Consider the following 57,671-nt stretch of genomic DNA (forward strand, 5'->3'; position numbering starts at 1 on the left):
CGCACATCCTGTGACAACACCTGTGTGACTCATATCCTCACAAAGGGTGCGGCTTTGTTTCGTGCGATGTTTGCTGCCGAAGCCTTCCTTGTCCTGTTTAGCGTAACTACCCCTCTGTCTTCCCCATTTAAAGGCTCGCCAATCGGCGAGTTGTTCTAATGCATTTTTTTACTTATATCCTGATTAGTCCGGTACCAGAGCCAAAGGTCATTGATTGTTGAGGCGAGATTGGCAATTTCCGAATTTAGCCGGCAGGAGGTAGAAAAGTCGCTCTCATCGGAGAGCAATGCTTGTTTCTTGTCGATCGATTGTTCCAGTTCCTTGATCCGGTCAGGTATGGCGCCCCTTATCTGTTCCCATTGGAGCAGTATCTCCTGCTGTTTGGCATTGCTGAATTCATCCCATTCTTTTTTAAAGACCGGAACATGAATGCCAAGACGCACGTCGAATGAAAAAATTCCGTCCATAAACCGTTCTCCCCTGCAATTCATATAGTAATAATGTAAGTTTATCATAGTTATTTTTATGCTTACAGTTCTATAAACATAAATTCCTACATTTTATGAATCTTAAAAAACTTAAAAAATCCCTTGCATTGCTAGAAAAAAGCTGATAAATTAATAACAGAAAGTTTGAATAAAAATAATATTATATGAATTTTTATTCATCAAGGAGGACGAACTAACATGGCAAATCCAAAGATTGTTTTAGCTTATTCCGGGGGTTTGGATACTTCCGTAGCTATAAAGTGGTTACAAGAACAAGGATATGACGTAGTGGCATGCTGCCTCGATGTGGGCGAAGGAAAAGATTTAGAATTCATTAAGCAAAAAGCGTTACAGGTTGGGGCAGTTAAGTCGTTTGTAATTGACGCTAAAGAAGAGTTTGCTCAAGATTTTGCATTGGTTTCTCTGCAGGCCCATACAATGTATGAAGGTAAATATCCACTAGTTTCTGCTTTATCGCGTCCGTTAATTGCAAAGAAACTTGTTGAAGTTGCAGAAGCAGAAAACGCAGTGGCTGTTGCCCATGGATGTACAGGAAAAGGAAACGACCAGGTACGCTTTGAAGTTTCATTCAATGCGTTAAACCCAAATTTACAAGTAGTGGCGCCTGTACGTGAATGGAGCTGGTCTCGTGAAGAAGAAATTAAATATGCACAGGATAAAGGAATTCCGATTCCAATTAACTTAGATAGTCCTTTTTCTATTGACCAGAACCTTTGGGGGCGTGCTAATGAATGTGGGATTCTTGAAGATCCTTGGGCTGCTCCGCCAGAAGAAGCTTACGAGCTTACGGCAAGCTTAGAAAAAACCCCGGATACTCCTGATATAATAGAAATCGGCTTTGAAAACGGTGTACCCGTTACTTTGAATAATGTGTCTTACAAGCTTTCAGATTTAATTCTTGAATTGAACCAGTTAGCGGGTAAGCATGGTATTGGCCGTATTGACCACGTGGAAAACAGATTGGTTGGAATTAAGTCACGTGAAGTGTATGAGTGCCCAGGTGCTATTACCTTGATTAAAGCTCATAAAGAACTTGAAGATATTACACTTGTAAAAGAAGTAGCACACTTCAAACCAGTCATTGAGAAAAAATTGACGGAATTAATATATGATGGACTTTGGTTCTCTCCTTTAAAGGATGCACTAATCGCTTTCTTAAAGCAGACACAGCTGACCGTTACAGGTACAGTTCGGGTGAAATTGTTCAAAGGCCATGCAATCATTGAAGGAAGAAAATCTGAATACTCCTTATACGATGAAAAGCTTGCAACTTATTCTGCTGATGATGAGTTTGACCATAATGCAGCTGTTGGATTCATTTCACTTTTTGGACTTCCAACTAAGGTTAGCAGCATTGTAAACCAGAAGAAGGTGACAGTGTGAGCAAATTGTGGGGAGGCAGATTCACAAAATCCGCCGAAGAATGGGTAGATGAATTCGGAGCTTCGATTTCATTTGACCAGGAGCTCGTAAAGGAGGATATCCAGGGCAGCCTTGCTCATGTGAAAATGCTGAAGGCTTGTGGGATTCTTCCTGCAGATGATGCCGAAAAGATCATCGAAGGGCTCAACACTCTGCAGGAAAAAGCAGAAAGTGGGGATTTGTCTTTCTCAGTTGAAATGGAGGATATCCATCTCAATCTTGAAAGCATGCTGATTTCAGAAATCGGACCGGTCGGGGGAAAGCTTCATACCGGCCGCAGCCGGAATGACCAGGTTGCCACAGATATGCATTTATATTTGCGCAATCAGACTAAAGATGTCCTTGAATTGATCATCAGTCTCCAACAGGCAATCCTGAAACAGGCTCAAGAACATATTGAGACACTTATTCCAGGATATACGCACCTGCAGCGGGCCCAACCGATTTCGTTTGCACACCATTTAATGGCATATTTTTGGATGCTTGAACGGGATAAACAGCGCTTTACGGAAAGCTTCAAGCGCATCAATATCTCGCCGCTTGGGGCAGGAGCGCTTGCAGGGACGACATTCCCGATTGACAGGGAATACTCCGCGGAGCTGCTCGGTTTTGACGGGATCTATGAAAACAGCCTTGATGCGGTGAGCGATCGCGACTTTATATTGGAGTTTTTAAGCAATAGTTCCACTTTAATGATGCATTTGTCCCGTTTCAGCGAAGAAATCATCCTTTGGTCCAGCCAGGAGTTCCAATTCATTGAGCTTGATGATGCGTTTTCGACGGGAAGCAGCATCATGCCACAGAAGAAAAACCCTGATATGGCAGAATTAATCCGAGGGAAGACAGGTCGTGTCTACGGTAACCTGACCGGGATGCTGACCGTATTGAAGGGCCTGCCGTTAGCATATAACAAAGATATGCAAGAGGATAAAGAAGGTATGTTCGATACTGTAAAAACAGTGATTGGGTCCCTGAAGATCTTCGAAGGAATGATCTCCACCATGAAGGTCAGAACGGAAGCGATGAAGAAGGCAACAAACTCTGATTTCTCCAATGCAACGGAGTTGGCGGATTATCTTGCTGCGAAGGGCATGCCATTTAGAGAAGCACACGAAGTGGTAGGGAAACTTGTCCTTTTCTGTGTGCAACAAGGCTGTTATCTGGCGGACCTGACAATGGAGCAGTTTAAAGAAGCGTCCGGCCTTTTTGAGGAGGATATTTATAAAGCTCTGGATCCTTATGAGGCAGTGAAACGCCGGAACAGCGCAGGCGGCACTGGATTTGAACAGGTTAAGATAGCGATAGCAAAAGGAAAAAAACTGTTGGAAGAATATAAACAACCCGCTCTTCGATAGATGGAGCGGGTTGTTTCTGTTAAAATTATACAATGTCTCTTTTCGGGTTAGTCGGCATAGTTGTATTAATTTTGCGAACGATAATAGAAAATATAGAGGAGGAATTAAGGTGAAACAAACTGAGGAACCGAGAAAATTCGTATATGAATATGATGAAGAAGAATTAAAAGAAACTGTGAAGCAAATTACGGATTCATATACAAGCGGAGAGGATCAGGGTCAAACATTTAAGACAAATACTGAATCTGATACATAACGGTGAAAAGATGAATTCGGTTTTGTCTCACAACTGTTAAAAGGCACCTGCTTGAAACCGGAAGCTGACTTTTCATGCAAGGCTGGCACTTATTTTTGGAAGTGTGTCCAAGCGTTGCTGGAATGAGCTAGTTATATATATTGGGAAGCGGACACTTCTTTGTAAAATAGGATGACGAAGTAGCAATACCGGATTATGCAACTAACTGTGTAGCGGGCGGATTGGCAGGAGGTTGGGCTATGATCCGCATTAGAGTGAAACATGCCTAATTGGAAGAACGAAAGGCAGCCGGAATTGAGCTGCCGTTTCCTTCCTTTAGATGACTTGAAGTGCTTTAGGATAGGCCGTTAAAATCTCATAGCCTTCATCCGTGATCAAAATATCATCTTCAATCCGAACCCCAGCAACATCGGGTACGTAAATCCCCGGTTCGATTGTGAAAACCATCCCTGGCTCAAGGATCAGCGGATTGGTTTCGGTCAGGGAGGGATATTCGTGTACGCTAATTCCCAGCCCGTGGCCGAGCCGGTGAGGGAAATACCCACCATATCCTTTTTCGGAAATGATTCTTCTAGCAGTCAGATCAATTTCTGAGCAGGCTGTGCCGGCTTTGCTTGCGGCAACAGCGGCTTGTTGCGCTTTTAACACTGTTTCATATATTTCACGCTGCTTGTCATTGATATCCCCGAAAGCTACAGTCCTAGTAATGTCCGAGCAATATCCCTCATAAATCACACCTAAGTCAAATAATACCAAATCCCCGCGGCTGACTTTCGTCATTCCGGGTGTTCCGTGCGGAGAGGCGGCATTTTTTCCTGTCAGTACCATGGTAGAAAAAGACATTTCACTAACGCCGGCTTTTTTTAATTCATATTCAATGGCGGCTATGATCGCCATTTCTGTTTTTCCTTCGCTGATTTCATTGACGCCCACTTCGATGGCATAATCAGCAAGGCGGCAAGCTTCCCGGATTTTCATTATTTCATCTTCTGTTTTCATCATACGAAGTTGGCGCATCTTTTCTTCAGCCGCGAAAACCTCAGGAGAAGAGAATATTGCATTAACTTTTTCATATCGTTCGACGTTCATATGTTCCTTTTCAATGGCAACCCTTTTTATTGAAATGGAACGGTTAGCCACTGACTTTTTTACTTTTTCCCATGGGTCTTCGATATCTGTGTAACCGATTATTTCAGCATCCCATCCGGAATTCCTCGCATCTTCTTTTTCCATCTGCGGGCAAACCAGAAATGGTTCGGCATCAGGGAAAATAGCTAACGCAAGCAATCTTTCATGAGGATCGCTTAAAAATCCGCTCAGATAAAATACATTTTCTGGAGCAGTGATGAGAGCTGCATCGATCGTATTTTGGCGTATCCAATTTTGTAAGGCGACAATTCGTTGGTTCAAAAGGAGTCCCTCCATTTCTCATATGTTCATTTCACCTAATCAATAAGAAACCTATTTGTGAACCGTTAGATTTTTTGGAATTAGGGTAAAAAAGAATATGTTAGCATATTTTTGGAAAGTTTAGCCTGTATTATATATAATATAAAAAAGATGCGTATGCAATGAAAGGAGAATGAACTTGAAAGTTTCGTATCACGGACATAGCGTAGTAAAAATCGAAACAAATGGAAAAACAATTTTAATTGACCCATTCATTACTGGAAATGGATTGACTGATTTGAAGGTAGAAGAAGTAAAGCCTGATGTCATCATTCTTACCCATGGCCACGGCGACCACTTGGGGGACACGGTGGAACTTGCAAAAAAGAATGATTCACTAGTAATCGGTAATGCAGAGATTGCAGCATACATAGGGTTCCAGGGCGTAAAAAATATACATGCCATGCATATTGGCGGTTCTTATGAGTTTGATTTTGGCAAGGTGAAGCTGACCCCAGCTTTCCACGGAAGCGGGTTTGTTACTAACGATAACCAAATCATATATTTAGGGATGCCAGCAGGAGTTTTATTCATGGCGGAAGGAAAGACGGTGTACCATGCAGGAGATACCGCCCTTTATTCAGACATGAAACTGATCGGGGAAAGGCACCCAATTGATCTTGCCTTCTTGCCAATTGGCGATAACTTTACGATGGGCCCGGAAGATGCGGCGCTGGCGGCCAAGTTTCTGAACGCAAAACAAGTTGTTCCGATGCACTACAACACATTCCCGCCAATTAAACAGGATCCGCAGGCTTATGTGGACATGCTTGATGAGGGAGTTGGAAGAGTACTGCAAGCAGGGGAGTTTATTGAATTATAGGAGAATGGGTTTCATCTGTTCATACAGCAAAAAACCAGGCTAAATTGCTAGCCTGGTTTTTTGTTGTGACGGCACGAGGGTCTCTGTGTCTTTTTTAGACTGCATAAGCATAAAATGTACCACGGGAAAATTGTTTGGGTGAGGGAGGGATTAAAATGAAACAAAGGCTGTTGCTATGCCTGCTACTAATCGGCGTGATGCTGTATTATGCGGTTCCAAGGATTTCACCGACAGCAGAAGGAATGGAAGGCCTTTTTGCTTCAAGCTGGCTGCTCCTTACCATGTTTGCTGCTGCGGGCAATCTGACAGGAATGCTTTATGCCCCCAAAAAACGAAAGAAAGGGGTACAAAGGAAAGAGGAGCAAGTGCGCCAAAGAATACATTATTATCACTAGGCACATTGAATAGCACCCTCTTTCACTTTATAATGAAGAAAAAGGGAATGCGTGAAAAGGGTGAAGAGCTTGGCGACTAAGCATGAACAAATTTTGAAATATATAGATGGCCTGCCGGTTGGAGAAAAGATATCGGTACGGCAGATAGCAAAAGCGCTGACTGTAAGTGAGGGTACAGCATATCGGGCCATCAAGGATGCTGAAAATAAAGGCTATGTATCAACAATCGAAAGAGTCGGTACAATCAGGATTGAAAGGAAGAAGAAAGAAAATATTGAGAAGCTTACATTTGCTGAAGTTGTCAATATTGTTGACGGCCAAGTCCTGGGTGGGCGGGCAGGTCTTCACAAAACGCTAAATAAATTTGTAATAGGCGCTATGAAGCTCGAAGCGATGATGCGTTATACCGGGCCAGGAAATTTATTGATCGTTGGAAACAGGGTTCAGGCACATGAACAGGCATTAAGAGCGGGAGCCGCCGTGTTGATCACAGGCGGTTTTGACACGGAAGACCAGGTGAAAAGGCTTGCTGACGAATTGCAAATGCCGGTGATTTCCAGTAGTTATGACACATTCACGGTTGCTACAATGATCAACCGTGCCATTTATGACCAGTTGATCAAGAAGGAAATCCTATTGGTTGAAGATATCCTGACTCCAATTCACGAGACAACCTTCTTGCAGACAACAGACCCCATTTCCGTCTATCTTGAATATAATAAAGAGACACAGCACAGCCGATTCCCTGTAGTAGATGATAACATGAGGGTACAGGGGATGGTCACTTCAAAGGATGTAATGGGGCAGGAAGAATCTGTTCTAATGGAGAAAGTAATGACAAAAAACCCGGTGACCGTAGGCGGCAAGACAAGTGTAGCCTCTTCGGCCCACATGATGGTTTGGGAGGGCATTGAGCTGCTTCCCGTTGTAAACGACAGCCATGTCCTGCAGGGAATCATCAGCAGGCAGGATGTCTTGAAGGCGATGCAAATGAGCCAGAGGCAACCGCAGGTCGGGGAAACCATTGATGACATCATCACAGGGCATCTCTCGATGAGCGGGAGCAGGTCTAAGGGTGAGGAAATTTACCGGTACGAAGTTACACCGCAAATGACGAATTATCTCGGTACCATTTCTTATGGTGTGTTTACGACAATCGTGACGGAAGCGGCAAACAGGGTGTTGAGAAGCTATAAAAGGGGCGACCTTGTCGTAGAAAATACCACCATCTATTTTATCAAGCCTGTGCAGATTGACAGTATGCTTGAAATTATTCCTAAAGTGCTGGAAGTCGGGCGGAAATTTGGAAAAGTGGATGTTGAAGTTTTCAATGAAGGAAAGCTCGTTGGAAAAGCGATGATGACTTGCCAGCTGTTAGATCGGTCTTAATTTTAACATAAAAAACCCGCCGATTGGCGAGCCGTTCTATAAGCGAAAGCAAAGGTGCAGTTAGATCTGTAGGATTGTTGTCACAAATGAGTTGCCGCACAGTGAAGCATAGTTATGTTCTATTTTAAAATTTATGGCAGAGAATTTTTATATTTTCTTAGCTGCCAAAGCTGTAGGATAATCAGCAGGAAAATTCTCCCCTGCCTGGTTATCCTTTTATTAAGAACCTTTGGACACTTGTTCCGCTTCTTCAATAGCCATGGGCAGATAAAACTTGTAAGCTTTAAATCCACCAAACATGCTTAGAACTCCAATCAGCAGGAAAATAGCAGCAACAATATAAGTCGTTTTTGTTTGGTAAAGAAAAAGCTGATTTGACCCAAACAGGGCAACAAAAAATCCGAGAGCAATCTGTGATTTAGCTGATAGCCATTTTTTCTCCATCGGAAGATGTGTCCGAAAGTATTTAACCTTATAAAAGATATAAAACATGAAGGAAATGACAATCAAAACCGCTAATAGTAACATGATGGTTAGCCTCCAGTTTGCAAATCATTCCATTCCATTTTACCGGGAAACCCGGAACAATGCCACCATTAATAAGACAACCCTTTCCAATCCTTTCTTTTTTTGCTTAAATAGATTTATATGTTAGGCAAGTGAAGGAGATAAAATGATGAAAGCAGAAATATTACAAGAAATAAAGCGCTACGAAACGATTATTATCCACCGCCACATTCGCCCTGATCCAGATGCATACGGATCTCAGTGTGGCTTGGGAGAAATCCTAAGAACTTCTTTCCCAGAAAAGAATATTTACCTCGTAGGGAAAGAGGAAGAATCGCTGAACTTTATGAAAAGGCTCGACACAATTTCTGACGAAATCTATAAGGGTGCACTTGTTATCGTATGTGATACGGCCAATCAAGCCCGCATATGTGACCAGCGATACAACCTGGGAGAAAAGCTCATTAAGATTGACCACCACCCAAATGATGATAAATATGGCGACCTCATATGGGTCGATGAGGACGCAAGCTCAGTGAGCGAGATGATATATGAATTTTACCTGTTTGGAAAAGATAAGGGCTTGAAAATAAGCGATGAAGCGGCCAGGCTATTATTCGCGGGGATTGTCGGGGATACCGGTCGGTTTCTGTATGCCAGCACGACAGAAAAAACGTTCAGCTATGCCGGCGAATTGATTCATTATAATTTCTCACGCCCAGAATTGTTCAATGATATGTATGACGTTAGTGAAAACCTGGTCCGCTTAAATGGATATGTTTTGCAAAAATTTGAAATCCTGAAAAACGGCACCGCTAAGATGGTGATCACCAAGGACCTGTTACAAGAATTTAATACCAGCGTCTCAGAAGCTTCATTGCTGGTCAGCTCTCTAGGTTCGATGAAAGGGGTCAAGGCGTGGGCTTTTTTCATTGAAGAGGACAAAGAAATCAGGGTTCGTCTCCGTTCCAAAGGCCCAGTTATCAATGGAATTGCACGAAAGTATAACGGCGGGGGGCACCCTTTAGCTGCAGGTGCATCCATTCATTCTTGGGATAAGGTGGACGACGTAATGAAAGACTTAGAGGAATTGTGCGGTAAGTAAGAGGCGACTCAGGCTGACTCCCCTGTTTTGGTCAGCCTGGGTTTACTTTGGGATTTTAGAGGCGTACAAGACGAACTTCTATTTTCATGTTTGTATAAAAAAATATCTCAGCGACATCCAATCTGTAGCGCCGTTTATTAATATCAAGGATTTTGTTTTCGATCGCTTTTTTTAGTAAAGATCTTCCTTTATAGATGGTTTCTACGTCTTTGGTAATCAGTGAAGCCAAATCAGCCCGGATGGCATCCTCTGCTTCTGCTATACTTAAATGATCCATATGAAAAGTTCTGCCATTTGAAATGGAGATTTGGACGTCCTGGATTTTCAGCTTTTTTTCTGTTTCTTCATTTAACCGTTCAAAATCCTCTTCCCAGATATCATTTTTATCACTCAGATTTTTAATTAACTTTTGTTGTTCGTTAATCTTTTGGATTTGTTTTTCCTGCATAACTCCGTACATGAATAAGAAAACGAACCAGCTGATTACCGCACCAATAACTACCCCGGAAAAAAAACGCAACCATGTGCGGACATGATGATATTGCGGTACCCTCATGGCGATATATAATCCTGCGTCAGCCAGTTTATCAACTGTGCCCCTGTTTGTGCCCCTCCCATCGCGGAGAGGATCATCAGGAACTGCTTTACAATGTCCTTTGTTTCCCCATTAAAAAACCCGCGTTCGAAAGAATAGACGGTATCAAAAGTACCGCCGATTGCCGCTATTATCGCCCAGATTCGTAATGAGTCCGACAACCTGAAGATTGCTGTGAGCGGCGCCTGCCCGGTAAAAAACGCAGCCAGTCCTCCCATTAAAGAGCCGCCTAGCAACAATCCAAGCGATGTGAAATAGCTGTTAATAAAAGCAGGAAAGAAAGCTTCATTCATCCTGATCATCCTCTTGTTTAAAAATATTAGCCTATAATTATATATATGGACAAACTTCGTCACATATGAATTTTCCGCTTTACACAGAAATGATGCAAAAAGAGAACATATTTTCTTTTTTTGCGGTTAAGTCCTATAATAAAACAAAAGAAAGCCTTATAAGGGTGGGAGAAAAAAGTGTTTATCCATCTCCATGTACAAAGCGCGTATAGTTTGTTGTCAAGCACCGTTAAAATAGACGAGCTGGTGTCACAGGCAAAGGCCAATCGTTTCTCGGCAGTCGCCCTAACCGACAGGAATGTAATGTACGGTTCTATTTATTTTTATAAAGAATGCAAAAAGCAAGGCATAAAACCAATTATCGGATTACTGGCCGATGTTCTTTCCGAGCAAGAAGAGCCATATCCGCTTATTTTACTGGCAAGGAATAATGAAGGGTACCAAAATCTATTGAAGATTAGCAGTGTAATTAAAACGAAATCGACAGCCGGGATCCCCCTAAAATGGCTAGGTCCCTATTCAAAAGGGCTTATTGCCATATCGCCGGGGGCCGCGGGAAGGATTGAAAGTTTTCTAACACACGGGGAATTTGAGCAGGCAAAAGAAACCGCGCAATTATACGAAAGCATTTTCGGAACGAATTCTTTCTATCTTTCTATTCAGCGCATGCCTGACTCCGCAGAAAACATGGAATCTCCCATGATTCGCCTTTCTCAAGAAACAGGTATCCCCCTGGTGGCTACCAATCCTGTTTTCTACTTAAACAAGGAGGATGCGCTAGCAAGGCAAGTACTTGAAGCTGTAAAAAATGGGGAAAAATTGTCTGACTATAATCAGAACGATTCGCAAGCAGGGGAGAATTACCTGAAAACAGGCAAGGAAATGGCCGAACTATTCCGGGACTTACCTGATTTATTGGAAAATACACTGAAAATATCCCAGGAATGTGATGTTGATATACAGTTTAACCGCCCATTGCTGCCAAAGTACCCGGTGGAAAATGGCAAAACAGCCGATGAGCTGCTAAAGGAAGTTTGCTTGGGTGGGCTAAAAAAGAGATATACCAATCCATCAGCAGGACATTTGGAAAGATTGCAATATGAGCTGTTAGTCATCAAAAAAATGAATTTCAGTGACTATTTTCTTATTGTCTGGGATTTTATGAGATATGCACGAAAAAAAGGCATCCTGACAGGGCCGGGAAGGGGGTCAGCAGCTGGTTCCATTGTAGCGTATGTGCTGGAAATTACCGATGTCGATCCAATCGAGCATAATCTGTTATTTGAACGGTTCCTCAATCCTGAACGCATAAGCATGCCGGATATTGATATCGATTTCCCTGACAATCGGAGGGAGGAAGTCATTTCCTACGTTGCCGCGAAGTACGGAGAACTTCACGTAGCACAGATTATCACGTTTGGCACTTTTGCTGCTAAAGCAGCGGTCCGCGATACCGGTCGCGCCTTTGGTTTGAATGCCAAGGAACAAGAAAGGCTGTCCAGGATGATACCATCCCGTTTAGGAACCACCCTAAAGGACGCTTTTAAAGAGTCAAACGCGTTAAGGGAGTTTGTAAATGCGAGTCAATTAAACCAGGCTCTTTTTGAAACAGCGTTAAAACTCGAAGGGCTTCCTCGCCATACCTCCACCCATGCCGCAGGTGTAGTAATCAGCGACCTGCCGCTTACGGAAATTATTGCAATTCAACAAGGGCACGAAGGCATTCACCTCACGCAATTTCCGATGGATCTTCTTGAGGAACTGGGGCTTTTGAAAATGGACTTTCTAGGTCTTAGGAACTTGACACTGATAGAGAATATTGTATCCAGCATCCGAAAAGGAACAGGACAAAAAGTTGATTCAGGATCGATCCCATTAGACGACATGAAAACATTCCAGCTGTTAGGTAAAGGGGATACAACAGGGGTCTTCCAGCTGGAATCGGAGGGGATAAGGAAAGTGCTCATGCAGTTGGCCCCTACGCGATTTGAAGATATCGTCGCGGTGAACGCCCTTTATCGCCCAGGACCGATGGAGAATATTCCCTTATTTATTGACCGGAAGCACGGCCTGAAACCAATAGATTACCTGCATCCGGACTTACAGCCTATTTTAGAGGATACTTATGGAGTAATCGTCTACCAGGAGCAAATCATGCAAATTGCCTCCAAAATGGCCGGGTTTACGCTGGGGGAAGCGGATTTGCTTCGCCGTGCCGTCTCCAAGAAAAAGAAAGACGTCCTTGACAGGGAGAGGGAGCATTTTGTAAACGGGGCGAGGAAACAGGGCTATCCACCGGAACTTGCTAATCAAGTTTATGATAGTATCGTGCGGTTCGCTAATTATGGTTTTAACCGCAGCCACGCGGTAGCCTATAGCTTTATTGCTTACCAGCTTGCATTTTTAAAAGCACATTTCCCAAAATTTTTCATGGCTTCCTTGCTGACCTCTGTCATAGGCAATGAAGATAAAATCTCCCAGTATGTCAGCGAAACAAAGAATAAAGGCATCTCTGTCCTTTCGCCGTCAATCAACAAAAGCGGATTTGCATTCCAGGCAGAACAGGATGGAATCCGGTTTAGCCTAGGTGCGATAAAAGGAATCGGTGGTACCGCACTGAAAGAAATATTCGAGGCAAGAAGGCAAAAAAAGTTTACGGACTTATTCGATTTTTGCCTTCGGGTATCAAGCAAAGCCGTAAATAGGAAAATACTAGAGGCGCTCATCCATTCAGGAGCCTTTGATGAATTTGGAGAGGACCGGGCAACCCTGCTTGCAAGCCTTGATGTCGCACTGAGCCATGCAGAACTAGTGAAACCCGAAGATGGCAGTTTCGACTTATTTGGGCCGGATGAGTTTTCACTAAAGCCTAAATATGTGGAGGTAGAACCAATTCGGATGGAGGATAAGCTATATTTCGAAAAAAGCGTACTAGGCCTTTATTTATCCAATCATCCGGTAGCTTCTTACAGAAAGATCTTTCAATATTTTGGGGCAACGTCAATTGACAATGCTCTAGTAAAGGCAGAAAATAAGGCTCTTTTGGCAGTGTACATTACCTCCTTTAAAGGCATACGTACCAAAAAGGGTGAAGCAATGGCTTTCTTGTCAGGGAGTGATGAAACAGGCGATCTTGATGCAGTTGTTTTTCCGAATGTTTATAAAAACCACATGGCGCTTCTAAATGCCGGGAATATCGTCATGTTCAGCGGGTCGATAGAGAAGAGGGACAGCAAAAAGCAATTGATTGTCCAGGAAGTATACTCTCTTGAACGGTTGAAAGAAATGATGGAAGAAAAGAACTCTCGCCTGTTTATAAAAATCGAAAGGGATAAACAGACTCCATCAAATTTAAAACGGATCAAACAAGCGCTATTCCAGTACAGAGGAACAACGAAAGTCATGCTTTATTATGAAAGGGAAGACAGGTATGTACAGCTGTCTTTAGAGGACTGGGTTTCACCGTCACCGGAACTTTTAGCGAAATTGTCGGCAATTACCGGAGCAGGAAACGTTGTGTTAAAACAAGATTAATTGTTCACAAATAGTCCAATTATGTTATAGTTGAAAGAAGGCCATCGTGGTCTGACCACTTTTTGTGACGAATGGTAAAACCATCTTGTTTTGGAAAAACCCAAGGAGTGAACACATTCTCATTTAGAGAAGAAGCGTTGCATATGCACAAGACACATCAAAGGAAGCTTGAAACAGTTTCTAAGGTTCCGGTAAGGAATGCCGTCGATTTAAGCATTGCATACTCACCGGGTGTGGCTGAGCCATGTAAAGAAACATATGAGCCCTAAATGTTTTATGACTACACGATGAAGGGCCATACGATAGCAGTTGTTTCTGACGGGACAGCTGTGCTTGGACTTGGCAATATCTGGCCTAAAGCAGCCATGCCGTTAATGGAGGGTAAATCGGTGCTGTTTAAAAGCTTTGCTGGTGTCGCTGCTTTTCCAATATGTCTAAAAACGACGGATGTGGATAAAATTGTAGATACCGTTAAGCTGCCCGAACTGACATTCGGCGGAGTCAACCTTTAGGAAAATGCTGCCCCCAATTGCTTCATCATTGAAGACCGGTTAAAAGAGGAAATGAATATATCTGTATTCCATGATGATTAACATGGAACAGCAATCGTTACTGTTGCAGGCCTAGTAAACAGCCATGGAAACAGGTGTCACCAGGCGTCAGGTAAACCCTGAGGACGTAATGGGAAAAACAAGAAAGCTTGCGATTATTAGAAAAAGCGAGTGATGCAGATTGATTCATTCCAATCCATCTTCGAAAATATATTTGAATATTGTCGAGAAGCTGAGGAATATGATAGACACGGATGGGCTTTTGCCCGGCGATAAAATACCTTCAGAAAGGGAGCTCGCGGAGCGCCTGAATGTTGGACGTTCTTCTGTCCGAGAGGCTTTGAGGGCATTAGAGCTTCTTGGTCTTATTGAAACGCGCAGGGGAGAAGGTACCTTTATAAAAGATTTTCAGGAGCATAGGCTGGTTGAACTCTTGGGAGCATTTTTTCTGCAGAATCCACAAATCCAGGGCAATTTATTGGAAACAAAATACTTGATAGAAATGGACTGCCTTAGAACAATCATTACCTCTTGTTCCGACTCGGAGGTGGAGATGCTCCTAAACTGGGTGGTACAGAGGAGTTTTGATGATGAATCATTCTTTCAAAAGATCGCGGAAGTGAACCGTAACAAGCTATTGGAAAGAATATGGCGCATCATCAACAGTTATGCAAAAGCATCAGATTTTCCTTCGCAAGCAATGATACATGAAGAATACATAAATTTGATTTACGCATTAAAGGAACGGAATGAACAAAAAGTCCATACCATATACAACAATATTATTAGAAATCTGTCGGTGGATACCTGACATGTTTTTACACGTTTTTTACTTGTTTTCTGATAGAGTATTGGACAAGCATTTAGCGCCATTAACAATAAATGGCAAAGGGAGGTTTCATCTTGCTTAAAGAGCTATTTACAAAATCGAAAAAGAAGAAATACGCTACGATTCCTTCTGAACGGGATAAGCAGGATGTACCCGAAGGAATTATGACAAAATGCCCGAACTGTAAAAAAATCATGTATACAAAGGAAGTAACCAAGAATTTGAAGGTATGCCTGCATTGTAGGCATCATTTTACGATGACGGCTCATGAAAGAATTGACAGCCTGTTTGAACCGGGCAGCTTCACCGAACTGGATGAAGGGCTAACATCGGCCAATCCACTTAATTTTCCTGGCTATATGGAGAAACTTGAAAAGGACCGAGTGAATTCGGGGCTTAACGAAGCCGTCGTCACTGGCGTCGGAACAATCGGTGCTAATGAGGTAGCTGTGGCAATCATGGATTCCCGGTTCCGGATGGGAAGCATGGGTTCGGTCGTGGGTGAGAAAATAACTCGTGCAATTGAAAAGGCAAGGGAATTACGAATCCCATTCCTGATTTTTACTGCCTCTGGAGGGGCAAGAATGCAGGAGGGTGTACTCAGCCTTATGCAAATGGCAAAGACAAGCGCCGCACTAAAAATGTTCAGTGATGAAGGCGGTCTAATCATCTCTATCATGACTCATCCCACTACAGGCGGTGTTTCTGCAAGCTTTGCTTCTTTGGGCGATATTAATTTAGCTGAGCCGGGTGCATTAATCGGGTTTGCCGGCAGAAGAATCATTGAACAAACAATCAGGGAAGAGCTTCCGGAAGATTTCCAGACAGCGGAGTTCTTATTGAAGCACGGCCAGCTTGATGCTGTGGTTTCTAGATTGGAAATGAAGGAAAAACTGATCAATATTCTGGAAATCCATGTTCCGGGTGGTGAATGGGTATGATAGGTGAATTGGAATTTGAACGTCCAATTATAGACCTTCGAAAAAAGATCGATGAATTAAGGGAAATAACAAAAGATGCTGAAGTCGATTTATCGGATGAAATAGAAAAGCTGGAAAAGAGACTTGAAAAGCTAGAGACAGACATTTATGAAAATATGAAGCCTTGGGATCGGGTACAGGTAGCGAGGCATCCGGCCAGGCCAACCACTCTCGACTATATCTCCCACCTGTTTACTGATTTCTTTCAGCTGCACGGTGACAGGCATTACGGGGATGATGAAGCAATTGTCGGCGGGATTGCAAAGTTTGAAGGGTATCCTGTTACGGTCATTGGCCATCAAAGGGGCAAGGATACAAAGGAAAATCTACTCCGGAATTTTGGAATGCCGCATCCTGAGGGCTATAGAAAGGCATTGAGGCTAATGAAGCAGGCTGAGAAATTCAACCGGCCAGTCATTTGCTTTATTGACACAAAAGGCGCTTATCCCGGCAAAGCGGCTGAAGAACGCGGCCAAAGTGAAGCGATTGCCAAAAACCTTTTCGAAATGGCAGGCTTAACAGTTCCTATCGTTTGTATTGTCATTGGAGAAGGCGGTAGCGGCGGCGCTCTTGCTCTTGGCGTCGGTGATAGAATTCACATGCTGGAAAATTCCACATATTCCGTGATTTCTCCGGAAGGGGCAGCAGCTTTGTTATGGAAGGACTCCACACAGGCGAAACGTGCTGCCGAAACAATGAAAATAACCGCTCCTGACCTGAAAGGGCTTGGAGTCGTCGATGAAGTTATTCCAGAGGAAAAAGGCGGTGCCCACCGGAATGTTCAAAAACAGTCAGATGCCATACGCACTGTTTTAAAGAAATCACTGGATGAGCTTCTTGTGTTGAACCGTGAAGAGCTAATAAACCAACGATATTTAAAATTCAAACAAATTGGGGAATTCTCGTTAGAAAAGGAATTTTCCAGGGTAAAATAAACGTGTTGCCAATTTGGCGCACGTTTTTTTTGTAACCTTTTAAAAATGTTCCGAAAAAACAGATTCTTTACAAATTAATAATGAAAACGCTTTTTTGGAAAAATAAATGCTAATCAGGGCACAAATAGGTTTACGAAATGAAACAACTATTCTAGAATGAAAGCGCGGAAGATAAAAGTAATTGATATATATAGGATTCACATCAAATAATGTAGGCAAATTATGTCTATATTAAAAGTAGCTATCTATGGATCACTGCCCTTCTTTTTTCTATATTTTTGGCAGTGGTTTTACGAAGCTTTATGTTAGTAATGTACATAATTCGGGCAAATGCCGCCTTACGGGCGAGCAAACCGGAAATGCAGTTTTTATAGTATATAGAGGTGATCTTGATGAAAAAAATTGGTGTACTAACAAGTGGAGGAGATTCCCCAGGAATGAATGCTGCCATCCGCGCCGTTGTCCGTAAGGCGATCTACAATGATATTGAAGTATATGGCATTTATCGTGGTTACCAAGGTCTTATTGAAGGAGAAATCAAAAAGCTGGAGCTTGGATCGGTCGGTGACATTATCCACAGGGGCGGTACAATGCTTTACTCGGCACGCTGTCTCGAATTTAAAACTCCAGAAGGGCAACTCAAAGGAATCGAACAATTAAAAAAACACGGAATAGAAGGCTTGGTCATTATTGGCGGGGATGGTTCTTACATGGGGGCTAAGGCTTTGACAGAAAGGGGCTATCCTTGCGTAGGCGTTCCGGGGACGATTGATAATGATATTCCAGGTACAGAATTTACTATCGGCTTTGACACCGCTTTGAACACAGTAATTGACGCTATTGATAAAATCCGGGATACAGCAACCTCTCATGAAAGAACGTACTTGATTGAAGTAATGGGCCGTAACGCCGGGGATATCGCCTTATGGGCAGGGCTCGCAGGCGGTGCAGAGACGATTCTCGTTCCCGAATATACTTATAATATGGACGAAATTACAGCGAAGTTAAAGCGTGGCCACGAACGTGGTAAGAAACACAGCATTATAATTGTTGCAGAAGGCGTCGGCAGCGCTGTGGATTTCTCAAAAAAAATCGAAGAAGCGACTGGCTTTGAAACCCGTGTGACCGTGCTAGGCCATACCCAGCGCGGCGGTTCGCCGACAGCTGCGGACCGGGTGCTTGCCAGCAGGCTGGGTGCACTTGCTGTGGAACTCCTTATGGAAGGAAAAGGAGGCCGGGCAGTGGGAATCGAGAATAACCGTTTGGTCGATTATGATATCATTGAAGCTCTTGCCATGCCTCACAATATAGATAAAAAAATGTATGATCTCTCTTCGGAATTATCTATTTAGGTCCACAGCATAAGGAAGGTTTCAATAGAGTTACATCGCATGACTGAAACAGGAGATTTGTGAGGGTGTGGGTAACGCAGGAGAAGACATAAGGGCCTTCCTTCCCTGTGTCCTGATTTATGTGGATAAGAAACCTGATTGCAAAAAAGTGTCAAAAGAAAGAACTGGAGGTAACGAACATGCGCAAGACTAAAATTGTTTGTACGATCGGGCCTGCAAGTGAAAGCTTGGAGAAATTGACTCAACTTATCGATGCTGGGATGAATGTATCAAGATTAAATTTCTCGCATGGCAGCCATGAAGAGCATGGAAACAGAATTTCCAACATTCGAGAAGTAGTACAGAAGACCGGTAAGCAGGTTGCAATTCTTTTGGATACAAAAGGCCCGGAAATTCGTACGCATAACATGGTAAATGATGCGATCGAGTTAGTGGCAGGAAATGAAGTCATTGTATCGATGGAAGAAGTGATGGGTACTCCTGAGAAATTTTCAATTACATATGAAGGACTTATAGATGATGTCAATATCGGATCAAGAATCCTATTGGATGACGGATTGATTGGGCTTGATGTTATCGGGATAGATCGTGACCACAACGAAATAAAGACAAAAATCCTTAATAGCGGAACGCTTAAAAATAAAAAAGGTGTCAATGTACCTGGTGTATCGGTAAAACTGCCTGGGATTACAGAAAAGGATGCTCAGGATATCATTTTTGGAATCGAGCAGGGGATTGACTTCATTGCTGCATCCTTTGTCCGACGCGCTTCGGATGTACTGGAAATTCGTGAACTTTTGGAACAGCATGGTGCGTCACATATTCAAATCATTCCGAAGATCGAGAACCAGGAGGGTGTGGATAACATTGATGAAATCCTTGAGGTTTCCGATGGATTAATGGTTGCTCGCGGAGATTTAGGTGTGGAAATCCCTGCAGAAGAAGTGCCTTTGGTGCAAAAGCAATTGATTAAGAAGTGCAATATACTTGGGAAGCCTGTAATTACAGCTACACAAATGCTCGATTCCATGCAACGAAACCCGCGTCCTACCCGTGCGGAAGCAAGTGACGTAGCAAATGCCATTTTCGACGGTACAGATGCAATTATGCTCTCAGGAGAAACAGCTGCCGGTTCCTATCCGGTGGAAGCTGTCCAAACAATGCATAATATCGCTTCCCGTGCTGAAAGTGCGTTAAATCACAAAGACCTTCTTTCAGACAGAAGCAAGGATAATGGACATAATGTTACAGATGCAATTAGCCAATCGGTAGCCCACACCGCGTTGAACCTGGATGTAGCCGCCATCATTGCCCCAACTGAAAGCGGCCATACTCCGAGAATGATCTCGAAATATCGTCCTAAGGCTCCGATTATTGCTGTTACTTCGAAAGAACATGTATCAAGAAGGCTTGCACTTGTTTGGGGGGTATATCCTCAAATAGGAATGGAAGCCACCACGACTGACGAAATGCTTGAATCTGCAATCGACTCAAGCTTAAGCTGTGAACTTGTGAACCATGGGGATCTAGTAGTGATTACGGCAGGAGTGCCGGTAGGGGAAACGGGAACAACTAACCTTATGAAAATTCATGTTCTGGGAGAAACTTTGTTAAAAGCACAAGGAATCGGCAGAAAGACTGCAAAAGGGAATGTAGTGATAGCAAAGACGGCTGCGGAAGCTAACCAAAGGGTTACTGAAGGTTCTGTCCTTGTTACAATCGCATCAGATAAGGATATGATGCCTGCGCTTGAAAAATGTGCAGCGCTCATAACAGAAGAAGGCGGCCTGACAAGCCATGCTGCAGTTGTCGGGATTAATCTCGGTATACCGGTCATTGTAGGCGCCGAGAATGCCACTTCTGTTTTGAAGGATGGACAAAGCATTACGGTGGATGCAAGCCGTGGTATTATCTACAACGGACATGCGAATGTTTTGTAACATCTTTTAGAAATAGACAGCTTACCTGGACTTCCACAGGACAAGGAAGACTTCGTAGCATCGCACGAAGGAAAGCGTAGCTTTTCGAGGATGCGGTGATGTCAACGTTTTCCACAGGACAGGGAACTCTGCGGAAGCGATACATTGCACGAAGGAAAGCATAGCTTTTTCGTAGACGTGCCAGTTGTTAGTCGACGTTCATTATTACAGGCGATTGTGATTTTCTTGACAGATAAGAAAGTATAAAAATTTGGTGTGCCACAGTTTGCGTAACTGTGGTCTTTTTTTACTCTTTGGCATGGTAACGAATATTAGAATGATCTTCGCTGATTGCTGTATAATGGTTAGCACAGGCACTTTCTATTTTTGGTTCACGCTGGAGGTATAAAATGAAATATTTTTTGTTGTTATTGATTGCACTTCCTACGGTTGAGATATCAGTATTACTACTCAGCGGACGAACAATAGGGTTCTGGCCGACGCTTGCACTTATGATAGCTACGGGAGTAATCGGCACATACCTGGCAAAGCAACAGGGACTTGAAACCCTAAGGAAGGCCCAGGAGCAAATGAGATATGGACAGGTACCTGGAAATGCCCTGCTCGATGGAATCTGTGTTCTGGTTGGAGGGACACTGCTATTGACTCCAGGCTTCGTGACTGATATTTTCGGGCTGTTTTTATTGCTGCCGCCCACCCGGAACATTATCAAACCGATGCTGCTTAAATGGATAAGAAATAGGATTAATAAGGGAAATATCACAATCATTAGATAAATATCGACCTGGCTTAAGAAAATAGCCGGGTCGTTTTTTTTGACTAAACGTACTGTTCTAATACAGAATTTTATCTTTTTTATTTCTACGTACCACTAAAACGTTGATGTACCAAGGTTTGTGAGCGTTCAATAAATTTATTTTTCGGAATTGTTAGAAAAGTAGTGACAAACTAAAAAATATTGTTATATAATACGAATAAGCAATTGTTATATAATACAAAAAAGATTTTAAATTTCTGTATTATAACAAAAAACTTTTAACCCGGGAGGAATCATACTATGAGACAAGAAAGAGCTAGAATTCTTGAAGAAAGCTGGAAAAACGAAGAACGCTGGAATGGCATTACTAGACCATACAGTGCAGAGGATGTTATCCGATTAAGAGGTTCTATCGATATTGAACATACATTAGCGCGCCGTGGCTCTGAGAAACTTTGGAACCAGCTTCATACAGAGGACTTCATTAACGCTCTTGGTGCTTTAACAGGAAACCAGGCGATGCAGCAGGTAAAAGCAGGGCTTAAGGCGATTTACTTAAGCGGCTGGCAGGTGGCTGCAGATGCCAACCTTTCCGGACATATGTACCCGGACCAAAGCTTGTATCCGGCAAACAGTGTACCGATGGTCGTAAAGCGCATTAACCAAGCGCTTCAGCGTGCGGATCAAATACATTACATGGAAGGCAATGAGGAAATTGATTGGTTTGCTCCAATCGTAGCGGATGCTGAAGCAGGTTTTGGAGGGCAGCTGAATGTATTCGAGCTTATGAAAGGCATGATCGAAGCAGGGGCTGCCGGCGTACACTTTGAAGACCAGCTTGCATCAGAGAAAAAATGTGGCCACCTAGGCGGGAAGGTACTTCTTCCTACACAAACGGCTGTTAAGAACTTAATCTCTGCCCGTTTTGCGGCTGATGTGATGGGAGTCCCTACCGTGTTGATTGCACGCACAGATGCAGACGCAGCAGATCTTATTACTAGCGATATTGATCCGGTTGACGCACCATTCATTACTGGTGAACGTACACCTGAAGGGTTTTACAGAACGAAGGCCGGTCTGGATCAGGCAATTGCAAGAGGACTTGCATATGCACCATATGCAGACTTGATTTGGTGTGAAACTTCTGAACCAAACCTGGAACAGGCACGCCGTTTTGCTGAAGCGATCCATGAGAAATTCCCTGGCAAGCTTTTAGCCTATAACTGCTCTCCTTCATTTAACTGGAAGGCTAAACTGGATGATGAAACGATCGCGAATTTCCAAAGGGAGATTGCAAAAATGGGATACAAATTCCAATTTGTTACCCTTGCAGGGTTCCATACTCTGAATCACAGTATGTTCGAATTGGCACGGGAATACAAAGACCATGGAATGGCTGCTTACTCCAAAGTGCAGCAGGCTGAATTCGCAAGCGAAGAATATGGCTACACAGCAACAAGGCACCAACGCGAGGTTGGTACTGGATACTTTGATGAAGTAGCCCAGGTTGTATCCGGCGGTACATCCTCTACTACAGCTCTTAAAGGATCTACTGAAGCGGAACAGTTCAAAAATGGAAATAAGCAGGAAGTGAAAGCATAAGAAAAATGCAAGGAGCCATCGAATATACTAGATGGCTCCTTGCATTTTTTTGCACTGTTGAAAAAGTAATTAGTATTTACTAGGCAGATTCGTTACACAAGCCCTGTGAGCGCTAACTAAGAATAAATCAGAACACGAGTAGAAATACTCTACGTCTTTATATCTTACCCTGTGTGGTTTATATTCTGTGAGCGTCTAAATCCCCTTCAGTCTATTCTTTTTAAGACAGGAGCGGGCTTTTTTTATGCTTTTTGGATAGGATCATTCCCCATTATATAGCTCCAAATATCACGAAAAATGTTAGCGCGGTGCAAAGTATTGATAATTACAAGCACAACGGGCCCAACAATAAGACCAAGAAAACCAATTAATTTAAAACCAACAAAAAGAGCAATGAGCGTTGCCAACGGATCAAGTCCGATACTCGAGGATAGAACCTTAGGCTCCATTAATTGGCGCTGGACAATGACTACTGCATACAATACCCCAAGGCCAACCGCCAGGCCAGTATCACCTGTAATGGCAGCATAAATGATCCATGGAACAAACACGGTTCCAGTTCCCAAATATGGAAGGATGTCAACTAAACCGCAAATCAATGCGATGGTGATTGCGTATTTTACCTGAAGGATTAATAAACCAATAAGGACGATGATGGTTGTAAGGGAAATCAGGGTGAATTGTGCACGGATGAAGCCAAATAAAGCTTTTTTAAGATCCTGGATCACTCGCTTGAAGCTGAAAAATACTTTCTCGGGCAATATATGACCGCTGAATCTAGTAAGCCGGTACCAATCCTTGCTAATGAAAAATGTCGCCAATAAGGAGAAAATCAAAACGGTGGCTGCGTTTGGAAACCAACCAATGATTACCGGTATATTTTGAAAAAATTCCTGTATGAAATTTCCTGCTGTAGATCCGATTTTTTGGCCCACGTTCTGGATATTTGCCATGATTGTATCTTGCTGTTCTACATCAAGGTTATCAAAAAGGGTTGCAATTTTATTGTAAAAAGGCAAAATTTGTGCTGCGACAAACTCTTCGATATAGTTAATGATGGTTTCAACATGTTTAGGTACCATTTCACCCAAATAATCGGCGCCCGAAACAATCTCAGCTACCAACAGTGTGATCAGGCCTGCAAAGAGGGAAAGAATCAACAGGAGTGCAATAAACACTGCCAGCCCTCTTGGCATTTTTGTTTTTGTTTCGAAGAAATCGACGAGGGGATTCATAAAAAAAGCTATAAAGACAGCGATGATAAACGGGTATGTATATTTAGATAAGTAAAAAATCATGAATAAGCTGGCAATAAGAATGCCGATTACTAGCATAAATCGGAGAAAACGGTTCACAATTAATGGATTCATATTTTCCCTTCCCTTGTTACATGGTTTTAAAAAGTTTCATGCCATTACTGGCGGGATTTTCACTCTGCACCCGTTGCCAATCTGCTCGTTTAATTATAATGCTTTTACACAAGATATGAAAAGAAAGTTTGTCCCTATTGGAGATTCATTGAATTCAACACCGGGTTATTTTTTTAATTAAAACAAGTGTTTTGTTATGCTAAGATAATAAGAAGAATGATAGGAGAAATGTTTATGAACGGACCGGTTTTATTTTTGCTTATGCTGGGAGCCATAGGCTACATGGCAAAAAACAATTCGCTTATGCTTGCAGCAGGCTTTCTCCTCCTGCTTAAGTTTACGGGCCTGGATGTAAAGGTATTCCCTTATTTAGCCTCAAAAGGAATCAATCTCGGAGTGACTGTGATTACAATTGCCGTATTGGTCCCAATTGCAGCTGGGACGATTGGCTTCAAAGAATTGGGGGAGGCAATTAAATCCCCTTATGCCTGGATTGCGCTTGCTTCAGGAATTGCTGTGGCCCTTATGGCAAAAGGGGGCCTATCGCTGCTTGCAACAGACCCGCATATAACAACTGCCCTTGTGTTTGGTACGATCCTCGCTGTAGCACTGTTTAAGGGAGTTGCTGTGGGGCCATTGGTTGGCGCTGGAATTGCCTACTTATGCATGCAAGTTTACAATTTTATTAAATAAGAAAAAATGACGTTGCCTAACGGGACTTTTAATCTCTTGCGTCGCCCGCGAGCAGCATGATCTCTAAGCGCTGCGTGTATTCGTTTACAGTGATAGCCCTCTTCATCTTCCTTCATACCCGGATAAATTGTGAAAAAATTTTATGTTTTTCTAAAAAAATAATAATTTTTTCACATTTTAGGTTCTTTCCATTCACAAAAATCTGATAATTGTATATAATGGATTTGTAGAACCCCCTTGCAAAGGTATGGCGGTGGGTGATTAGTTGCTGTAATTGTTTAAAACATAGCGCCAAATCGCTTCTTCATATCATGGAGGCTAAATCCTGAGCAAGCGCTCGATAGGCATGTTTTGATAGAATATCTTTAGGGTAAAAATGAGAGACGGCAATAGGTAAGAAATCAAACATTTTTATACCTTTATTGGTAACGCTTTCATTTTTGAGAAAAAATACCGCCTGTATTACATAATAAGATGGCTGTTTCACAGTTGTCTTGGAAGCGCTGTACTTTTACAAGCGGGAGGACAAGGGAAAAGGGGATTATTCTAGAAAAGGAGATGTTTTGTATGTCAGTAACAAAGGGTCTGGAAGGAATAGTTGCAACAACTTCATCTATCAGTTCAATCATTGATGATACGTTAACTTATGTAGGCTACGATATCGATGATCTCGCTGAAAATGCTACCTTCGAGGAAGTAATCTATTTATTATGGCACCGAAGTCTTCCTAATAGGGGCGAATTGGCGCTGCTGACTCAGCAGCTTGCAGAAAATGCCAGTGTGCCTAAGGAAGTGCTTGACCATTTCAAAATGTATCCGATTGAGAAAGTTCACCCGATGGCCGCTCTGCGCACAGCAATTTCACTCCTGGGCCTTTATGATGATGAAGCGGATGATATGTCGGATGATGCAAACTACCGAAAAGCAATCCGGCTGCAAGCACAGATTCCAACAATCGTTACCGCTTTTGCTCGTGTTAGAAAGGGGCTTGAGCCGGTTGCGCCCCGTACGGACCTAAGCTTTGCAGCTAACTTCCTATATATGCTTAGCGGCAAAGAACCGACGGCAATTGAAGAAGAAGCCTTCAACAAAGCGCTAGTGCTGCATGCAGACCACGAATTAAACGCTTCTACCTTTACAGCCCGTGTTGCCGTAGCTACATTATCTGACATCTATTCAGGGCTAACTGCAGCCATCGCAGCGCTAAAAGGCCCGTTGCATGGCGGAGCGAATGAAGCAGTAATGAAGATGCTTACTGAAATCGGCGCTGTGGAAAACGTAGAATCCTATATTAACAGGAAGTTAGAAAACAAGGAGAAGATCATGGGCTTCGGTCACCGTGTATACCGGAATGGGGATCCACGAGCGAAGCATCTAAAACATATGTCCCAAAAATTGACTGAGATTACAGGTCAATCCCAATACTACGATATGTCTGTCAAAATCGAGGACTTGGTCACTTCGCAAAAGAATCTTCCGCCAAACGTGGATTTCTACTCAGCTTCTGTGTACCACAGCCTTGGCATTGACCATGACCTTTTTACGCCAATATTCGCGGTAAGCCGTACTTCAGGATGGCTGGCGCATATTCTTGAACAATACGAAAACAACCGTCTAATCCGTCCTCGCGCTGAATATATTGGTCCTGGAATGCAAAAATATGTGCCGGTGGAAAAAAGATAATTATTTTATTTTTTAATTTAGCGATTATATAGTAAATTAATAATTGTGAGATAAAGAGGTTAGCTGGTATATATCAAACCACTAACCTTTGAATTTGCAAATGGAGGTATAGTCATGACACAAGGTGAAAAAATTACAGTAGAGAATGGTAGATTACAGGTACCTAACAACCCGGTTATCCCTTTCATTGAGGGAGACGGTATCGGACCGGATATCTGGGCGGCAGCTTCACGCGTACTTGAAGCAGCAGTTGAAAAAGCTTATAACGGTGAGAAGAGTATCGTGTGGAAAGAAGTGCTTGCAGGGGAGAAGGCTTTCAACCAGACAGGCGAATGGCTTCCACAGGAAACGCTTGATGTAATCAGCGAGTATCTTATTGCTATTAAGGGACCTCTTACAACGCCGATTGGTGGCGGGATCCGTTCATTAAACGTTGCTCTTCGCCAGGAATTAGACCTATTTACATGCTTGCGCCCGGTGCGTTATTTTGAAGGCGTTCCTTCCCCAGTAAAACGCCCTGAGGATACTGACATGGTTATTTTCCGTGAAAATACGGAAGACATTTACGCAGGTATCGAGTATGCGAAAGGATCTGAAGAAGTACAGAAATTACTAGACTTCCTGCAAAATGAAATGGGTGTTTCTAAAATCCGTTTCCCTGAAACTTCTGGTATCGGAATCAAGCCGGTTTCCGAAGAGGGAACTAAACGCCTTGTGCGCGCTGCCATCAATTATGCAATAAAAGAAGGCCGTAAGTCTGTGACTTTGGTACATAAAGGGAATATCATGAAGTTCACTGAAGGGGCATTCAAAAACTGGGGCTATGAATTAGCTGAACAGGAATTTGGCGATAAAGTATTCACATGGGCCCAATATGACCGTATCAAAGAAGAACAAGGTTCTGAAGCTGCCAACAAAGCGCAGGCTGAAGCTGAAGCTGAGGGCAAAATCATTATTAAGGATTCCATTGCTGATATCTTCCTTCAGCAAATCCTTACCCGTCCAAAAGAATTTGATGTAGTAGCTACAATGAACCTGAATGGTGACTACATTTCTGATGCACTTGCAGCTCAGGTTGGCGGTATCGGTATTGCTCCAGGGGCAAACATAAACTATGAAACTGGACATGCTATCTTTGAAGCTACCCATGGAACTGCTCCAAAATATGCAGGTCTTGATAAGGTAAATCCATCTTCTGTTCTTCTTTCAGGCGTGTTGATGCTTGAACACCTAGGCTGGACAGAAGCAGCTAAATCTATCATTAGTTCCGTTGAGAATACAATTTCTTCTAAAGTTGTAACATATGACTTCGCACGCCTAATGGAAGGTGCTACTGAAGTTAAATGCTCCGAATTTGCTGATGAATTAATTAAAAACCTTTAATACCAGGAATTACCTCATAGATTTTGAAAATCATCCGGATGGTGCTGAAAAGTTGCCATCCGGATTGCTTTATTATATTTTTTTACCAGCAAGGGAAGCCAGAAATGAAAGTTTTCTACATAATCGCGGGGGAGGAAACTGACATGTCCATGAAACGCAAAAAAATCTCTGTAATCGGTGCCGGTTTTACAGGTGCCACTACTGCTTTTTTATTAGCGCAAAGGGAGCTGGGCGACGTCGTGCTGGTGGATATTCCGCAAGCGGAATATCCCACTAAAGGGAAAGCGCTTGATATGCTTGAAGCCAGTCCGGTTCAAGGATTCGATGCAAATATCATCGGTACTTCAAACTATGAAGATACGACAGATTCAGATATCGTAATTATCACTGCGGGGATTGCACGAAAGCCAGGCATGAGCCGTGATGACTTGGTGCAGACAAACCAGAAGGTCATGAAATCAGTTACCCGGGAAATCGTAAAATATTCGCCAAACACGACGATCATTGTACTTACTAACCCGGTTGACGCTATGACTTACACTGTATTCAAGGAATCCGGATTTCCTAAAAACCGTGTGATCGGACAATCTGGCGTTCTTGACACAGCACGTTTCCGTACGTTTGTGGCACAGGAACTTAACTTGTCAGTTAAAGACATTAGCGGATTTGTATTAGGCGGTCATGGAGATGATATGGTGCCGCTGGTGCGCTATTCTTATGCAGGCGGAATCCCGCTTGAGACCCTTATTCCTAAAGAGCGGCTGGAAGCGATCGTTGAACGCACCCGTAAAGGCGGAGGCGAAATCGTTAACCTTCTTGGAAACGGCAGCGCTTACTATGCACCTGCTGCTTCACTAGTTGAAATGGCAGAAGCGATCCTTAAAGATCAGCGCCGTGTCATTCCTTCCATTGCTTATCTTGAAGGGGAATATGGTTTTAAAGGTATCTATCTTGGTGTCCCTACGATCCTTGGGTCTGGCGGGATCGAAAAAATCATAGAACTTGAACTTAAAGAAGATGAAAAGGCGGCGCTTGCTAAATCTGCAGATTCTGTAAAAAGCGTTATGCAAGTACTTCAGTAATCTTTTTTCGCTATATTAAAAGAGGTTGTCCAAATGAACATTGGGTTCAAGCCCGATGGACCATTTCCCTGGGCACCCTCTTTTTTTCAAACTTGCGAACAGCAATTAGTAATGGAGACGGTGGGATAATGCTGCTAAAAAAAAGAAGTTGTAAGAAGATGTACCAAAAGGGTGATGTCCCTTATGGTACATCTTCTTTTTTAGGTTTCGCATGCAGGCACAAAGTTGGAACTACGTGAAAAAAGTTTTCCTGCTACTTTTTTTTCTTTATAATAAGAGTGGATGAAGGCGAAATTATATATATTGGGGTACTATATTTTCAGGAGGAAGCCATGGCAAAAAAAGTTCTCGTTGTGGATGATGAAAAATCTATACTGACACTGCTTCAATACAATCTAGAGCAGGCCGGTTATTCCGTTGCCACAGCAATGGATGGAGAGGAAGGCAAAAATCTCGCACTTGAAATCAATCCTGATTTGATCATCTTGGATTTAATGCTTCCAAAGCTTGATGGAATTGAAGTGTGCAAACAGCTACGCCAGCAAAAAGTGATGGTACCGATTCTGATGCTTACGGCAAAAGATGATGAATTTGATAAAGTACTTGGCCTGGAGCTGGGTGCCGACGACTATATGACCAAACCGTTCAGTCCTCGAGAGGTAGTAGCGCGCGTAAAGGCCATACTCCGGCGGTCACAAATTCAGTCAGAATTAAAGGATGTAGCACCTGAGGAAGATGGTGAGCTATTTAAATTTGGTGATTTAAAGATTTACCCTGATCGTTATGAAGCATTTTTTGAGGAGGACCAGCTTGAATTGACACCCAAGGAGTTTGAATTGCTTCTTTACCTTGCTAAGCATAAGGGCAGGGTATTAACAAGGGATCAGCTGCTGAGCGCTGTTTGGAATTATGACTTTGCAGGTGACACGAGGATCGTAGATGTCCATATCTCCCACCTCCGAGAAAAAATTGAACAAAACACAAAGAAACCACTGTATATTAAAACCATACGGGGGTTAGGCTACAAGCTTGAGGAGCCCAAGGGAGAATGACAAAGTTCAGGACCAAGCTTCTTTTGGCTTTAATTAGTCTGATCATCGTTGTTTTAGCAGCGACCGGCCTGCTGTTAGGGCAATTATTTAAAGGTCATTACGTAAATTATTTTAATGAAAGAGCCCATAAAGAAACTCTCTTTATCTCCAACTATATTAAAGAAATTGGCGGTATCAACAATTTTTTAAGAGAAGGCAGCCAAACCGAACTGACAGCTTTACTGGGATCGCATTTCACCCTTATATCTAAAAACGGAACGATGCTTTATGATTCGCATACAAATAGAAAAAACCTACCGGAAAACCATGCGGATATATTACGACAGGTTATGGAAGCAAAAGGAACCAGCAGGGAAGGATCAGAAGTGGTCAAGGGATCTCCTAATCTGCATTATTATTGGAAAGCGATTGAAAAGGATAATAAAGTTGAAGGGTATGTTGTTCTGAGCAATGAAATGGATGTCCTGCAAAAGGCGAACCGCCAAATGTGGTGGATCCTGATAGGCAGTATCGGGGCTTCACTAATTGCTATCATCTTAATTGGAAGCAGGATAGCCATGAGATATACCCGCCCGATCGAATCCGCTGCCACGACCGCAATCGAATTGGCCAAGGGGAATTACCGGGCACGTACATATGAAGACCGTTCCGATATTGCTGGGGGCTTGAGTACATCCCTTAACATCCTAGCAAGAAATCTTCAGGAGATGGAGATTGCAAGGGAAATGCAGCAGGATCGCCTCGAGACCCTGATCGAAAATATCGGCAGCGGTGTGATGCTGATCGATAACAAAGGTTATGTTACTTTGATTAACCGCGAATACAAGGAACTTTTCAATGTTGAAGCATCTGATATCCTCTATAGGTTATACTATGAGGTAATACGCCATAAGGAAATCATTCATATTATAGAAGAGATTTTCATGATCGAACAAAGCATTAAGCGCCAGCTCCTCATTCCTCTGGCGATTGAACGAAAGCATTTTGAAGTGTATGGGGCGCCGATCATTGGCAACCATGATGAATGGAAAGGTGTCCTAGTCGTCTTGCATGACATCACCGAATTGAAAAAGCTTGAGCAAGTGAGAAAAGATTTTGTGGCAAATGTATCCCACGAACTAAAAACGCCGATCACTTCCATAAAAGGTTTTTCTGAAACCCTATTGGATGGGGCGATGAAGGATGAAGAAGCTTTACAGTATTTCTTATCCATTATCTTAAAAGAAAGTGACAGGATGCAGGCTTTGATACAGGAGCTTTTGGATTTGTCCAAAATCGAGCAGCAGGAATTTGTCTTGAATACTGAAAACCTGGATCTGCCCCACTTGCTTCAAGAGACATGTGAGATCCTTTAGGGAAAAGCGGATGAAAAAAATATTTCCTTGACGTTGCATGCCGCTGAAAGACCGATTACGATAAAAGGGGATTCATACAGGATAAAGCAGATATTCATCAACCTGATTACTAACGCGTTGAACTATACGGGGCCAGGCGGGTCGGTGAAAATCAGCATAGCCGAGGATGAAAAGACGGTGAAAGCATCGGTGCGCGATACCGGCATTGGGATTGAGAAAGAAGAATTGCCACGTATCTTCGAGCGTTTTTATCGGGTGGACAAGGCTAGAAGCCGAAATTCAGGGGGAACTGGCCTTGGACTTGCGATTGTCAAGCATATAGTCGAAGCACATAAAGGAAAGATAACCGTTGATAGCCAGCCAGGTAAGGGCACCACTTTTACGGTGATTTTTAACAAGAATTTATGATAGGAATGAAGGGGAAATTTCGCAAGTTGAAATGATTTACATTACTTTTACAATTAATTCAAGCCTTCTTAATATCTGAGGCCTACAATAACTTATGAAAACCCCTTCATCCAAGGAACCGAAAAGGTGAGGACACGACCCCGTCCTCGCCTTTTCCATTTTAAAAGCTTGAGACAGCCGTTATTTTTCTTTCGATCTATTCTCATGTTAGAATAGACTCAGGATTATAACGGCTTTTTGGCTGGAAGGAAAATAAAAAATTTCCTCCGTACAATCGGCGAGTTTTCTAATCTTGTCCTAGTGGCCTGCACAAGCCTTATCGATAGTTAGGGGGACCTGAAATTGGGAAAAAAGATTGTTTTGATTGATGGAAACAGCATCGCATATCGAGCTTTTTTTGCGCTGCCGCTTCTTAATAATGATAAAGGGATTCATACGAATTCCATTTACGGCTTTACAATGATGCTAAACAAGATTCTTGAGGAAGAAAAACCGAGCCATATACTCGTGGCTTTTGACGCGGGAAAAACAACTTTCCGCCATGCTTCATTCAAGGAATACAAGGGCGGGCGCCAAAAGACGCCCCCAGAGCTTTCTGAGCAATTTCCTTTTATACGGGAGTTATTGAAGCGCTTTGGAATTTCTCAATACGAGCTTGAGAATTATGAAGCGGACGATATTATAGGGACATTGTCTCTACAGGCGGAGAAGGTTGGCTTTGAAGTAAAGGTTATTTCTGGCGATAAGGATTTGACGCAGCTTTCCTCCCCGTCAACTACTGTTGGTATAACCCGAAAAGGCATTACAGATATTGAGGAATATACCCCTAAGCATATTCAGGAAAAGTACGGAATCGGACCCCATCAGATTATTGATATGAAGGGCTTGATGGGAGATGCATCGGATAATATCCCGGGAATACCAGGTGTCGGGGAAAAAACTGCTCTTAAACTGTTGCATCAATTTGGAACGATTGAGAATTTATTAGAATCGATTGATGAGGTAAAGGGGCAAAAATTACAAGAAAAAATCGATGAGAATAAAGACTCGGCTGTGTTAAGCAAGCAGCTTGCAACGATTACTAGGGAGGCACCGATTGAGGTAAAGCTTGAAGATACGGTTTACAACGGAATGGACAAGGCAAAAGTGATTTCTTTATATAAAGAATTAGGCTTTCAGTCATTGCTTGATAAAATGGATGACACAAACGCAGAAGGGGATATTGTCCAGGAGACAATTGAGTTTGAAAAGGTGGAAGACATCAGTGACAGCCTGTTTACCTATGAAAACTCCTTATATATTGAAATATTGGACGATAATTATCACCGGGCAGACATCATCGGCTTTTCATTGTCCAATGAAAATGGGAATTTTTATATTCCTGTTGAAACAGCTCTTCGTTCGGATGAGTTCAAAAAGTGGGCTGCTGACGATTCAAAAAGAAAGGCTGTCTTTGATGCAAAACGCTCGATTGTTGCCTTAAAAAGAAGGGGGATTGAGCTTAAAGGGGTTGATTTTGATATATTCCTTGCTTCTTATATTTTGAACCCGTCGGAATCAGTTGACGATGTGGCCGCGATAGCAAAATCCCAAAGCGGTATCCAGCTCCAATCTGATGAAGCTTTCTACGGCAAAGGAGCGAAACGTTCGGTTCCGGGAGAAGACAGGCTTGGTGAACATCTGGCCCGTAAATCTGAAGCGATATTTAGGATGAAAGAGCCAATCGTTAAAGCGCTTGAGGAACATGAGCAGTATAAGCTATTCACGGAACTGGAGATGCCTTTGGCCATGATCCTGGCACAAATGGAAATTCAGGGCATTAAGGTTGACGTGGACAGGCTAAAGGCAATGGGTACCGAATTATCTCAGAGACTGAGAGCGACGGAAGAGAAGATCCATCAGCTTGCAGGTGAAGCATTTAACATTAACAGCCCGAAGCAACTCGGTGTAATTTTATTTGAAAAGCTGGGGCTGCCGGTTGTAAAGAAAACCAAAACCGGATATTCGACTTCGGCTGATGTACTCGAAAAATTGGAAAACGAGCATGAAATCGTCATGGAGATTCTTCATTATCGCCAGCTCGGTAAGCTGAAGTCTACCTATATTGAAGGGCTTTTAAAAGTGGTTGAGGAAGAAACTCATAAGGTGCATACCCGTTTTAACCAGGCGCTAACGGCAACCGGCCGTCTGAGTTCGACCGATCCGAACCTGCAAAACATACCGATCAGGCTTGAAGAGGGCAGAAAAATTAGGCAGGCTTTCATCCCTTCTGAAGAGGACTGGATTATTTTTGCGGCCGACTATTCACAGATTGAGCTGCGTGTGCTCGCCCATATCGCAAATGATGAGGGATTGATTGAGGCATTCAGGGCAGACATGGACATCCATACAAAAACCGCCATGGATGTGTTCCACGTTTCTGCAGACGAAGTCACCCCGAATATGCGCCGGCATGCAAAGGCGGTAAACTTTGGAATTGTTTATGGTATTAGTGATTACGGTTTATCGCAAAGTCTTGGCATTACAAGAAAAGAAGCAGGGAAGTTCATAGACCAATATCTTAAAAGCTTTCCAGGTGTCCAGGATTATATGAAGGAAAGCATTCATGAGGCCAAGCAAAAAGGCTATTCAACCACACTTCTTCAAAGGCGCAGATATATTCCTGAAATCACAAGCCGTAATTTCAATTTACGAAGCTTTGCAGAAAGAACGGCTATGAATACTCCGATTCAGGGAAGTGCGGCAGATATCATCAAGCTTGCGATGATCAATATGAGCGAGCGCCTTGAGGAAGAAAACTTGAAGGCCCGCCTATTACTCCAAGTGCATGATGAACTGATATTTGAGGCACCGCGGGAAGAACTGGAAATGTTAATGAAAATTGTTCCGGAAGAAATGGAACGCGCGATTGAACTGAAGGTGCCATTAAAAGTGGATTATGCTTATGGGCCAACATGGTTTGACGCTAAATAACGTGTGAACCGGCGAAAACGAATTACACTTACAGAATATTTATGAACGAAGGTGATTTTATGCCTGAGCTTCCAGAGGTTGAAACAATCAGAAGGACGCTTGCACAGCTTGTAATTGGAAAAACAATCAAAGAAGTTTCGGTATTTTGGCCAAAAATCATCAAAGCGCCCGAACAATTTGAACAGTTTCGGGATGCCCTCAAGGGACAGACCATACAAGGGATAGGCCGACGCGGCAAGTTTCTAATTTTCTACCTTGATTCCTATTCATTGGTTTCGCATTTGCGAATGGAGGGGAAATATGGTGTTTACCCTTCTGAAGAGCCTTATGATAAGCATACTCATGTGTTATTTCATTTTACTGATGGAACGGTGCTCCGCTATCGGGATGTCCGCAAGTTCGGGACTATGCATTTATTTGCAAAAGGGGAAGAAGAAAACAACCTTCCGTTGCTTCATCTGGGGCCCGAGCCCTTATCAGCAGAATTTACAGTACAGCATTTGTCCGAAAAGCTTTCAAAAACCGGCAGGAAGATTAAGCCTGTCCTGCTTGACCAAACCGTGGTAGTGGGCATCGGTAATATTTATGTGGATGAGGCTCTGTTCCGCTCCGGTATACACCCTGAAAGGATTGCTTCTTCTTTGACACCGGAGGAAATCAAGACGCTTCACAAAGAAATAAAAGATACCCTCTCAGAAGCTGTTGAAAAGGGGGGCAGCACCATCCGTTCCTATATCAATTCACAGGGGCAAATTGGCATGTTCCAACTCGAGTTGCTTGTATACGGACGGAAGGGAGAGGATTGTAAACGCTGTGGAACCACGCTTGAAAAACATGTTGTTGGAGGTAGGGGGACAACAATATGCCCGAACTGCCAGCAAAATAAGAAGTAAACAGGGACGAAACCATAACCGGTTTGGGGATTCGTTTTAACATCGGATTTGCTCCTTCCATATAATATCGTTGTGAATAACGAGGAAGGAGCCGGTTTTACATGTGGATACAGCTTTTATTTCTTGCATTTGCTGTGAGTCTCGACGGGTTTAGTGTCGGTTTGACGTATGGCATGAGAAAAATAGGGATCCCTTTTAAATCGATTGCCGTAATTGCGTGCTGCTCGGCTTTTAGTCTGGCAATCGCGATGATGATAGGGGAATTCATTGCACAATTTATCTCAAGCGCCGCTGCAGAAAAAACCGGGGGAATGATTTTACTTATCCTTGGAATCTGGTTATTGATCCAGTATTTCAAGCCGGAAAAGCAAATGGAAAACCATGCTGCCGAAAAACTGATTTTTAATTATGAAATCAAGTCGCTTGGTGTTGTGATTAATATCCTTCAGAAACCGATGACTGCTGATTTCGATAAATCAGGCTCGATCAATGGAATAGAAGCGCTTGTACTCGGTTTTGCGTTGTCCCTCGATGCGTTTGGCGCTGGAATTGGTGCGGCGATGCTCGGTATTTCGCCGGCCATTCTGTCAGCAAGCATTGCTGTGATGAGCTCATTATTCATTTTTGTAGGCCTTCAATCCGGGAAAGCTTTAGCATCCAACAAATTTGTACAAAAATTATCCTTCCTTCCCGGTGTTTTGCTTATGATCATAGGAATTATGAAATTTTGAAACTATCAAAAGGAGCCATTTATGAGACAGGTCATTGGAATAACCGGCGGTATTGCAAGTGGAAAAAGCAGCGTAAGTGAATTTATCAAGGAATCAGGTTTCACCGTTATTGATGCCGATATAGCGGCCAGGGAAGCTGTCGAGCCAGGTGAAGAAGCCTACGCCCAAATCGTTGAATCCTTTGGAGATGAGATACTACAGGAGGATAAAATGATAGACCGGGAGAAATTAGGCAGTATCATATTCCATGATACAGAAAAACGGCTCCTATTAAACAGCATTGTCCATCCGGCTGTCAGAAAAAGAATGATAGGCCAGAAAGATTCTGCCTTTGATAGGGAAGAGGAAACGGTATTTATGGATATTCCGCTGCTATTTGAAAGCAAGCTTACATCCATGGTTGATAAAACATTATTGATCTATGTTAATGAACATGTACAAATTGAGCGGTTAATGAAAAGGAATGGGTTTACCAAGTCAGAAGCCCTCGCCAGAATTTCGTCACAGATGCCGCTTTCTGAAAAAAGGAACCTGGCAGATGCTATTATTGATAATAACGGGGATTTTGAAGAAACAAAACGCCAGGTGAAAGAAATACTCCTTGGATGGGGCGTAAAAACGAATAGTGAAAACTGATAGGAAGGGACTCGCTGAGGGGTCCCTTCTTTTTTATGGGTAAAAAGCGGAATTAACAGTAATTTGAGTGGGGAATTCACATTATAATATACCAATAAAGGCTTCGTGAAGGATTAGCCATACTTTTTTGCAGAAATTTTAAAAAATAAACTCTTTTATCATCACAATGCCTGTTTATTATGTTATACTATTTATAGATAATTCATATAAAGTATAACATTAATTCGGGAGGTGCCGAAATATGAAGGCACGAATAGCAATCAATGGTTTTGGAAGAATTGGTAGAATGGTATTTCGAAAAGCAATCATGGATGGAAATCTGGAAATTGTAGCGGTCAATGCCAGCTATTCAGCGGAAACGTTGGCCCATTTAATTAAATACGATACCAATCATGGTAAATTTGATGAAAAAGTGGAAGCTGAACAAGGGGCCCTCATTGTGGGCGGACACCGAGTAGAGTTGTTAAGCGAACGCGATCCAAGCAAACTACCTTGGAAAGAGATGAATATAGATATTGTGATAGAAGCTACGGGTAAATTCAATGATCGGGAGAAAGCCACCCTACATTTGGATGCCGGGGCTGGCAAAGTCATCTTAACAGCCCCAGGGAAAAATGAAGATGTTACTATTGTAATGGGCGTGAATGAAGAATCCCTTGATGTTCAAAAACATTTTGTAATCTCCAATGCATCTTGTACCACGAACTGTCTTGCTCCAGTTGCTAAAGTTCTGGATGAGCAGTTCGGAATTGAAAACGGTTTAATGACCACCGTGCATGCGTATACAAATGACCAAAAGAATATTGATAATCCGCACAAAGATTTGCGTCGTGCACGTGCCTGTGCCCAAAGTATCATCCCTACGACAACGGGCGCGGCTAAAGCATTATCGCTAGTATTGCCGCAGCTTAAGGGAAAACTACACGGGATGGCACTGCGGGTACCCACTCCCAATGTTTCATTAGTTGATTTAGTTGTCGATTTAAAACAAGAGGTCACAGCGGAACAGATTAATGAAGTGTTTCAAACAGCTGCAGCAGGACCGTTAAAAGGGATCCTTGCCTACACTGAAGAACCGCTTGTATCGATTGATTTCAATACGAACCCTCATTCAGCCATTATAGATGGGTTATCCACTATGGTGATTGATGAAAGAAAAGTTAAGGTATTGGCATGGTATGATAATGAGTGGGGATATTCCTGTAGAGTGGTCGACCTGGTTAAATATGTTGGTGAGGAAATGCTTGCTATCAAAGAAATGAAAGTAGGATAAAATCGAAACTTCTTGCTAAGCCCACTGTATAAGGTACAGTGGGCTGTTTTTTGATCACTTGCTTATCAGGAGGCCAACCTTTTTGCACGTGAGAAGAAATATATATATAATGTCCTTGAAAAAGAGAAAAACAAAAGCGTATGTGCTAGTGAATATAAGATCTAGGGAATGATGTTTTTTGGGATTTTTTACAGCTTTAACTTCCAGATACAGCCGCCAGTGTGAAACCAAGGAAAACCACGTGGATGAGCAATTGAGGACGCATTATTACAAAGCAAAAGCCGAGCAGGCGTTGAATGTAATAGAAGAATTGTACAGTGATAAAAAACGATTTACCATTAAATCCGTTTCAAGGGATCGTGGCGAAATTTTTGTTGAATCAAATTCTTCCCCTAAGCTGTCCATTGTAGCGACCTGTATTTCGGTGAAGCCATTTGAAATAGCAGTGGACTTTACCGTTTCAACCGATAATTTATCGCTTACCGGGATATATTCTCAATTAAGGCAACAGGTAACGAGGGCTTATGATACGCTTAACCAATCCTTTACGTATACTGGGTCCGGAAAAAACGCCTAAGTTTAAAACAATCTCAGGATTAGTATTAACCGGAGAGTTATCCACATTGATTACGCCCTTTTTTTTCTTCTTGTGCTGCTCGATGGTTTTTTATAAGATTGATGTATAACACAAGATTCTCTCAGAGTTTTTGCTGGGGGACTTACCTGACCCTGAACACGGAGCTGATAAACTATGAAATGCCCGTCCTGTCAATACAACGGAACGCGGGTATTGGATTCCCGTCCGGTCGATGAAAGCCGGTCCATCCGCCGCAGAAGAGAGTGTGAAGTTTGCGGATACCGATTTACCACATTTGAAAAGGTAGAAGAAATTCCCCTTATCGTTGTGAAAAAAGAAGGTACCCGGGAAGAATTCAGCAGGGACAAAATTTTGCGTGGGTTGATTAGAGCGTGCGAAAAACGGCCGGTTGCATTGAAGGAATTGGAAAATATAACGAATTATGTCGAAAGAGAACTTAGGAATAACGGAATTTCCGAGATTAAGAGCGACTATATCGGCGAAATGGTAATGGACAAGCTTGCTGAAGTGGATGAAGTCGCATATGTTCGGTTTGCCTCCGTATACCGCCAGTTTAAAGATATTAATGTATTCATTGATGAATTGAAGGAATTGATTAATAAAGAAAGAAAGTAGAGCTGAAGAATTAGATGCTTTGGCTCTTTTTTAGCTCTGCGGAATGGCCCGCGGCCAGAATATATTTTCGCTTACCTGTATGATTCAGCAAGGGAACATAAATGTATATACGTGCTTTTCATAGCTTCGCATGGGCAGTTTTTTAAAGAAAGGTTTGAAGAGTATGACAAAGCATTGGCACGAATTGCTCCCTGTAGACAGATATTCCGTTTCGTCGGCAGGGCTGGTCCACGAGTATGACAGAAAAGTAATTACTTTATTATATCAGCCTTTGATTGGTCCGGTTTCCGTCAGTCTGTATATGACCCTTTGGAGTGAATTGGAAGAAAACAGGCTGTGGTCACAGTCCTCCCTCCATTACAATTTGATGAACACGATGGGGCTAAAATTAGGCGATATTTTTCAAGCCAGAACAAAGCTTGAAGGAATCGGGCTTTTGAATGTCTATAAAAAGAAAACGGATGAAGAGAATCAGTTTCTCTATGAATTGCTTCCGCCGCTATCTCCTGAACAGTTTTTTACAGATGGAATGTTGAACATTTATCTGTACAAAAAAGTGGGGAAGGTGCAATTTGGACGGCTGAAAAAGTTTTTTTGCGATGCTGCAGTCCAGGTTGATGAATATAAGCCTGTTACCAAATCATTTACAGAGGTTTTTTCCTCAGATCATCTGGACTCGTTATATGTGACGGATGAAACTATGGAAGAATTGAAGCCTCAACAAAACTACAGGTTCATTGGCAGAGTGTCTGCGAAGGAGCTCGAGGGTTTTCAGAATACGTTCGATTTTGAATTGTTTTTTTCAGGGCTTCAGAATGCTCTTGTACCTAAGAAGGCTTTTACACCTAAGGTGATGGATACAATTGCTAAGCTATCATTTTTGTATGGGATTGATGTATTTCAGATGCAAAAGCTTGTCATGGGCTCTATGGATGCGGATGACCAAATAGATGAGGAAGAACTGCGCAAGGCTGCACGGGATTGGTACCAGATTGAATACCATAGCGGCATGCCCGCGCTAACTGACCGCATGCAACCCGCCATACACCTTACACCAATGGATGGGGAACCGGAAACAAAGGAAGAAATGTATATTCGTCAGCTTGAAACAGTGTCACCACGAGAACGTCTCATCCAGCTGTCAGGGGGTGGCGAGCCTTCAAAGTCTGATCTGCAGATCATTGAAGGGATCATGTTAAATCAAAACCTGAATCCCGGGGTAGTCAATGTCCTCATTGACTATGTTATGATCAAGACAGATATGAAGCTGACAAAAGCCTACTGTGAAAAAATCGCGAGCCATTGGGCGCGTAAAAAAGTCGTTACTGTTAAAGATGCGATGGAACTTGCTAAGAGTGAGCACCGCCAATACCAGTCTTGGGCCACCGGGAAAAAGCAAAATAATACCTCGGCCAGAAAAGCGATCCGTACAGAAATCGTGCCGGACTGGATGAAGGATGAACAGAGTGTAAGATCCGGCGAAAACAAGAAAAACAAGGAAAATAAGGAAAACAAGGAAAATCCGGATGAAACTGATCTTGATGCATGGAAGCGGCAGATGGAGGATAGACTCAATAATCTCTAGATGGGGGTGAAGTGTTCCTATGCAAAAAATCAGCGATGCCTTGAATAAGCTGTCAAATAATAGTGATTTTCAGCGACGCTATGAGCATTTAAGAAATCAAGTCATGAATGATCAACAAATCAGACTTTTTCTAAATGAGAATAGTTCACGCATTACAAAGGAAATGGTAGAAAAAAGCTTAATGAAGCTGTATGAATTCTCGTCGCAAAGCAAAAATTGCAAAGTATGTCCGGGACTTGATGGTTGTATCAATATGATGCAGGGATATCACCCGAAACTTGTAATCCAGGGGAATTCAATCGACTTGCAATATGAAGTTTGTCCACGTAAAAGGATCGATGACCAAAAAAGAACACATGAAAAATTAATCCAGAGCCTGTATATACCAAAAGACATTCTTTCTGCCTCGTTAAGGGATTTCTACCAGAATGGAACAACCGGAGGCCGTAGAGAAGCAATTGAAAAAGCCACTTCATTTGTCGAAGGTTACGTACAGGGCAAGAAGGAAAAAGGGCTTTATTTGTATGGCAGCTTTGGTGTAGGAAAAACATATTTGCTTGGGGCGATAGCCAATAAGCTTGCAGATAAACAAATTTCATCTTTAATTATATATGTCCCTGATTTTATAAGGGAAATCAAATCAGCCATCAGCGATAACACGCTGAATGACAAAATCGATATGGCGAAAAAGGCTCCTATCCTTATGCTCGACGATTTTGGTGCGGAAACGGTTAGCAGTTGGGCGAGGGATGAAGTAATGGGGCCAATTCTCCAATTCCGTATGCTGGAAGACCTTCCAACCTTTTTTACATCCAATTTCGATTTTGACGGCCTGCAAAATCATTTGACCTTTTCCCAACGTGGAGAAAAAGAGGAAGTGAAGGCCGCACGGATTATGGAACGAATTAAATATTTGGCTGAACCGTTGCGGCTTTCGGGTGAAAACCGCCGCCGGTAAAAAAAGAAAGGCGCCTTTATTCGAAAAAGGCGCTTTTTGCTGTGGGAAAACCAGTTAGCTTTGCTTCTAAACCATAAGATAACCCCATATACATATCAATAGGACAGGGTTTAGGGGGGGTATTGTTGGTTTATATCCATTTTCAATCGGAATCGGAAGCACGGAAGCTGCTTGAATACGTTTCTGTCCACCCATTTGGGACAGAACTCGATAAATATATACATTTCAATCCTGAACAAGGTTTATTCATTACGTTAAACGACAATAATTTGCCAAATCTTTCATCTTTATTAAGTGATGTACTTTATTCTTTTTTATTGGAGGATAAACTACCGTCCTGGCTTGAATCGATTTTACGGAATAAATTTTTTTACCGGGAGCAAGAAGAAATAGATGCGATTATTGAGATTGCCTGTTCGATTATAGAGGGGGAAAGGGATGGAGACAGACTCCAAGTGTTTGAACGGGAAAAGCAGGTCATTCATGAAGGGATCCGATCCTTTATTTCCGATAGAATTTCATTTTCATTTGATTCATTTGCAACCTTCCGCCTTAAGTCATTCTATGATTCCCTTATTACCTATGTAGAAGCCGCAATTGATGAATATAAGCTCGAACAGGATTATCAAAGCTTTATCGCTATGCTAAGGGATTTTCTGTATAAGCGCGAGCCGAAAATGGACATTCTCCATCTGCTGCATCATAACGGATTCCATTTTTTTGATGATAGCTATAAAAAACTTGATAAAGGCGAAATTTTAAAGATGATAGACCGTAAATTTCTTGCACAGAACCCGGTTTATATTGACCGGTCGGCCCTTGCGCCGCTTATATCAATTGCGCCTAAGCATCTTTTTCTATACACCGACGTATTAGAAGAAGGACTGGTGCATACCATTACTAGAATTTTTGAAGAAAGAACCATTATCCGGCCTTTGACCGCCTTTGACCGAGTTTCAGCCGTTAAAGAGAAGACTTGACAAGATTAATATACTTCAGACCCGTTTGTATAGCCCTCGACATTTCCGCTAAATAGAGCTTGATTTTAAGTACATAACATTTTATAATACCCTACATACTATAAAACATATTTATGTCAAAAAGTAATGATGAGGACATGGGTATTCTAAAAGCGGTTTCCAGAGAGGGAAGACAGGGCTGAAAGCTTCCCAACACGGTTAGAACACTTACCACCTCTAAACTTCAGCTATGAAAGATTTGGTCGAGTATTGGCTGACGGGACAACTGCCGTTATTAGTTACGAGTGTCATTTTGCTGCGAAGGTGAAATGAAACGAGGGTGGAACCGCGGGTTTAAGATCATTACAAAGCTCGTCCCTGTTTATTACAGGGGCGGGCTTTTTCTATTTTTCAGAAGACTCCTTTGCCCCTGGCAATTGTATTACATCAGATTATTAAAGAAAACAAAGGAGTGAACCTGTATGTCTGACATGATCAAAGTGACTTTTCCTGACGGGGCGGTAAAGGAGTTTCCGAAAGGTACGACAACAGAAGAAATTGCTGCCTCTATCAGCCCAGGATTAAAGAAAAAATCAATAGCAGGAAAATTTAATGGTGTGTTATATGATTTAAAGCGGCCAGTTGAAAGTGATGGCCCGATTGAAATCATCACCCAAGACAGCGGGGAAGCGCTGGAGATCCTGCGCCACAGTACAGCCCACCTTATGGCGCAAGCGATCAAACGCTTATATAAAAACGCGAAATTTGGCGTAGGCCCGGTGATTGAGGGTGGATTCTATTATGATGTTGACCTTGAAGAGTCGCTTACTCCTGAAGACCTGCCGAAAATCGAAAAGGAAATGAAAAAAATTGTTAACGAAAACCTGGATGTGGTCCGGGTTGAAGTTAGCCGTAATGAGGCTGTCGACCGGTTCAAAGAAATTGGTGACGAATATAAGCTGGAATTAATTGAGGCCATTCCGTCTGCTGAACAGGTAACCATATACGAGCAGGGAGAATTTTTTGACCTTTGCCGCGGCATCCATGTGCCATCAACAGGCAAAATCAAAGAATTCAAGTTGATGAGCATCGCCGGCGCCTATTGGAGAGGCGACAGCAACAACAAAATGCTGCAAAGAATTTACGGGACTGCCTTCTTCAAGAAAGAAGATTTAGCTGAACACCTGCGTCTTCTTGAGGAAGCAAAAGAACGTGATCACCGAAAGCTTGGGAAAGAACTAAACCTCTTCACAAGCTCTCAATTAGTTGGGCAGGGAATGCCGTTATGGTTGCCTAAAGGTGCAACAATCCGCCGAGTGATCGAACGCTATATTGTTGATAAAGAAGAACGTTTAGGCTATAACCATGTTTATACACCAATCATGGGAAGTGTTGATCTATATAAAACATCCGGCCACTGGGATCATTATCATGAGGACATGTTTCCTGTCATGGACATGGATAATGAACAGCTTGTCTTGCGCCCGATGAACTGTCCGCACCACATGATGATATACAAAAACAGCATTCACAGCTACCGCGAGCTTCCAATCCGGATTGCCGAGCTTGGGACCATGCACCGCTATGAAATGTCAGGGGCTCTTTCCGGCCTGCAGCGTGTACGAGGCATGACCTTGAATGATGCCCATATCTTTGTTCGCCCTGACCAGATCAAGGAAGAGTTCAAGCGCGTTGTGAACCTTATACTTGCTGTATATAAAGACTTTAACATAAGTGACTATTCTTTCCGCCTGTCTTACCGTGACCCGCAGGATACTGAAAAGTACTTTGATGACGATGCGATGTGGGAAAAAGCTCAGGGTATGCTTAAGGGAGCAATGGATGAACTTGGCCTTGATTATTTCGAGGCAGAGGGTGAAGCGGCATTCTATGGTCCAAAGCTTGATGTACAGGTACGTACAGCATTAGGAAAAGACGAAACTCTTTCAACGGTCCAACTTGATTTCTTATTGCCTGAACGCTTTGATTTAAGTTATGTAGGGGAAGATGGAAAACCTCACCGCCCGGTCGTTATCCACCGCGGAGTTGTATCGACAATGGAACGTTTTGTCGCATTCTTGATTGAAGAATATAAAGGTGCTTTCCCAACATGGCTTGCACCTGTCCAAGTTCAGGTTATCCCGGTATCCCCTGAGGTCCATCTGAATTATGCAAAGGAAGTCCAGGAAAAGCTCCAGGCTGAAGGATTCCGTGTCGAACTTGACCAGCGGGATGAAAAAATTGGCTATAAGATTCGTGAAGCACAAATGCAGAAGATTCCTTATATGCTTGTGGTTGGAGACAATGAAATCCAAGAGGGCAGTGTCAATGTCCGTAAATATGGAGAACAAAAATCAGAAACGATTTCATTTGAAGAGTTTATGAGTTCTCTTACAGAAGAAGTTAAATTAAATAAATAACCATAAAGAGGGGGGCATCCAATAAAATGGGTGTCTCCTTTATTTTGGGAGAAAAATATATGTCAAAAAACATGAAAAAGATATTGCAAATCCTTTTTAATTTTGATAATATAATTTTTGTTGTGAAAAACAATTAATATGTTTGACATGCATTCGTGGTTATGATATATTTTGTTAGGTGAATTGAATACGTGTTTAAGGAAAAGAAGAAGCACCCGCTTCTCACCTGGTTGACGCTCATAAATTGCAGTTGGCAGGTCCATGATTTGATTATTTGGATTTATTCTACTTAGTCTATTATGTGTGGGTGTTTAAGGCATCCACACTTTTTTATTGCTTAAATGATTAGTGCAGCCGATATCATGGTGAGTAAGTTTGGATGATGTACTGCAGAAATTTTCCCCAACGTGTATTCGTTAAATAACCTTGGAGGTGGCTAACTATTAGCAAAGACATGATGGTAAACGAGGGTATCCGTGCCCGTGAACTTCGTCTAATTGACCAAAACGGCGAACAGCTGGGAATTAAAACGAAATTCGAGGCACTCGATATTGCCGCTCGTGCAAATCTTGATTTAGTTGTAGTTGCTGCAAACGCAAAGCCTCCGGTAGCCCGTATCATGGACTACGGAAAATTCCGTTTTGAGCAGCAAAAGAAAGACAAAGAATCACGCAAGAACCAAAAGATCATTAGTTTGAAAGAGGTTCGATTGAGCCCGACAATTGATGAACATGATTTCAATACAAAGCTTCGCAATGCGATCAAGTTCCTTGAAAAAGGGGATAAAGTGAAAGCTTCCATCCGCTTCAAAGGGCGCGCGATCACGCATAAAGAAATCGGCCAGCGCGTATTGGACCGTTTTTCCGAAGCATGTAAAGAAGTAGCGACAATTGAAACCCATCCAAAAATGGATGGCCGCAGCATGTTCTTGATTCTAGCACCGAAAAACGACAAGTAATCGTAATGAGGAGGAATACCTTATGCCTAAAATGAAAACTCACCGCGGAGCTGCAAAGCGCTTCAAGAAAACTGGATCTGGCAAGCTTAAGCGTTCACACGCATACACTAGCCACTTATTTGCAAACAAATCCACTAAAGCTAAGCGCAAGCTTCGCAAAGCAAGCCTTGTAAGCAAAGGCGACTTCAAACGCATTCGCCACTTGTTAGACAATATTAAGTAATATCGACTTCATCGATTTATATAGGAGGGAAACAACATGCCACGTGTAAAAGGCGGTACTGTTACTCGCAAACGTCGTAAAAAAGTTCTTAAATTAGCTAAAGGTTATTATGGTTCCAAACATACATTATATAAAGTTGCCAACCAGCAGGTAATGAAATCCTTGCAATATGCATTCCGCGATCGTCGCCAGAAAAAGCGCGACTTCCGCAAGCTGTGGATCACTCGTATCAACGCAGCTGCTCGTATCAACGGTCTTTCTTACAGCCGTTTAATGCATGGTTTGAAGCTTGCAGGCATCGATGTAAACCGTAAAATGCTAGCTGAACTTGCAATTGCTGATGAGCAAGCATTTGCGCAATTGGCTACTGCAGCTAAACAACAATTAGATAAATAAGATAAGCGAAGGCGCGCGTAAGGCGCCGGAACTTAACTTGTTAAAAAGCCATTCTCGAGTCGTTTGAGGATGGCTTTTTACATATATCTAGGGAAAGGAAGATCAGTGTGCCATCTTTACTCATGCTATATTTATTTATTATCAATCTGATTGCTTTTATAACGATGAAACGAGATAAGGACAAAGCGATAAAACAGCAATATCGAATCAGTGAAAACACGCTCTGGCTGCTGGCGGTCCTTGGCGGGGCCATAGGCGCAACAGCGGGAATGTTCCAGTTCCGCCATAAGACCAGGCACCTCAGTTTTAGAATCGGCTTTCCTTTACTGATGATGATTCAGCTGGTTTTGGTGATTTATTTGCTTACCTGAGAGTCAGGGAAGGGAAATATCCCTCATCGGGGGATGAAAGACATTTTCAAGTAGTTGAGAAGGAAAAATGTCCCCCATCAGGGATGTGAGGTCATTTTCAAACGCAACTTCACATCTGTCTTCGCCTTTATATAGCTCGCCAAACTGCGAGTTTTCAATTCTAACCGTCATATATGCTTCTGCTGCTGTATATGCTTGTAATAGCTTCTAGCGGCGGCATCATAGAGGAGGAATACCATGAATGAAGAGCTTTCATTTCTACTGGGAGTCATTGGAGCGGGAAGCGTGTTCGCACCATTCATTTTCATCCTGTTTCATCTGTTGAGGCAATTCTTATTTATTCCGGTTGCAGTTGTTTGCGTAGCTGGCGGTATTCTTTTCGGACCCACTGCCGGGACAGTGTATTCGATTATGGGCCTGACTTTGGCAAGCTTCATATTTTTCTTTATGATCAATAGGTTTCCAAAGATGCTGGAACGTCTTTTGAACCTAAAAAACTGTTTGGAAATCGAAATCTCAATGTTCCACAAATTACTATACTGCGTTTAATTCCATTTATCCATTATCATTTGTTGTCCCTTTGTTTAATGGAAAACAAGAAGGGATTTAAAGATTACGCATACTATTCATTTTTAACGAACATTCCTCTTGCTTTTTTTTATACGGTGTTTGGCAGTTATATTTCCGCATTTAGTCCATCAATGGCGTTAATTCTTGTGGTTTCTTTGTCAGTCTTGATTTATCTGTTAAGGGAAAAATATACCGTGATAACATGGAGAGAATTTTTCCAGGCAGGGGAATAGAATATGAACGCTTGGAATTTGAAAAATCCAAGCGTTTTTTATTGCCTTAATAGAATGCTTTTTGCTAACGTTTTCTATAGGTACCAGATGTTTGTTATAATTTCAGGAGAGAAAATAAAGGTAGTGAATGAATGGAGATTGCAAAACATTGCAAATGCAGGCGGCGCTACAATGGCACAATGAAACAGGCCATGGTTTAGAGAAAGAGAGGATCTTGTAAAAAAAATCTAGCTCTTTTGGTCGAATTGGGAGAATTGGCGAATGAAACTAGATGTTATAAATTTTGGAGTGTAAAAGGGCCTTAAGCTGAAGAAACTATCCTTGAGGAATATGTAGACGGCATCCACTTTTTTTCTCGCTAGGCATTGCTCGGAAATAGTCGTGTTCTGGGAGCCGGCAGAACGCGTCTAAAAGATTTGACCGGACAATTTCTGGTTCAAAATGATGCAATCAACAGGTACAGAATGGAATAAACACATGAGGAGTATCGCAGGTTGTTCATGGAAGACATAAATGTTGGCGGCATGCTTGGATTTTCCGCCAGCCAGGTGGAAGCAGCATATCTTCAAAAAAATAAAGTGAATTTTCAAAGACAAGAACAAGGTTTTTAATGATCATTATATTTAAAGGAGGCATTATTGATGGCTGATATGGATAAAACGCTAACAATGCTGAAGGACCTAACAGATGCAAAGGGCATCCCTGGCAATGAAGGGGAAGTAAGAAAAGTAATGAAGGAATACATAACGCCATATGCTGATGAGATCACGACAGACGGATTAGGGAGCTTGATTGCTCGAAAAACAGGCCAAGAAAATGGCCCGAAGATTCTTTTAACCGGGCATCTCGATGAAGTTGGATTTATGGTCACCCAAATTGACGAGAAAGGCTTTTTGCGTTTTCAGCCTGTAGGTGGATGGTGGTCGCAGGTTATGCTTGCGCAACGGGTTACTGTTGTCACCAAAAAAGGTGATGTCACAGGTGTTATTGGGTCTAAGCCACCACATATCCTGTCACCGGAAGCAAGGAAAAAGCCGGTTGAAATCAAGGAAATGTTTATTGATATTGGAGCGTCTTCAAGGGAGGAAGCACAAGATTGGGGGGTACGCCCTGGGGATATGGTTGTCCCGTATTTCGAGTTCACTGTCATGAATAATGAAAAAATGCTGCTAGCTAAAGCGTGGGATAACCGGATTGGCTGCGCTATCGTGATTGATGTTTTAAAGCAATTACATGGAACGGACCATCCTAATATCGTATATGGTGTGGGTGCGGTACAGGAAGAAGTCGGCCTCCGCGGCTCACGGACTTCAACCTTTAAAATCAAGCCTGATATCGGTTTTGCTCTCGACGTGGGTATTGCGGGCGATACACCGGGTGTTACGGAGCGAGAAGCGCTTGGCAAAATGGGGAAAGGCCCGCAAGTCGTAATTTATGATGCTTCTATGGTCGCCCACAAAGGGTTGAGGGATTTTGTGACCGATGTTGCAGATGAACATAATATTCCTTACCAATACGAATCGATTCCAGGTGGCGGAACCGATGCAGGCTCCATCCATGTATCGGATGGGGGAGTGCCGGCACTTGCAATAACGATCGCCACCCGTTATATTCATTCCCATGCCGCCATGCTTCATCGAGATGATTATGAAAACACGGTGAAGTTAATCGTCGAAGTAATTAAGAAACTTGACCGGCAGGCTGTAGATAAAATTATTTTTGAATAATATGGGTATGAGGGCTTCCTGATTTATGAAGGAAGCCCTTTTTTATGCGTTGTCCCAAATATGACGGTATTTACATGGAAAAAATTTCTTGAATAATAATCGGTAAAAATTACTATTGACTTTATCATGTTTGATCCCCCCTTTTTCGTTTAGATGCCTCACCAGCGGGTATATTTTGTACATAACGGCAAATAAAAACTGAAGGAGGAGTTATAAATGGAAAAGACAGTATATGGAGTATTCGATTCCACCCCAGAGGTTATCCAGGCGATCAATGCCCTAAAAGCAAAAGGATATGAGGGAAATGACATTACCGTTATTGCAGACAGAGAAGAAAAACTTGAGTTTGCGGATTACACGGATACAAAAGATGTAAATACAGTGGCCAATACGCCACAAGACGAATCATTCATGGATAAGGTTATGAGATTTTTTATGAATGAAGGGACTTACGGGCTAGAAGACCGATTATCGGCTGCCGGCTTGTCTGACACCGAGACGGCTGGTTATGTAAATGATGTAGAGAATGGCAAAATCTTAGTATTGCTTGATTCGGAGAAAGAAGAAAATGTCCGTGAGCAAATGTTTGAAGGTGATCTTGAACGTGATCAGCTTCGTACGGAGAGAATGGATGTCACTGGCTTGAATTCAGGTATTGCAGGAGTTAGCACCTCAGGTGTAACAAATAATCCTGATCCAAACATCTTTCCTGACGGTACCGCAGGAGTACAGGAAACAACTGGTGATCTAGTATCCGGTACAAATGCAGGACACTTATCAACCGGAAGATTGGATAACGATCTAGCGTATGCCGATCGGGATAATGAACGCTATTCAACTCTAGAAACTGGAACAGCGGACGAAATGTTAACGGATGAAGAAAAAACATTACGCCTGCGTGAAGAACAGCTTGAGATCGACAAACAGGAAGTCCAATCTGGTGAGGTTGTTATCAATAAAGAAGTAAAAGAAGAACAGAGGACGGTAAATGTACCTGTGGAACACGAAGAAGTATATGTAGAGCGCCGTCCTGTGAGGGATAGAGAATTGGATGCCAAAGATGCTGGTCCTATCACCGATGGGGAAACGATCCGTATCCCAGTGGTGGAAGAACAAGTAGAAGTGACGAAAAGACCGGTAGTAACCGATGAAGTGGTTATTGGCAAGAGAACCGTACAGGAAACTCAAAAAGTTCAGGATACCATCAGAAAAGAAGAAGTTCAGCTGGATAAGGATGGAAACCCACTTGTCCATGATGATCAATTAAAAAACAGAATCGACACTGACAAATTATAAAGGTAACTCTCAAAAAGCAATAGCCAATAATGGCTATTGCTTTTTTACACCATTTTCCAAAGATTGGAGCATCTCGTTTTTTTCATGGTCGGACGAGTTTTGCCAAATCACTTCGAACAAAACGCCAAGGCCTGGCAGCATCTTTTCCTCACCGCTTTGGATGGCGTCCACGATCGTATCCTCTAGTTCTTGCTGGGTGTTGCCAGAAATATTCTGCATGATCGCGTGCCGAAGATTCAAATTCATTCTTCATTCCTCCCGTAAAATCAAGATTGCTCACATGATTATATTGCACCTGCTGTCGTGTATTATGTAATGGATTTACGTTATAATAGGAAAATCAGGCAATGAATGAAGGAGAGTCGGGTAGTGAATTATATTGAAAGTGCGAAAAATCCCAAGGTGAAACAATGGAAGAAACTGTTGACGAAAAAAGAGCGGGATAAGACAGGCAAATTCCTTATAGAAGGGTTTCATCTGGTAGAAGAAGCCTTAAAAGAGAAAAACCTTGTCCAACAGGTTATCCTCAGCCAAGAAGTAGAGGTTCCCCTACGGTTCAAACTTGATGGTATTGAAGTTATTCATGCAGCTAATGATGTATTGAATGCGATTAGCGATACAGAAACACCCCAAGGGATCGTCGCAATCTGTGGCCAAAAGCAGGTGGATATTAATGAGAGCAATCCTGCCAGATTGTTGTTAATAGATGCTGTCCAGGATCCAGGCAATATTGGAACGATGATTCGTACAGCAGATGCGGCCGGTATGGATGCTGTGATATTAGGGGAAGGCTGTGCAGACCTTTATAACCCTAAAACTATTCGTTCTACCCAGGGGAGCGTGTTCCACTTGCCTATATTGAAAAGGAATTTGGCTGAAACAATTGACTGGTTAATTACCAGGGATATTCCTGTATATGGGACTGCACTGGATGGTGGCGTATCATTTGAAGAAACCGAAAAATCAGAAGCCTTTGCTTTACTAGTTGGCAATGAAGGGCAAGGTGTCAGCAAAGACCTTCTTTCTAAGGCGACCAAAAACCTTTATATCCCGATTTACGGTAAAAGTGAATCATTAAACGTGGGGATTGCGGCCGGCATTTTGATGTATCATTTGCGGAAATAGGAACGATTTGGCATACAGGTTGGTATAATAGGAAAATGAGTTTGAAAATGGCTGAAAAGTATACTATAATTAAACATAAATTTTATAAGTAAAAGACTTTGACAGAGAAGAGTAGCTTAAGGTATTCCGTACCAGGGAAAAAATGCCCCAGACTGAAAGCATTTTTACGGCGCTCCATAAGTGAATTCACCTCTCGAGTCGGCATCGGGAGATTTGTTGGCAAATCGAAAGATGCATCGGTATACGCTACCGTTATCCGTTTGAGTGGGCACAATTTTTAAAAGCATTGCTTTTTAACTTTTAAGCTGTCTAGCTGCAGCGCCAGCCCCTCGAGGTCATAAGGCACCCCTCTCCGGAGGGCAGGCCCTCCTACGAGGGTGCCTTATGCTTGTCGGGGCTGAGCGAGGCGCTTCCGCTTTTATAATGTGCCAATAAGGGTGGTACCGCGATACATAAACCTCGTCCCTTTTTTGGGATCGGGGTTTTTTTGCGTTTATAATTCATTTGTTTCAAGGAGGAATAGAACATGCAGGAACGTCTACAAGAATTGCAGCAGGAAGCGCTGCAAAAAATTGCGGAAGCTTCTGATTTAAAAGCCCTGAATGATATTCGCGTCGCTTATCTAGGAAAAAAGGGGCCTATCACGGAGGTACTTCGTGGAATGGGTAAGCTTTCCGCTGAAGAAAGGCCTAAAATTGGGGCTTTGGCAAACGAAATCCGCGAATCGATTGCTGCTGGCATCGAAGAAAAGCAAAACAAATTGGAGGCAGCGGCAGTGAATGAAAAGCTTGCGGCCGAAACAATTGACGTTACTTTACCCGGCCGCCCGGTGAAAAAAGGGAATCATCATCCATTGACAAGAATCATTGAGGAGATCGAGGACTTGTTTATCGGAATGGGGTACTCCATCGCCGAAGGCCCAGAGGTCGAAACGGATTATTATAATTTTGAAGCATTGAATCTGCCTAAGGGCCATCCAGCACGCGATATGCAGGATTCGTTCTATATTACGGAAGAGATTTTAATGCGTACTCACACTTCTCCCGTACAGGCCAGGACAATGGAAAAGCATGGAGGAAAAGGGCCAGTGAAGATCATTTGCCCGGGCAAAGTATACCGTCGTGATAATGATGATGCAACACACTCCCATCAATTCATGCAAATAGAAGGACTAGTGGTCGACGAAAACATTCGTATGAGTGACCTCAAGGGAACACTTGAAGTGTTCGCAAAAAAAATGTTTGGCACTGACAGGGAAATCCGGCTTCGTCCAAGCTTCTTCCCGTTTACAGAACCCTCTGTAGAAATGGATATATCTTGTAAAATTTGTGGAGGGGCTGGGTGCAGCGTTTGTAAAGGCACCGGCTGGATTGAAATTTTGGGTGCGGGGATGGTTCATCCGAACGTGTTGGAGATGGCCGGTTATGATTCTAAGAAATATTCTGGATTTGCTTTCGGAATGGGGCCAGAGCGAATTGCCATGCTGAAGTATGGTATAGATGACATACGGCATTTTTATACAAATGACATTCGTTTCCTAACACAATTTCACCGACATGAATAATAAGTAATTTTAAGGAGGACCAAACATGTTTGTTTCCTATAAATGGCTACAGGATTATGTGAACCTGTCAGGCGTGACCGCTGATGAACTTGCAGAAAAAATCACAAAAAGCGGCATTGAGGTTGAAGGGGTACAAAAGAAAAGCGAGGGCATTAAAGGTGTTGTTATCGGCCATGTATTAGAACGTGAACAACATCCAAATGCTGATAAACTAAATAAGTGCCTGGTCGATATAGGACAGGAAAATCCCGTCCAAATCATTTGTGGCGCACGAAATGTAGATAAAGGCCAGAAGGTTGCGGTTGCGACTGTTGGAGCCGTGCTGCCAGGAAATTTCAAGATCAAAAAGGCGAAGCTACGCGGCGAAGAATCAAATGGGATGATTTGTTCGCTTCAAGAGCTTGGTATAGAAGCAAAGCTTGTTGCGAAGGAATTTTCGACAGGTATTTATGTCTTCCCTGATGAAGCAAATGTTGGAGAAGATGCACTTGAATATCTAGGCCTGAACGATGAGGTGTTAGAACTAGGCCTTACTCCGAACAGAGCCGACTGCCTAAGTATGCTTGGTGTATCCTATGAAGTGGCTGCCATCCTCGGCCGGGATGTCAAATGGCCTAAAGCTGATTCGGGGAATTCTGACGAAAAAGCCTCTACCTACATCTCTGTAAAAGTAGAGGCAAAGGAAGACAACCCGCTTTATGTAGCCAAAGTTATCAAAGACGTTAAGATCGGGCCGTCTCCGTTATGGATGCAGGCACGGCTTATGGCTAGTGGAGTTCGTCCGCACAATAACATTGTTGATATCACCAACTACATCATGCTTGAATATGGGCAGCCGTTACATGCGTTTGACTACGAGCGTATCGGTACGAAGGAGATTCTGGTCCGGAAGGCAAATGATGGTGAAACAATTACCACCTTGGATGACGCGGAAAGGACATTATCAATCGACCATTTGGTCATAACAAACGGCAAAGAGCCAATTGCGCTTGCCGGTGTTATGGGAGGGGCAAATTCTGAGGTTGGAAACGACACAACTACCGTTGTGCTTGAATCCGCTTATTTTGCAGGAGCGGTTGTCAGAAAGGCTTCCAAAGACCATGGCCTTCGCAGTGAGGCTAGTGCACGTTATGAAAAAGGAATTGATCCAAATCGCGTGAGAAAAGCAGCTGAGCGGGCTGCCGATTTAATGGCAGAGTATGCGGGCGGAACCGTTTTAGCTGGTTCTGTTGAAGTAGATACCTTAACTATTGAACCTGCGGTTATATCCATTACACTGGATAAAATCAATGTGCTTCTTGGTACAAATTTAACCGTTTCAGATGTTGAGGACATCTTTAAAAGACTGCAATTCGAGGTTTCTACAAACAATGGAGAGTTTACTGTTACTGTTCCAACACGCCGGGGCGATATTACCATCGAAGCCGACCTTGTTGAGGAAGTAGCACGCCTATACGGCTATGATTACTTACCAACAACATTACCAGTCGGAGCTTCCATTCCAGGCCAGCTAACCGCTTACCAGCAGAAACGCCGCCAGGTTCGCAGAGTTCTTGAAGGAGCAGGCCTATATCAGGCTGTTACGTACTCATTGACAAGTGAAGAGAAAGCTGCACAGTTTTCGCTAGAAAAGCGAGATGCCATCCGGCTTGCGATGCCAATGAGCGAAGAGCGCAGCCAGCTTCGTTTAAGCATTGTGCCGCAGCTTTTGGAAGTGCTTAAATATAATACGGCCCGCCAAAATGACTCCATTGCTCTTTATGAAATCGGTTCAGTTTTCTTAAAGAACGATGCAGCCGATCTTCCGGATGAAAAGGAGCATTTAGCAGGAGCAATCACAGGATTATGGGAGGCACACCCATGGCAGGGAGAGAAAAAGCCGGTTGACTTTTTCGTGGCAAAAGGGGTACTTGAGTCTGTTTTTGATACATTGGGCTTCAGGGACAATATTGAATACCGCCGAGCACAAATTTCGGATATGCACCCTGGACGTACTGCCGAAATTCTGTTGAACGGAGAAATGATTGGGTTTATCGGCCAGGTCCATCCAACGATGCAAAAGGCTCTGGACCTGAAAGAAACCTATGTTTTCGAGCTGTCATTTAAAGCGCTGGCCGGCGTAGAACCAGAACCTATTCATTACGAACCAATTCCTCGTTTCCCATCTATCACGCGAGACATCGCGCTGGTAGTAGACAAGGAGACTGTTGCCGGTGATATTCAGAAAGTAATCACTGAGGCTGGAGGCAAACTGCTGAAAGAAGTGGGGGTCTTTGACCTATATGAAGGTGAACGGATGGAACCTGGCAAAAAATCAATTGCCTTTTCATTAAAATACTTTGATCCGGAACGGACACTCACTGACGAAGAAGTAACAAAAGCACATAATAAAGTTTTGGCGGCCGTGGAGGAAAAAACGGGAGCCCAATTGCGCGGATAAAATCAATACAATGCACAAATGCCCGGATGTTCATAGCATCCGGGCATTTGGCGTTTAAAGCCTTTTATACTTTTTCCCAAAAATGGCTTTTGCCTTTTCCGTATTGGCAAAGTGCAGCTTCGTATATTGCTGTAATGCTGACATTCCTTGTTCTTGGATCAAACGTGCTGCTGCTTGGTCAACCGCAGGGCCTGCTCCCTTAGGAATCGTAAAACCTGCGTTTTCACTTAATTTTTCAAAATGCTTTACAAATGCATATCGTGCTAATATGGATGCTGCTGCCACCGCAACATGTATTCCCTCAGCTTTAGTGCTTAAATATATAGGCTTTGCTTGAAACAGCTCCTGGCCCTTTAAGTAGTTGAAGAAAACTGCAGGCTGGGCAAATTGGTCAATCAGCACACCCTCAGGGGTCTCAGGCAGAATTTTCGCGAGCACATGCTTTATCGCCTGATTATGGAGCAATGCCTTCATTTTGCCCTGGGACATCCCTTTAGCTTGCATGCTATTGTATTTAGGGTTATCACAAGTAAGCAGGCTAAAGGGCACAATATGTTTTATTTGGCTTGCAATTTGTGTGATTTGAGTGTCAGTCAGGTTTTTTGAGTCCTTGACGCCCAGCTCCTTTAATAGTGGGATATGTTCCTTTTTTGCATAAACTGCGACAACTGTTATCGGCCCAAAATAATCGCCGGTACCTACCTCATCAGATCCTACTATGGACAGAGAGCCGATATTTTCAGGCGGTGCATAGCTGTGTGTTTTCAAAGATGGTTTGTTGGCTTGTTTCTTGGGGGAGGCCTTAGGTCCCTCTGCCTCACTAGACCACTTTGCAGCCTCTTTTTGCGATGCAGCTCCCTGAAACAATACTTTTCCGGATTTATAGGCAGTAATTGTGCAATTTGCAGGCTTTGCGGCAAAGATTCCTCCGGGTGGGGTTTTTTCCGCCAAATGGGCGGAATAATGAATTTTCATCGATTCTATTTTTTCTGGGCTAAGAATGAGAACTACATTGGACATACAAAAACTCCTTATTTCCCTTTTAAGGTTGGTTAAAAATTACAAAAAAGTGGATTTATGCCGATTGAAACGGATCCTCTGGCTTTCATGCTGAAAAAGTTCGTGATATGATATAGATTAGGATTCTTTAGATTGGGGGCATATCATCTTGTCAGGCGAGAACAAAACGAAAATTACCGTAGATATATATGGACAACAATATACCATCATGGGTGCTGAAAGCTCCAGCCATATTCGCCTGGTCGCATCCATGGTCGACGATAAAATGAGAGAGATAAGCTCCAAGAATCCGCAGTTGGATACCAGCAAACTGGCTGTTCTTACAGCTGTAAATGCTGTCCATGATTATCTGAAACTAAAAGACGAAATGGATCAGCTTCAACTTGAATTAAAGAATGTAAAGGACTGAGTGCATGCTTGATCTGGCAATTCTAGCCATCCTTTTAATCGGTTTCCTGGTCGGATTAAGGCGGGGCTTCATTCTTCAGGTCATACACATTACC

General features: G+C 42.7%; 55 protein-coding genes, 2 pseudogenes and 2 other annotated features (1 of these 59 only partly in view). Of the genes and pseudogenes, 48 read left to right on the forward strand and 9 right to left on the reverse strand.

Going from position 1 to position 57,671, the window contains the following annotated elements; genetic code table 11:
* Positions 1 to 155: 155 nt before the first annotated feature.
* Positions 156 to 467 (reverse strand): hypothetical protein, encoded by a 312-nt coding sequence (locus CUU64_RS19445; protein ID WP_101635325.1) that lies wholly within the window; start codon positions 465 to 467, stop codon positions 156 to 158.
* A 219-nt stretch (positions 468 to 686) separates the two neighbouring features.
* Here CUU64_RS19445 and CUU64_RS19450 point away from each other — a divergent pair, with 219 nt between their 5' ends.
* From CUU64_RS19450 to CUU64_RS22225, 3 genes are all read left to right on the forward strand, one after another.
* The gene (locus CUU64_RS19450) at positions 687 to 1,892 is read left to right on the forward strand and encodes an argininosuccinate synthase (protein ID WP_101635326.1); all 1,206 of its coding nucleotides are present in this window, start codon (positions 687 to 689) and stop codon (positions 1,890 to 1,892) included.
* On the forward strand, positions 1,889 to 3,286 hold the full coding sequence (gene argH / locus CUU64_RS19455; protein WP_101635327.1) for an argininosuccinate lyase: 1,398 nt from the start codon (positions 1,889 to 1,891) through the stop codon (positions 3,284 to 3,286). The genes CUU64_RS19450 and argH overlap by 4 nt, the downstream gene beginning before the upstream one ends.
* Before the next feature lie 109 nt (positions 3,287 to 3,395).
* Entirely contained in the window at positions 3,396 to 3,542 is a 147-nt protein-coding gene (locus tag CUU64_RS22225; RefSeq protein ID WP_180954684.1) for a hypothetical protein, read from the forward strand.
* A gap of 315 nt (positions 3,543 to 3,857) precedes the next feature.
* Here CUU64_RS22225 and CUU64_RS19460 read toward each other — a convergent pair whose 3' ends face one another.
* Positions 3,858 to 4,952: a M24 family metallopeptidase gene (locus CUU64_RS19460; RefSeq protein WP_101635328.1), complete on the reverse strand. Its 1,095-nt coding sequence runs from the start codon at positions 4,950 to 4,952 to the stop codon at positions 3,858 to 3,860.
* Positions 4,953 to 5,130: 178 nt separating this feature from the next.
* Here CUU64_RS19460 and CUU64_RS19465 point away from each other — a divergent pair, with 178 nt between their 5' ends.
* The 3 genes from CUU64_RS19465 to CUU64_RS19475 all read left to right on the forward strand — a co-directional run bounded on the left by CUU64_RS19465 (position 5,131) and on the right by CUU64_RS19475 (position 7,598).
* Positions 5,131 to 5,814: a metal-dependent hydrolase gene (locus CUU64_RS19465; protein WP_101635329.1), complete on the forward strand. Its 684-nt coding sequence runs from the start codon at positions 5,131 to 5,133 to the stop codon at positions 5,812 to 5,814.
* Between the two features lie 155 nt (positions 5,815 to 5,969).
* The gene (locus CUU64_RS19470; RefSeq protein WP_101635330.1) at positions 5,970 to 6,209 is read left to right on the forward strand and encodes a hypothetical protein; all 240 of its coding nucleotides are present in this window, start codon (positions 5,970 to 5,972) and stop codon (positions 6,207 to 6,209) included.
* A 69-nt stretch (positions 6,210 to 6,278) separates the two neighbouring features.
* On the forward strand, positions 6,279 to 7,598 hold the full coding sequence (locus CUU64_RS19475; RefSeq protein WP_101635331.1) for a CBS domain-containing protein: 1,320 nt from the start codon (positions 6,279 to 6,281) through the stop codon (positions 7,596 to 7,598).
* 219 nt (positions 7,599 to 7,817) lie between these two features.
* Here the strand turns inward: CUU64_RS19475 and CUU64_RS19480 are convergent, their stop codons facing one another.
* Complete coding sequence (locus CUU64_RS19480; RefSeq protein WP_101635332.1) at positions 7,818 to 8,126, reverse strand: YtpI family protein; 309 nt, start codon at positions 8,124 to 8,126, stop codon at positions 7,818 to 7,820.
* Positions 8,127 to 8,274: 148 nt separating this feature from the next.
* On the opposite strand from CUU64_RS19480, the gene CUU64_RS19485 reads away from it, so the two are divergent.
* Positions 8,275 to 9,210: a DHH family phosphoesterase gene (locus CUU64_RS19485; protein WP_101635333.1), complete on the forward strand. Its 936-nt coding sequence runs from the start codon at positions 8,275 to 8,277 to the stop codon at positions 9,208 to 9,210.
* A gap of 55 nt (positions 9,211 to 9,265) precedes the next feature.
* Here CUU64_RS19485 and ytrI read toward each other — a convergent pair whose 3' ends face one another.
* Positions 9,266 to 9,766: a sporulation membrane protein YtrI gene (gene ytrI / locus CUU64_RS19490; RefSeq protein WP_101635334.1), complete on the reverse strand. Its 501-nt coding sequence runs from the start codon at positions 9,764 to 9,766 to the stop codon at positions 9,266 to 9,268.
* Positions 9,763 to 10,098, reverse strand: coding sequence for a sporulation membrane protein YtrH (gene ytrH / locus CUU64_RS19495; protein ID WP_101635335.1), 336 nt, complete (start codon positions 10,096 to 10,098; stop codon positions 9,763 to 9,765). The genes ytrI and ytrH overlap by 4 nt, the downstream gene beginning before the upstream one ends.
* Before the next feature lie 177 nt (positions 10,099 to 10,275).
* Between ytrH and dnaE the strand changes: the two genes are divergently transcribed.
* The 9 genes and pseudogenes from dnaE to aceA all read left to right on the forward strand — a co-directional run bounded on the left by dnaE (position 10,276) and on the right by aceA (position 22,578).
* The gene (gene dnaE, locus CUU64_RS19500) at positions 10,276 to 13,632 is read left to right on the forward strand and encodes a DNA polymerase III subunit alpha (protein WP_101635336.1); all 3,357 of its coding nucleotides are present in this window, start codon (positions 10,276 to 10,278) and stop codon (positions 13,630 to 13,632) included.
* 71 nt (positions 13,633 to 13,703) lie between these two features.
* Positions 13,704 to 14,222: pseudogene (gene ystJ / locus CUU64_RS19505) on the forward strand (NADP-dependent malic enzyme); the annotation flags it as partial.
* A 202-nt stretch (positions 14,223 to 14,424) separates the two neighbouring features.
* Positions 14,425 to 14,994 carry a FadR/GntR family transcriptional regulator gene (locus tag CUU64_RS19510; protein ID WP_374702741.1) on the forward strand — a complete coding sequence of 190 codons (570 nt, stop codon included), beginning with the start codon at positions 14,425 to 14,427 and terminating at the stop codon, positions 14,992 to 14,994.
* Between the two features lie 92 nt (positions 14,995 to 15,086).
* Entirely contained in the window at positions 15,087 to 15,953 is an 867-nt protein-coding gene (gene accD, locus CUU64_RS19515) for an acetyl-CoA carboxylase, carboxyltransferase subunit beta (RefSeq protein WP_101635338.1), read from the forward strand.
* Entirely contained in the window at positions 15,950 to 16,927 is a 978-nt protein-coding gene (gene accA, locus CUU64_RS19520) for an acetyl-CoA carboxylase carboxyl transferase subunit alpha (protein ID WP_101635339.1), read from the forward strand. Before accD ends, accA begins: the two co-directional genes overlap by 4 nt.
* 392 nt (positions 16,928 to 17,319) lie before the next feature.
* Entirely contained in the window at positions 17,320 to 18,279 is a 960-nt protein-coding gene (gene pfkA / locus CUU64_RS19525) for a 6-phosphofructokinase (RefSeq protein ID WP_101635340.1), read from the forward strand.
* A 179-nt stretch (positions 18,280 to 18,458) separates the two neighbouring features.
* Positions 18,459 to 20,219, forward strand: coding sequence for a pyruvate kinase (gene pyk, locus CUU64_RS19530; RefSeq protein WP_101635341.1), 1,761 nt, complete (start codon positions 18,459 to 18,461; stop codon positions 20,217 to 20,219).
* Between the two features lie 389 nt (positions 20,220 to 20,608).
* Positions 20,609 to 20,995 carry an FxsA family protein gene (locus tag CUU64_RS19535; protein WP_101635342.1) on the forward strand — a complete coding sequence of 129 codons (387 nt, stop codon included), beginning with the start codon at positions 20,609 to 20,611 and terminating at the stop codon, positions 20,993 to 20,995.
* Positions 20,996 to 21,276: 281 nt separating this feature from the next.
* Complete coding sequence (gene aceA, locus CUU64_RS19540) at positions 21,277 to 22,578, forward strand: isocitrate lyase (RefSeq protein WP_101635343.1); 1,302 nt, start codon at positions 21,277 to 21,279, stop codon at positions 22,576 to 22,578.
* Positions 22,579 to 22,820: 242 nt separating this feature from the next.
* On the opposite strand, the gene ytvI is transcribed toward aceA, so the two are convergent.
* Entirely contained in the window at positions 22,821 to 23,948 is a 1,128-nt protein-coding gene (gene ytvI / locus CUU64_RS19545) for a sporulation integral membrane protein YtvI (RefSeq protein WP_101635344.1), read from the reverse strand.
* Between the two features lie 234 nt (positions 23,949 to 24,182).
* Between ytvI and CUU64_RS19550 the strand changes: the two genes are divergently transcribed.
* The 21 genes and pseudogenes from CUU64_RS19550 (at position 24,183) to CUU64_RS19650 (ending at position 47,193) form a co-directional block, all read left to right on the forward strand.
* Entirely contained in the window at positions 24,183 to 24,641 is a 459-nt protein-coding gene (locus CUU64_RS19550; RefSeq protein WP_101635345.1) for a DUF441 domain-containing protein, read from the forward strand.
* A 567-nt stretch (positions 24,642 to 25,208) separates the two neighbouring features.
* Entirely contained in the window at positions 25,209 to 26,324 is a 1,116-nt protein-coding gene (citZ, locus tag CUU64_RS19555) for a citrate synthase (RefSeq protein WP_101635346.1), read from the forward strand.
* Positions 26,325 to 26,438: 114 nt separating this feature from the next.
* On the forward strand, positions 26,439 to 27,707 hold the full coding sequence (gene icd, locus CUU64_RS19560; RefSeq protein ID WP_101635347.1) for an NADP-dependent isocitrate dehydrogenase: 1,269 nt from the start codon (positions 26,439 to 26,441) through the stop codon (positions 27,705 to 27,707).
* A gap of 143 nt (positions 27,708 to 27,850) precedes the next feature.
* Positions 27,851 to 28,789 carry a malate dehydrogenase gene (gene mdh, locus CUU64_RS19565; RefSeq protein ID WP_101635467.1) on the forward strand — a complete coding sequence of 313 codons (939 nt, stop codon included), beginning with the start codon at positions 27,851 to 27,853 and terminating at the stop codon, positions 28,787 to 28,789.
* A gap of 332 nt (positions 28,790 to 29,121) precedes the next feature.
* A complete protein-coding gene (locus tag CUU64_RS19570) occupies positions 29,122 to 29,841 on the forward strand; it encodes a response regulator transcription factor (RefSeq protein WP_101635348.1) in 720 nt (239 codons plus the stop codon).
* Positions 29,838 to 31,604 (forward strand): annotated as a pseudogene (gene pnpS / locus CUU64_RS19575) (two-component system histidine kinase PnpS). The gene CUU64_RS19570 and the pseudogene pnpS overlap by 4 nt, the downstream one beginning before the upstream one ends.
* A gap of 342 nt (positions 31,605 to 31,946) precedes the next feature.
* Positions 31,947 to 34,577 carry a DNA polymerase I gene (polA, locus tag CUU64_RS19580; RefSeq protein ID WP_101635349.1) on the forward strand — a complete coding sequence of 877 codons (2,631 nt, stop codon included), beginning with the start codon at positions 31,947 to 31,949 and terminating at the stop codon, positions 34,575 to 34,577.
* A gap of 59 nt (positions 34,578 to 34,636) precedes the next feature.
* Positions 34,637 to 35,470 (forward strand): DNA-formamidopyrimidine glycosylase, encoded by an 834-nt coding sequence (gene mutM / locus CUU64_RS19585; protein WP_101635350.1) that lies wholly within the window; start codon positions 34,637 to 34,639, stop codon positions 35,468 to 35,470.
* A gap of 101 nt (positions 35,471 to 35,571) precedes the next feature.
* The gene (ytaF, locus tag CUU64_RS19590; protein WP_101635351.1) at positions 35,572 to 36,201 is read left to right on the forward strand and encodes a sporulation membrane protein YtaF; all 630 of its coding nucleotides are present in this window, start codon (positions 35,572 to 35,574) and stop codon (positions 36,199 to 36,201) included.
* Positions 36,202 to 36,222: 21 nt separating this feature from the next.
* Positions 36,223 to 36,837: a dephospho-CoA kinase gene (gene coaE, locus CUU64_RS19595; protein ID WP_101635352.1), complete on the forward strand. Its 615-nt coding sequence runs from the start codon at positions 36,223 to 36,225 to the stop codon at positions 36,835 to 36,837.
* A gap of 241 nt (positions 36,838 to 37,078) precedes the next feature.
* Positions 37,079 to 38,110 (forward strand): glyceraldehyde-3-phosphate dehydrogenase, encoded by a 1,032-nt coding sequence (locus CUU64_RS19600; protein WP_101635353.1) that lies wholly within the window; start codon positions 37,079 to 37,081, stop codon positions 38,108 to 38,110.
* 178 nt (positions 38,111 to 38,288) lie between these two features.
* Entirely contained in the window at positions 38,289 to 38,687 is a 399-nt protein-coding gene (locus CUU64_RS19605) for a cytosolic protein (RefSeq protein WP_101635354.1), read from the forward strand.
* A 174-nt stretch (positions 38,688 to 38,861) separates the two neighbouring features.
* Positions 38,862 to 39,323: a transcriptional regulator NrdR gene (gene nrdR, locus CUU64_RS19610; protein ID WP_101635355.1), complete on the forward strand. Its 462-nt coding sequence runs from the start codon at positions 38,862 to 38,864 to the stop codon at positions 39,321 to 39,323.
* Between the two features lie 163 nt (positions 39,324 to 39,486).
* Positions 39,487 to 40,908, forward strand: a complete 1,422-nt coding sequence (locus CUU64_RS19615) for a replication initiation and membrane attachment family protein (RefSeq protein WP_101635356.1) — start codon at positions 39,487 to 39,489, stop codon at positions 40,906 to 40,908.
* 19 nt (positions 40,909 to 40,927) lie between these two features.
* Positions 40,928 to 41,866 (forward strand): primosomal protein DnaI, encoded by a 939-nt coding sequence (dnaI, locus tag CUU64_RS19620; protein ID WP_101635357.1) that lies wholly within the window; start codon positions 40,928 to 40,930, stop codon positions 41,864 to 41,866.
* Positions 41,867 to 41,991: 125 nt separating this feature from the next.
* Complete coding sequence (ytxC, locus tag CUU64_RS19625) at positions 41,992 to 42,846, forward strand: sporulation protein YtxC (RefSeq protein WP_180954685.1); 855 nt, start codon at positions 41,992 to 41,994, stop codon at positions 42,844 to 42,846.
* 117 nt (positions 42,847 to 42,963) lie between these two features.
* Positions 42,964 to 43,208 (forward strand) — a binding site (T-box leader).
* 99 nt (positions 43,209 to 43,307) lie between these two features.
* The gene (gene thrS / locus CUU64_RS19630) at positions 43,308 to 45,245 is read left to right on the forward strand and encodes a threonine--tRNA ligase (RefSeq protein WP_101635359.1); all 1,938 of its coding nucleotides are present in this window, start codon (positions 43,308 to 43,310) and stop codon (positions 45,243 to 45,245) included.
* A gap of 197 nt (positions 45,246 to 45,442) precedes the next feature.
* Positions 45,443 to 45,583 (forward strand) — a sequence feature (ribosomal protein L20 leader region).
* Between the two features lie 116 nt (positions 45,584 to 45,699).
* On the forward strand, positions 45,700 to 46,203 hold the full coding sequence (gene infC / locus CUU64_RS19635) for a translation initiation factor IF-3 (RefSeq protein WP_142383661.1): 504 nt from the start codon (positions 45,700 to 45,702) through the stop codon (positions 46,201 to 46,203).
* 22 nt (positions 46,204 to 46,225) lie between these two features.
* Positions 46,226 to 46,426, forward strand: a complete 201-nt coding sequence (gene rpmI / locus CUU64_RS19640) for a 50S ribosomal protein L35 (protein WP_101635360.1) — start codon at positions 46,226 to 46,228, stop codon at positions 46,424 to 46,426.
* A gap of 36 nt (positions 46,427 to 46,462) precedes the next feature.
* A complete protein-coding gene (gene rplT, locus CUU64_RS19645; RefSeq protein ID WP_101635361.1) occupies positions 46,463 to 46,822 on the forward strand; it encodes a 50S ribosomal protein L20 in 360 nt (119 codons plus the stop codon).
* A 107-nt stretch (positions 46,823 to 46,929) separates the two neighbouring features.
* On the forward strand, positions 46,930 to 47,193 hold the full coding sequence (locus tag CUU64_RS19650; protein WP_257985602.1) for a DUF1294 domain-containing protein: 264 nt from the start codon (positions 46,930 to 46,932) through the stop codon (positions 47,191 to 47,193).
* A gap of 3 nt (positions 47,194 to 47,196) precedes the next feature.
* Here the strand turns inward: CUU64_RS19650 and CUU64_RS22230 are convergent, their stop codons facing one another.
* Positions 47,197 to 47,364, reverse strand: coding sequence for a hypothetical protein (locus CUU64_RS22230; RefSeq protein WP_180954686.1), 168 nt, complete (start codon positions 47,362 to 47,364; stop codon positions 47,197 to 47,199).
* A 66-nt stretch (positions 47,365 to 47,430) separates the two neighbouring features.
* Between CUU64_RS22230 and CUU64_RS22985 the strand changes: the two genes are divergently transcribed.
* The 6 genes from CUU64_RS22985 to CUU64_RS19675 all read left to right on the forward strand — a co-directional run bounded on the left by CUU64_RS22985 (position 47,431) and on the right by CUU64_RS19675 (position 51,019).
* On the forward strand, positions 47,431 to 47,742 hold the full coding sequence (locus tag CUU64_RS22985; protein ID WP_308302399.1) for a TVP38/TMEM64 family protein: 312 nt from the start codon (positions 47,431 to 47,433) through the stop codon (positions 47,740 to 47,742).
* A 257-nt stretch (positions 47,743 to 47,999) separates the two neighbouring features.
* Positions 48,000 to 48,179, forward strand: coding sequence for a hypothetical protein (locus CUU64_RS19660; RefSeq protein WP_101635362.1), 180 nt, complete (start codon positions 48,000 to 48,002; stop codon positions 48,177 to 48,179).
* Positions 48,180 to 48,250: 71 nt separating this feature from the next.
* Entirely contained in the window at positions 48,251 to 48,301 is a 51-nt protein-coding gene (locus tag CUU64_RS22805) for a dUTP diphosphatase (RefSeq protein ID WP_257985608.1), read from the forward strand.
* A 195-nt stretch (positions 48,302 to 48,496) separates the two neighbouring features.
* Positions 48,497 to 48,607: a dUTP diphosphatase gene (locus CUU64_RS22810; protein ID WP_257985603.1), complete on the forward strand. Its 111-nt coding sequence runs from the start codon at positions 48,497 to 48,499 to the stop codon at positions 48,605 to 48,607.
* Positions 48,608 to 48,637: 30 nt separating this feature from the next.
* Positions 48,638 to 49,723, forward strand: coding sequence for a M42 family metallopeptidase (locus tag CUU64_RS19670; protein ID WP_101635363.1), 1,086 nt, complete (start codon positions 48,638 to 48,640; stop codon positions 49,721 to 49,723).
* 216 nt (positions 49,724 to 49,939) lie between these two features.
* Positions 49,940 to 51,019, forward strand: a complete 1,080-nt coding sequence (locus tag CUU64_RS19675) for a YsnF/AvaK domain-containing protein (RefSeq protein WP_101635364.1) — start codon at positions 49,940 to 49,942, stop codon at positions 51,017 to 51,019.
* A 33-nt stretch (positions 51,020 to 51,052) separates the two neighbouring features.
* Here the strand turns inward: CUU64_RS19675 and sspI are convergent, their stop codons facing one another.
* Positions 51,053 to 51,265, reverse strand: coding sequence for a small acid-soluble spore protein SspI (gene sspI / locus CUU64_RS19680; RefSeq protein ID WP_101635365.1), 213 nt, complete (start codon positions 51,263 to 51,265; stop codon positions 51,053 to 51,055).
* 123 nt (positions 51,266 to 51,388) lie between these two features.
* On the opposite strand from sspI, the gene CUU64_RS19685 reads away from it, so the two are divergent.
* The 3 genes from CUU64_RS19685 (at position 51,389) to pheT (ending at position 56,148) form a co-directional block, all read left to right on the forward strand.
* Positions 51,389 to 52,144 carry a TrmH family RNA methyltransferase gene (locus CUU64_RS19685; RefSeq protein ID WP_101635366.1) on the forward strand — a complete coding sequence of 252 codons (756 nt, stop codon included), beginning with the start codon at positions 51,389 to 51,391 and terminating at the stop codon, positions 52,142 to 52,144.
* Between the two features lie 526 nt (positions 52,145 to 52,670).
* Positions 52,671 to 53,708: a phenylalanine--tRNA ligase subunit alpha gene (pheS, locus tag CUU64_RS19690; protein WP_101635367.1), complete on the forward strand. Its 1,038-nt coding sequence runs from the start codon at positions 52,671 to 52,673 to the stop codon at positions 53,706 to 53,708.
* 25 nt (positions 53,709 to 53,733) lie between these two features.
* Positions 53,734 to 56,148 carry a phenylalanine--tRNA ligase subunit beta gene (pheT, locus tag CUU64_RS19695; RefSeq protein WP_101635368.1) on the forward strand — a complete coding sequence of 805 codons (2,415 nt, stop codon included), beginning with the start codon at positions 53,734 to 53,736 and terminating at the stop codon, positions 56,146 to 56,148.
* Between the two features lie 54 nt (positions 56,149 to 56,202).
* Here the strand turns inward: pheT and rnhC are convergent, their stop codons facing one another.
* On the reverse strand, positions 56,203 to 57,168 hold the full coding sequence (gene rnhC / locus CUU64_RS19700) for a ribonuclease HIII (protein ID WP_101635369.1): 966 nt from the start codon (positions 57,166 to 57,168) through the stop codon (positions 56,203 to 56,205).
* Between the two features lie 148 nt (positions 57,169 to 57,316).
* Here rnhC and zapA point away from each other — a divergent pair, with 148 nt between their 5' ends.
* Together zapA and CUU64_RS19710 are read left to right on the forward strand one after the other, a co-directional pair.
* Positions 57,317 to 57,577, forward strand: coding sequence for a cell division protein ZapA (zapA, locus tag CUU64_RS19705; protein ID WP_101635370.1), 261 nt, complete (start codon positions 57,317 to 57,319; stop codon positions 57,575 to 57,577).
* Positions 57,578 to 57,581: 4 nt separating this feature from the next.
* Positions 57,582 to 57,671 carry the beginning of a CvpA family protein gene (locus CUU64_RS19710; protein WP_101635371.1) on the forward strand. It continues 453 nt past the right edge of the window, so only the first 90 of its 543 coding nucleotides appear in the window; the start codon lies at positions 57,582 to 57,584; the stop codon falls past the right edge of the window.

Origin of the sequence: Bacillus sp. V5-8f (assembly GCF_002863565.1) — a bacterium.
Lineage (GTDB): Bacteria > Bacillota > Bacilli > Bacillales > DSM-1321 > Peribacillus.

Coding starts and splice junctions, on each gene's coding strand:
- CUU64_RS19570 (WP_101635348.1), top strand. CDS start 29,122: ATGGCAAAAAAAGTTCTCGTTGTGGATGATGAAAAATCTATACTGACA.
- CUU64_RS19450 (WP_101635326.1), top strand. CDS start 687: ATGGCAAATCCAAAGATTGTTTTAGCTTATTCCGGGGGTTTGGATACT.
- infC (WP_142383661.1), top strand. CDS start 45,700: ATGATGGTAAACGAGGGTATCCGTGCCCGTGAACTTCGTCTAATTGAC.
- thrS (WP_101635359.1), top strand. CDS start 43,308: ATGTCTGACATGATCAAAGTGACTTTTCCTGACGGGGCGGTAAAGGAG.
- mutM (WP_101635350.1), top strand. CDS start 34,637: ATGCCTGAGCTTCCAGAGGTTGAAACAATCAGAAGGACGCTTGCACAG.
- ytrI (WP_101635334.1), bottom strand. CDS start 9,766: ATGAGGGTACCGCAATATCATCATGTCCGCACATGGTTGCGTTTTTTT.
- CUU64_RS19550 (WP_101635345.1), top strand. CDS start 24,183: ATGAACGGACCGGTTTTATTTTTGCTTATGCTGGGAGCCATAGGCTAC.
- rpmI (WP_101635360.1), top strand. CDS start 46,226: ATGCCTAAAATGAAAACTCACCGCGGAGCTGCAAAGCGCTTCAAGAAA.
- CUU64_RS19535 (WP_101635342.1), top strand. CDS start 20,609: ATGAAATATTTTTTGTTGTTATTGATTGCACTTCCTACGGTTGAGATA.
- CUU64_RS19480 (WP_101635332.1), bottom strand. CDS start 8,126: ATGTTACTATTAGCGGTTTTGATTGTCATTTCCTTCATGTTTTATATC.
- sspI (WP_101635365.1), bottom strand. CDS start 51,265: ATGAATTTGAATCTTCGGCACGCGATCATGCAGAATATTTCTGGCAAC.
- ytaF (WP_101635351.1), top strand. CDS start 35,572: ATGTGGATACAGCTTTTATTTCTTGCATTTGCTGTGAGTCTCGACGGG.
- pheT (WP_101635368.1), top strand. CDS start 53,734: ATGTTTGTTTCCTATAAATGGCTACAGGATTATGTGAACCTGTCAGGC.
- CUU64_RS19660 (WP_101635362.1), top strand. CDS start 48,000: ATGAACGCTTGGAATTTGAAAAATCCAAGCGTTTTTTATTGCCTTAAT.
- icd (WP_101635347.1), top strand. CDS start 26,439: ATGACACAAGGTGAAAAAATTACAGTAGAGAATGGTAGATTACAGGTA.
- CUU64_RS19445 (WP_101635325.1), bottom strand. CDS start 467: ATGGACGGAATTTTTTCATTCGACGTGCGTCTTGGCATTCATGTTCCG.
- citZ (WP_101635346.1), top strand. CDS start 25,209: ATGTCAGTAACAAAGGGTCTGGAAGGAATAGTTGCAACAACTTCATCT.
- CUU64_RS22985 (WP_308302399.1), top strand. CDS start 47,431: ATGAATGAAGAGCTTTCATTTCTACTGGGAGTCATTGGAGCGGGAAGC.
- CUU64_RS19670 (WP_101635363.1), top strand. CDS start 48,638: ATGGCTGATATGGATAAAACGCTAACAATGCTGAAGGACCTAACAGAT.
- CUU64_RS19510 (WP_374702741.1), top strand. CDS start 14,425: ATGATAGACACGGATGGGCTTTTGCCCGGCGATAAAATACCTTCAGAA.
- pheS (WP_101635367.1), top strand. CDS start 52,671: ATGCAGGAACGTCTACAAGAATTGCAGCAGGAAGCGCTGCAAAAAATT.
- CUU64_RS22810 (WP_257985603.1), top strand. CDS start 48,497: ATGGAAGACATAAATGTTGGCGGCATGCTTGGATTTTCCGCCAGCCAG.
- rplT (WP_101635361.1), top strand. CDS start 46,463: ATGCCACGTGTAAAAGGCGGTACTGTTACTCGCAAACGTCGTAAAAAA.
- CUU64_RS19675 (WP_101635364.1), top strand. CDS start 49,940: ATGGAAAAGACAGTATATGGAGTATTCGATTCCACCCCAGAGGTTATC.
- nrdR (WP_101635355.1), top strand. CDS start 38,862: ATGAAATGCCCGTCCTGTCAATACAACGGAACGCGGGTATTGGATTCC.
- aceA (WP_101635343.1), top strand. CDS start 21,277: ATGAGACAAGAAAGAGCTAGAATTCTTGAAGAAAGCTGGAAAAACGAA.
- mdh (WP_101635467.1), top strand. CDS start 27,851: ATGTCCATGAAACGCAAAAAAATCTCTGTAATCGGTGCCGGTTTTACA.
- accA (WP_101635339.1), top strand. CDS start 15,950: ATGATAGGTGAATTGGAATTTGAACGTCCAATTATAGACCTTCGAAAA.
- dnaI (WP_101635357.1), top strand. CDS start 40,928: ATGCAAAAAATCAGCGATGCCTTGAATAAGCTGTCAAATAATAGTGAT.
- ytvI (WP_101635344.1), bottom strand. CDS start 23,948: ATGAATCCATTAATTGTGAACCGTTTTCTCCGATTTATGCTAGTAATC.
- ytrH (WP_101635335.1), bottom strand. CDS start 10,098: ATGAATGAAGCTTTCTTTCCTGCTTTTATTAACAGCTATTTCACATCG.
- CUU64_RS22230 (WP_180954686.1), bottom strand. CDS start 47,364: ATGACGGTTAGAATTGAAAACTCGCAGTTTGGCGAGCTATATAAAGGC.
- pyk (WP_101635341.1), top strand. CDS start 18,459: ATGCGCAAGACTAAAATTGTTTGTACGATCGGGCCTGCAAGTGAAAGC.
- rnhC (WP_101635369.1), bottom strand. CDS start 57,168: ATGTCCAATGTAGTTCTCATTCTTAGCCCAGAAAAAATAGAATCGATG.
- CUU64_RS19615 (WP_101635356.1), top strand. CDS start 39,487: ATGACAAAGCATTGGCACGAATTGCTCCCTGTAGACAGATATTCCGTT.
- CUU64_RS19470 (WP_101635330.1), top strand. CDS start 5,970: ATGAAACAAAGGCTGTTGCTATGCCTGCTACTAATCGGCGTGATGCTG.
- coaE (WP_101635352.1), top strand. CDS start 36,223: ATGAGACAGGTCATTGGAATAACCGGCGGTATTGCAAGTGGAAAAAGC.
- CUU64_RS19600 (WP_101635353.1), top strand. CDS start 37,079: ATGAAGGCACGAATAGCAATCAATGGTTTTGGAAGAATTGGTAGAATG.
- CUU64_RS19485 (WP_101635333.1), top strand. CDS start 8,275: ATGAAAGCAGAAATATTACAAGAAATAAAGCGCTACGAAACGATTATT.
- pfkA (WP_101635340.1), top strand. CDS start 17,320: ATGAAAAAAATTGGTGTACTAACAAGTGGAGGAGATTCCCCAGGAATG.